General features: G+C 60.8%; 50 protein-coding genes (1 of these 50 only partly in view). 34 read left to right on the forward strand and 16 right to left on the reverse strand.

Annotated features, from left to right (window positions below; genetic code table 11):
• The 7 genes in view from fabF to AC0IW7_RS05410 are tightly spaced (at most 35 nt apart) and all read left to right on the forward strand, a layout consistent with a single transcriptional unit that may run on beyond the window.
• Nucleotides 1-360, forward strand: partial view of a beta-ketoacyl-ACP synthase II gene (gene fabF, locus AC0IW7_RS05380; protein WP_471816269.1) — the 3' portion only. The gene continues 885 nt to the left of window position 1, outside the view; 360 of the gene's 1245 nt are visible here — the last part of the coding sequence; the start codon falls outside the window, past its left edge; its stop codon occupies nucleotides 358-360.
• Nucleotides 360-1175: an aminodeoxychorismate lyase gene (gene pabC / locus AC0IW7_RS05385; protein ID WP_471816271.1), complete on the forward strand. Its 816-nt coding sequence runs from the start codon at nucleotides 360-362 to the stop codon at nucleotides 1173-1175. Before fabF ends, pabC begins: the two co-directional genes overlap by 1 nt.
• 3 nt (nucleotides 1176-1178) lie before the next feature.
• Nucleotides 1179-2234, forward strand: coding sequence for an endolytic transglycosylase MltG (gene mltG, locus AC0IW7_RS05390; RefSeq protein WP_471816273.1), 1056 nt, complete (start codon nucleotides 1179-1181; stop codon nucleotides 2232-2234).
• A gap of 18 nt (nucleotides 2235-2252) precedes the next feature.
• The gene (gene tmk, locus AC0IW7_RS05395) at nucleotides 2253-2885 is read left to right on the forward strand and encodes a dTMP kinase (RefSeq protein ID WP_471816275.1); all 633 of its coding nucleotides are present in this window, start codon (nucleotides 2253-2255) and stop codon (nucleotides 2883-2885) included.
• On the forward strand, nucleotides 2878-3864 hold the full coding sequence (locus AC0IW7_RS05400; RefSeq protein WP_471816277.1) for a DNA polymerase III subunit delta': 987 nt from the start codon (nucleotides 2878-2880) through the stop codon (nucleotides 3862-3864). Before tmk ends, AC0IW7_RS05400 begins: the two co-directional genes overlap by 8 nt.
• A gap of 35 nt (nucleotides 3865-3899) precedes the next feature.
• Nucleotides 3900-4256 carry a PilZ domain-containing protein gene (locus AC0IW7_RS05405; protein WP_108097397.1) on the forward strand — a complete coding sequence of 119 codons (357 nt, stop codon included), beginning with the start codon at nucleotides 3900-3902 and terminating at the stop codon, nucleotides 4254-4256.
• Nucleotides 4257-4268: 12 nt separating this feature from the next.
• Nucleotides 4269-5054 (forward strand): TatD family hydrolase, encoded by a 786-nt coding sequence (locus AC0IW7_RS05410; RefSeq protein ID WP_471816279.1) that lies wholly within the window; start codon nucleotides 4269-4271, stop codon nucleotides 5052-5054.
• A 537-nt stretch (nucleotides 5055-5591) separates the two neighbouring features.
• Here AC0IW7_RS05410 and AC0IW7_RS05415 read toward each other — a convergent pair.
• Nucleotides 5592-6725 carry an aminotransferase class V-fold PLP-dependent enzyme gene (locus AC0IW7_RS05415; protein ID WP_471816280.1) on the reverse strand — a complete coding sequence of 378 codons (1134 nt, stop codon included), beginning with the start codon at nucleotides 6723-6725 and terminating at the stop codon, nucleotides 5592-5594.
• 78 nt (nucleotides 6726-6803) lie between these two features.
• Here AC0IW7_RS05415 and AC0IW7_RS05420 point away from each other — a divergent pair, with 78 nt between their 5' ends.
• The 6 genes from AC0IW7_RS05420 (at nucleotide 6804) to AC0IW7_RS05445 (ending at nucleotide 11669) form a co-directional block, all read left to right on the forward strand.
• The gene (locus AC0IW7_RS05420; protein ID WP_122451389.1) at nucleotides 6804-7442 is read left to right on the forward strand and encodes a TetR/AcrR family transcriptional regulator; all 639 of its coding nucleotides are present in this window, start codon (nucleotides 6804-6806) and stop codon (nucleotides 7440-7442) included.
• A gap of 91 nt (nucleotides 7443-7533) precedes the next feature.
• Nucleotides 7534-8502, forward strand: coding sequence for a GTP 3',8-cyclase MoaA (locus AC0IW7_RS05425; RefSeq protein WP_471816282.1), 969 nt, complete (start codon nucleotides 7534-7536; stop codon nucleotides 8500-8502).
• Between the two features lie 134 nt (nucleotides 8503-8636).
• Nucleotides 8637-9086, forward strand: coding sequence for a MarR family winged helix-turn-helix transcriptional regulator (locus tag AC0IW7_RS05430; RefSeq protein ID WP_471816284.1), 450 nt, complete (start codon nucleotides 8637-8639; stop codon nucleotides 9084-9086).
• A gap of 92 nt (nucleotides 9087-9178) precedes the next feature.
• The gene (locus AC0IW7_RS05435; protein ID WP_471816286.1) at nucleotides 9179-10396 is read left to right on the forward strand and encodes a multidrug effflux MFS transporter; all 1218 of its coding nucleotides are present in this window, start codon (nucleotides 9179-9181) and stop codon (nucleotides 10394-10396) included.
• 94 nt (nucleotides 10397-10490) lie between these two features.
• The gene (locus AC0IW7_RS05440; protein ID WP_471816287.1) at nucleotides 10491-11093 is read left to right on the forward strand and encodes a DUF4823 domain-containing protein; all 603 of its coding nucleotides are present in this window, start codon (nucleotides 10491-10493) and stop codon (nucleotides 11091-11093) included.
• Between the two features lie 12 nt (nucleotides 11094-11105).
• Nucleotides 11106-11669: a DUF1285 domain-containing protein gene (locus tag AC0IW7_RS05445; protein ID WP_471816289.1), complete on the forward strand. Its 564-nt coding sequence runs from the start codon at nucleotides 11106-11108 to the stop codon at nucleotides 11667-11669.
• 331 nt (nucleotides 11670-12000) lie between these two features.
• Here the strand turns inward: AC0IW7_RS05445 and AC0IW7_RS05450 are convergent, their stop codons facing one another.
• On the reverse strand, nucleotides 12001-13665 hold the full coding sequence (locus AC0IW7_RS05450) for an electron transfer flavoprotein-ubiquinone oxidoreductase (protein ID WP_471816291.1): 1665 nt from the start codon (nucleotides 13663-13665) through the stop codon (nucleotides 12001-12003).
• 321 nt (nucleotides 13666-13986) lie between these two features.
• On the opposite strand from AC0IW7_RS05450, the gene AC0IW7_RS05455 reads away from it, so the two are divergent.
• Nucleotides 13987-14736, forward strand: coding sequence for an electron transfer flavoprotein subunit beta/FixA family protein (locus AC0IW7_RS05455; protein WP_463541656.1), 750 nt, complete (start codon nucleotides 13987-13989; stop codon nucleotides 14734-14736).
• On the forward strand, nucleotides 14737-15666 hold the full coding sequence (locus tag AC0IW7_RS05460) for an electron transfer flavoprotein subunit alpha/FixB family protein (RefSeq protein WP_463541657.1): 930 nt from the start codon (nucleotides 14737-14739) through the stop codon (nucleotides 15664-15666).
• 61 nt (nucleotides 15667-15727) lie between these two features.
• On the opposite strand, the gene AC0IW7_RS05465 is transcribed toward AC0IW7_RS05460, so the two are convergent.
• On the reverse strand, nucleotides 15728-16657 hold the full coding sequence (locus AC0IW7_RS05465) for an alpha/beta fold hydrolase (RefSeq protein WP_471816293.1): 930 nt from the start codon (nucleotides 16655-16657) through the stop codon (nucleotides 15728-15730).
• Between the two features lie 115 nt (nucleotides 16658-16772).
• On the opposite strand from AC0IW7_RS05465, the gene AC0IW7_RS05470 reads away from it, so the two are divergent.
• From AC0IW7_RS05470 to AC0IW7_RS05505, 8 genes are all read left to right on the forward strand, one after another.
• Nucleotides 16773-17591 carry a substrate-binding periplasmic protein gene (locus tag AC0IW7_RS05470; protein WP_471816295.1) on the forward strand — a complete coding sequence of 273 codons (819 nt, stop codon included), beginning with the start codon at nucleotides 16773-16775 and terminating at the stop codon, nucleotides 17589-17591.
• Nucleotides 17592-17603: 12 nt separating this feature from the next.
• Entirely contained in the window at nucleotides 17604-17957 is a 354-nt protein-coding gene (locus AC0IW7_RS05475) for a DUF4398 domain-containing protein (RefSeq protein ID WP_471816567.1), read from the forward strand.
• The gene (locus tag AC0IW7_RS05480; protein WP_471816297.1) at nucleotides 17954-18763 is read left to right on the forward strand and encodes an OmpA family protein; all 810 of its coding nucleotides are present in this window, start codon (nucleotides 17954-17956) and stop codon (nucleotides 18761-18763) included. Before AC0IW7_RS05475 ends, AC0IW7_RS05480 begins: the two co-directional genes overlap by 4 nt.
• Before the next feature lie 281 nt (nucleotides 18764-19044).
• Nucleotides 19045-20484 carry an aminotransferase-like domain-containing protein gene (locus AC0IW7_RS05485; RefSeq protein WP_471816299.1) on the forward strand — a complete coding sequence of 480 codons (1440 nt, stop codon included), beginning with the start codon at nucleotides 19045-19047 and terminating at the stop codon, nucleotides 20482-20484.
• Between the two features lie 218 nt (nucleotides 20485-20702).
• On the forward strand, nucleotides 20703-22448 hold the full coding sequence (locus tag AC0IW7_RS05490; RefSeq protein ID WP_471816301.1) for a vWA domain-containing protein: 1746 nt from the start codon (nucleotides 20703-20705) through the stop codon (nucleotides 22446-22448).
• A gap of 1 nt (nucleotide 22449) precedes the next feature.
• Nucleotides 22450-23061 (forward strand): RNA polymerase sigma factor, encoded by a 612-nt coding sequence (locus AC0IW7_RS05495; protein ID WP_471816303.1) that lies wholly within the window; start codon nucleotides 22450-22452, stop codon nucleotides 23059-23061.
• On the forward strand, nucleotides 23058-23822 hold the full coding sequence (locus AC0IW7_RS05500; protein WP_471816305.1) for a hypothetical protein: 765 nt from the start codon (nucleotides 23058-23060) through the stop codon (nucleotides 23820-23822). Before AC0IW7_RS05495 ends, AC0IW7_RS05500 begins: the two co-directional genes overlap by 4 nt.
• 94 nt (nucleotides 23823-23916) lie before the next feature.
• Nucleotides 23917-24570: a hypothetical protein gene (locus AC0IW7_RS05505; RefSeq protein ID WP_471816307.1), complete on the forward strand. Its 654-nt coding sequence runs from the start codon at nucleotides 23917-23919 to the stop codon at nucleotides 24568-24570.
• Nucleotides 24571-24630: 60 nt separating this feature from the next.
• On the opposite strand, the gene AC0IW7_RS05510 is transcribed toward AC0IW7_RS05505, so the two are convergent.
• Nucleotides 24631-25194, reverse strand: coding sequence for a DUF2062 domain-containing protein (locus AC0IW7_RS05510; RefSeq protein ID WP_471816309.1), 564 nt, complete (start codon nucleotides 25192-25194; stop codon nucleotides 24631-24633).
• A 136-nt stretch (nucleotides 25195-25330) separates the two neighbouring features.
• Here AC0IW7_RS05510 and AC0IW7_RS05515 point away from each other — a divergent pair, with 136 nt between their 5' ends.
• The 8 genes from AC0IW7_RS05515 (at nucleotide 25331) to murB (ending at nucleotide 32237) form a co-directional block, all read left to right on the forward strand.
• Nucleotides 25331-27556: a DNA internalization-related competence protein ComEC/Rec2 gene (locus AC0IW7_RS05515; protein WP_471816311.1), complete on the forward strand. Its 2226-nt coding sequence runs from the start codon at nucleotides 25331-25333 to the stop codon at nucleotides 27554-27556.
• 126 nt (nucleotides 27557-27682) lie between these two features.
• Nucleotides 27683-28318 carry a MotA/TolQ/ExbB proton channel family protein gene (locus AC0IW7_RS05520; RefSeq protein ID WP_463382241.1) on the forward strand — a complete coding sequence of 212 codons (636 nt, stop codon included), beginning with the start codon at nucleotides 27683-27685 and terminating at the stop codon, nucleotides 28316-28318.
• The gene (locus AC0IW7_RS05525; protein WP_463382242.1) at nucleotides 28315-28755 is read left to right on the forward strand and encodes an ExbD/TolR family protein; all 441 of its coding nucleotides are present in this window, start codon (nucleotides 28315-28317) and stop codon (nucleotides 28753-28755) included. The genes AC0IW7_RS05520 and AC0IW7_RS05525 overlap by 4 nt, the downstream gene beginning before the upstream one ends.
• Before the next feature lie 13 nt (nucleotides 28756-28768).
• A complete protein-coding gene (gene lpxK, locus AC0IW7_RS05530; protein WP_471816313.1) occupies nucleotides 28769-29770 on the forward strand; it encodes a tetraacyldisaccharide 4'-kinase in 1002 nt (333 codons plus the stop codon).
• A 45-nt stretch (nucleotides 29771-29815) separates the two neighbouring features.
• Nucleotides 29816-30001: a Trm112 family protein gene (locus AC0IW7_RS05535; protein WP_108097092.1), complete on the forward strand. Its 186-nt coding sequence runs from the start codon at nucleotides 29816-29818 to the stop codon at nucleotides 29999-30001.
• Nucleotides 30002-30766: a 3-deoxy-manno-octulosonate cytidylyltransferase gene (gene kdsB / locus AC0IW7_RS05540; RefSeq protein WP_471816315.1), complete on the forward strand. Its 765-nt coding sequence runs from the start codon at nucleotides 30002-30004 to the stop codon at nucleotides 30764-30766. It begins immediately after the preceding gene.
• Entirely contained in the window at nucleotides 30766-31230 is a 465-nt protein-coding gene (locus AC0IW7_RS05545) for a low molecular weight protein-tyrosine-phosphatase (RefSeq protein WP_471816317.1), read from the forward strand. Before kdsB ends, AC0IW7_RS05545 begins: the two co-directional genes overlap by 1 nt.
• Nucleotides 31227-32237: a UDP-N-acetylmuramate dehydrogenase gene (murB, locus tag AC0IW7_RS05550; protein WP_471816319.1), complete on the forward strand. Its 1011-nt coding sequence runs from the start codon at nucleotides 31227-31229 to the stop codon at nucleotides 32235-32237. Before AC0IW7_RS05545 ends, murB begins: the two co-directional genes overlap by 4 nt.
• Nucleotides 32238-32424: 187 nt before the next feature.
• On the opposite strand, the gene AC0IW7_RS05555 is transcribed toward murB, so the two are convergent.
• The 5 genes from AC0IW7_RS05555 to puuE all read right to left on the reverse strand — a co-directional run bounded on the left by AC0IW7_RS05555 (nucleotide 32425) and on the right by puuE (nucleotide 36953).
• A complete protein-coding gene (locus tag AC0IW7_RS05555; protein ID WP_471816321.1) occupies nucleotides 32425-33750 on the reverse strand; it encodes a urate hydroxylase PuuD in 1326 nt (441 codons plus the stop codon).
• 47 nt (nucleotides 33751-33797) lie between these two features.
• On the reverse strand, nucleotides 33798-34301 hold the full coding sequence (locus AC0IW7_RS05560) for an ureidoglycolate lyase (protein ID WP_122496885.1): 504 nt from the start codon (nucleotides 34299-34301) through the stop codon (nucleotides 33798-33800).
• 158 nt (nucleotides 34302-34459) lie between these two features.
• On the reverse strand, nucleotides 34460-35455 hold the full coding sequence (alc, locus tag AC0IW7_RS05565; protein WP_471816322.1) for an allantoicase: 996 nt from the start codon (nucleotides 35453-35455) through the stop codon (nucleotides 34460-34462).
• Between the two features lie 56 nt (nucleotides 35456-35511).
• Complete coding sequence (gene uraD / locus AC0IW7_RS05570) at nucleotides 35512-36027, reverse strand: 2-oxo-4-hydroxy-4-carboxy-5-ureidoimidazoline decarboxylase (RefSeq protein WP_471816324.1); 516 nt, start codon at nucleotides 36025-36027, stop codon at nucleotides 35512-35514.
• A complete protein-coding gene (gene puuE, locus AC0IW7_RS05575; protein WP_471816326.1) occupies nucleotides 36024-36953 on the reverse strand; it encodes an allantoinase PuuE in 930 nt (309 codons plus the stop codon). Before puuE ends, uraD begins: the two co-directional genes overlap by 4 nt.
• A 405-nt stretch (nucleotides 36954-37358) precedes the next feature.
• On the opposite strand from puuE, the gene uraH reads away from it, so the two are divergent.
• On the forward strand, nucleotides 37359-37712 hold the full coding sequence (uraH, locus tag AC0IW7_RS05580) for a hydroxyisourate hydrolase (protein WP_463541673.1): 354 nt from the start codon (nucleotides 37359-37361) through the stop codon (nucleotides 37710-37712).
• Between the two features lie 147 nt (nucleotides 37713-37859).
• On the opposite strand, the gene AC0IW7_RS05585 is transcribed toward uraH, so the two are convergent.
• A complete protein-coding gene (locus AC0IW7_RS05585; RefSeq protein ID WP_122496894.1) occupies nucleotides 37860-38489 on the reverse strand; it encodes a LysE family translocator in 630 nt (209 codons plus the stop codon).
• Between the two features lie 78 nt (nucleotides 38490-38567).
• Nucleotides 38568-39911, reverse strand: a complete 1344-nt coding sequence (locus AC0IW7_RS05590; RefSeq protein WP_122496896.1) for an NCS2 family permease — start codon at nucleotides 39909-39911, stop codon at nucleotides 38568-38570.
• Nucleotides 39912-40522: 611 nt separating this feature from the next.
• On the opposite strand from AC0IW7_RS05590, the gene AC0IW7_RS05595 reads away from it, so the two are divergent.
• Nucleotides 40523-41290 carry a GntR family transcriptional regulator gene (locus AC0IW7_RS05595; protein WP_122496898.1) on the forward strand — a complete coding sequence of 256 codons (768 nt, stop codon included), beginning with the start codon at nucleotides 40523-40525 and terminating at the stop codon, nucleotides 41288-41290.
• A 449-nt stretch (nucleotides 41291-41739) separates the two neighbouring features.
• Here AC0IW7_RS05595 and guaD read toward each other — a convergent pair whose 3' ends face one another.
• The 5 genes from guaD to xdhA all read right to left on the reverse strand — a co-directional run bounded on the left by guaD (nucleotide 41740) and on the right by xdhA (nucleotide 48061).
• Nucleotides 41740-43041 (reverse strand): guanine deaminase, encoded by a 1302-nt coding sequence (gene guaD / locus AC0IW7_RS05600; RefSeq protein ID WP_471816328.1) that lies wholly within the window; start codon nucleotides 43039-43041, stop codon nucleotides 41740-41742.
• A gap of 76 nt (nucleotides 43042-43117) precedes the next feature.
• On the reverse strand, nucleotides 43118-43951 hold the full coding sequence (gene xdhC / locus AC0IW7_RS05605; protein ID WP_122451429.1) for a xanthine dehydrogenase accessory protein XdhC: 834 nt from the start codon (nucleotides 43949-43951) through the stop codon (nucleotides 43118-43120).
• Nucleotides 43948-44115 carry a hypothetical protein gene (locus AC0IW7_RS05610; protein WP_471816330.1) on the reverse strand — a complete coding sequence of 56 codons (168 nt, stop codon included), beginning with the start codon at nucleotides 44113-44115 and terminating at the stop codon, nucleotides 43948-43950. Before AC0IW7_RS05610 ends, xdhC begins: the two co-directional genes overlap by 4 nt.
• A gap of 108 nt (nucleotides 44116-44223) precedes the next feature.
• On the reverse strand, nucleotides 44224-46617 hold the full coding sequence (gene xdhB / locus AC0IW7_RS05615) for a xanthine dehydrogenase molybdopterin binding subunit (protein ID WP_471816331.1): 2394 nt from the start codon (nucleotides 46615-46617) through the stop codon (nucleotides 44224-44226).
• Entirely contained in the window at nucleotides 46610-48061 is a 1452-nt protein-coding gene (gene xdhA / locus AC0IW7_RS05620; RefSeq protein ID WP_471816332.1) for a xanthine dehydrogenase small subunit, read from the reverse strand. The genes xdhB and xdhA overlap by 8 nt, the downstream gene beginning before the upstream one ends.
• Before the next feature lie 267 nt (nucleotides 48062-48328).
• Between xdhA and AC0IW7_RS05625 the strand changes: the two genes are divergently transcribed.
• A complete protein-coding gene (locus AC0IW7_RS05625) occupies nucleotides 48329-49957 on the forward strand; it encodes a phosphoethanolamine transferase (protein WP_471816334.1) in 1629 nt (542 codons plus the stop codon).
• Nucleotides 49958-50183: the final 226 nt, after the last annotated feature.

Raw genomic sequence — 50183 nt, forward strand, 5'->3', positions numbered from 1 at the left:
GATCAGGTGCAGTACATCAACGCCCACGGCACCTCGACGCCCACCGGCGACCTGGCCGAAGCCCAAGCGGTTAAAACGGTGTTCGGCGATCACGCTTACAAATTGGCGGTCAGCTCGACCAAATCGATGACCGGTCACCTGCTCGGCGCTGCGGGCGCTGTAGAGGCCATCTTCAGCGTGCTGGCCATCCGCGATCAGGTCGCGCCGCCGACCATCAATCTAGAAGAGCCGGACGAAGGCTGCGACCTCGATTTCGTCGCCAACGAAGCACGCCAGATGCCCATCGATATCGTGGTGTCTAACTCGTTCGGCTTTGGCGGCACTAACGGCTCTCTGGTGTTCCGCCGGTTCACCGAGTGATGTTGAGCTGGGTCGATGGACGCTCAGCAGAGGCCGCTTCCGTTACGGATCGCGGCCTTGCTTATGGCGACGGTCTGTTCGAAACCATCGGCGTCAAACGCGGCAGCCCGCAATTGCTTGAGCGCCATCTGGCGCGACTCGCCGAGGGCTGCAAGCGCTTATGCATTCCCGCTGACCTCACGCTAATTCGTGCCGAATTGCTGGCCTTTTCGGCCGAAGTGGGCGAGGGCGTGGCCAAGCTCATCGTCACTCGCGGTGAGGGGCTGCGAGGCTACGCGGCGCCAGCGAATGCCAAGGCGCGACGCGTTCTGCTGGCGTCTTCTTTTCCAGCGTACCCGGCCGTCAACGCCGAGCAGGGCATTCGCTTGTTCCCGTGCGTCACCCGCTTGGCCGAGCAGCCGTTATTGGCCGGCCTCAAGCACCTCAATCGGCTTGAGCAGGTGCTGGCGCGCTCCGAATGGCACGACAGCGAGCACGCTGAAGGGCTGATGCTGGACGTGTCCGGCCGCGTGATCGAAGGCGTTTACAGCAACCTGTTTATGGTTCGCGACGGCAGGTTGATCACGCCCGAGCTAAGCCGCTCCGGTGTCGCTGGCGTGATGCGTGCCGAGCTGTTGGCGCGCGCCGAAGGTCTTGGCATTCCGGTGGCGATCGAGGCGGTCAGCCAGGCGCAATTGCTGGCGGCCGACGAGGTGTTCGTCTGCAATAGTCTGTACGGCGTTTGGCCGGTGTGCGCGCTGCAAGCGCATCACTGGCCCGTTGGACCGCTCACCCGTAAACTGCAACGCCTTGCCTGCGACCTACTGGACTGCTAATTCGTGATTCGAAAATTACTGCTGCTATTGGAAGGCGGAGTGCTGCTGGCTGGCCTGCTGCTCGCGTTCTTCGTGTGGCAGCAAAACAGCGCGCTGAAACAGACGCTGAATGTTCCAACGGGTTACGTCATGGAAGTACCAGCCGGCGCGACGCCGGGCGGCGTGCTCAATCGATTGGAAAGCGAGGGGGTGCTTAACGGCGCGTTCTGGCTGCGAATTTACTGGCGCTTCAACCTCTCCGGGCAAGCGCTGCACAGCGGTGAATATCAGCTCAATCCAGGCGCTACCGCTAAAGACATGCTGACCCTCTGGCAGCGAGGCGACGTCGTGCAATACAGCCTCACACTGGTGGAAGGCTGGAATTTCCGTCAGGTGCGCGCGGCCCTGGCCAAGCAAATCAAGCTGGAACAGACCATCACCGAGCTTACGGATGCGCAAGTCATGGAGCGCATCGGTCAACGTGGCGTTTTCCCTGAAGGGCGATTCTTTCCCGATACCTACCGCTATGTCCGTGGCATGAGCGATACGGACCTGCTCAAGCAAGCCTTCGCGCGGCTGGCCGCTGTGCTGGATGAAGAGTGGAAACAGCGCGACGCCAGTGCCGACCTGCCATACAAAGACGCCTACGACGCACTGATCATGGCCTCGATGATCGAGAAAGAAACCGGCGTGCCACAGGAACGTGGCCAAATTGCTGGCGTGTTCGTTCGTCGGCTGCAAAAGGGCATGCAGTTGCAGACCGATCCCACAGTCATTTACGGCCTGGGCGAGCGTTACACCGGCAAATTAACCCGCGCCCATCTGCGCGAGGCTACGCCTTACAACACCTACATGATCGCCGGTATGCCGCCCACGCCCATTGCCATGGTTGGCCGAGAGGCTATCCATGCGGCGCTTCATCCGGTCGATGGCAAGAGCTTGTATTTTGTCGCCCGCGGCGATGGCAGCCATGTATTCTCCGACGACCTCGACAACCACAACCGAGCAGTGCGCGAGTTTCAGCTCAAGCGACGCGCCGACTACCGCTCCAGCCCCGCGCCCGCGCCGGCTGTGCAATAGCTATTGAAAGGACCACCCGTGACTGGCCTGTTTATTACCTTGGAAGGCCCGGAAGGCGCCGGCAAAAGCACCAACCGCGAGTACCTGGCCAAGCATCTGCGGGCTGCAGGGCTGGACGTGGTGCTCAGCCGCGAACCAGGCGGCACGCCGCTCGCCGAACGTGTTCGCGAATTGCTGCTGGCCCCGAGCGATGAGCCGATGGCGGCCGACACCGAGCTGCTGCTGGTTTTCGCCGCCCGTGCACAACATCTGGCGCAGGTGATTCGCCCGGCGCTCGCCCGTGGTGCCGTGGTGCTTTGTGACCGTTTCACCGACGCGACCTACGCCTATCAGGGCGGCGGTCGTGGCCTGCCGCAGGATCGTATCGCCGAGCTTGAGCGCTTTGTTCAGGGCGACTTGCGGCCTGATCTGACCCTGATATTCGACTTGCCCGTTGAGGTCGGCCTGGCCCGCGCCAGCGCGCGTGGCCGGCTGGACCGGTTCGAACAGGAGGGCAGGGCGTTCTTCGATGCGGTTCGTCACGCGTATCTGCAACGCGCCGAAGCGCACCCGCAGCGCTATCGCGTGGTGGATGCCGCGCAGTCACTCAGCGACGTGCAAGTAGCGCTGGATGGCCTTCTGCCCGAGTTGCTGGAGCGCGCCCGTGGCTGAGGTGTTTCCCTGGCAGACCAGTCTTTGGCAAACATTGGCCGGCCGCGCACAGCACGCGCACGCTTACTTGCTGCACGGCCCTGCGGGGATTGGCAAACGAGCGTTGGCCGAAAATCTGATGGCTGCGCTGCTTTGCCGCGCACCGGAGAATCTGCGCGCGTGTGGCAAGTGCAAATCCTGCATGTTGCTGGCCGCAGGCACCCATCCGGACAACTTTATTCTTGAGCCCGAAGAGGCCGACAAAGCCATCAAGGTCGACCAAGTGCGCGAGCTGGTGGGGTTTGTAGTGCAAACGGCGCAGCTGGCTGGCCGCAAGGTTGTGCTGGTTGAGCCTGCTGAATCGATGAACCTGAATGCGGCGAATGCCTTGCTGAAAAGCCTGGAAGAGCCGTCTGGCGACACCGTGCTGTTGCTGGTGTGCCATCAGCCGAGCCGTTTGCTGCCTACGGTCAAAAGCCGCTGCGTGCAGCAAGCCTGTCCGTTGCCGAGCGAAGCGCAGAGCATGGCGTGGTTGGCGGAAGCATTACCCGATTGCAGCGCCGAGGAGCGCGTTGAGCTGCTGACCTTGGCCGCCGGCTCGCCGTTGAATGCCGTCAAGTTGAATGCTCAAGGCGTTCGTGAACAGCGTGCACAGGTCGTCGACGGCGTGAAGAAACTTCTCAAGCAGCAGGTGGCAGCGAGCCAGTTGGCCGAAGGCTGGAACAGCATTCCGCTGCTGCAACTGTTCGACTGGTTTTGCGAGTGGGCGCAGCTGACGCTGCGTTACCAGCTCACCAGAGACGAAGACGGATTAGGTTTAACCGATATGCGCAAGGTGGTGCAGTACCTGGCGGAGAAGTCGGCGCAAGCCAAGGTGTTGGCGATTCAGGAGTGGCTGCTGGCGCAGCGGCAAAAAGTGTTGGGCAAAGCCAACTTGAATCGCGTTTTGCTACTCGAAGCACTGCTTGTGCAGTGGGCAAGCCTGCCCGGACAAGGCTAGAATCAGCCCTTGAATCAGTAAGCTAGGAATGCAGCATGAGCATGCCACCGAATCTTGGCCCGCGTAACGGAATCCTGTCCCTGACTATTAAGGACAAGTCCGTGCTCTATGCCGCGTATATGCCCTTTATCAAAAACGGCGGGCTGTTCATTCCCACGAACAAAAGCTACAAATTGGGTGACGAAGTGTTCATGTTGCTCAACCTGATGGACGAGCCGGAAAAAATTCCGGTCGCTGGCAAAGTCGTCTGGATCACCCCCAAAGGCGCCCAAGGCAACCGTGCAGCTGGTGTCGGCGTGCAGTTCAACGACGGCGATAACACCGCCCGCAACAAAATCGAAACCTATCTTGCGGGCGCGCTGACTTCCGACCGCCCGACCCACACGATGTAAGCCCCGCTACGCATGCTGGTAGATTCCCACTGTCACCTTGACCGCCTCGACCTCGCCATTCACGGCGGCTCCCTGGATGCTGCGCTTGATGCCGCGCGGGCCCGGGGCGTTGGACACTTCCTGTGCATCGGCGTCAGCGCCGATAACGCCGCCGCTGTAAAAGGTTTGGCCGAGCGCTATGCCGACGTTGACTGCTCAGTTGGCGTGCACCCACTCGACCTGGAGCCTGGCGCCGCCCCCGCGCTGGATTGGTTGCTAAACGAGCTGAACCACCCGCGTGTCGTAGCCATTGGTGAAACCGGCCTGGACTACCACTACGAACCCGAAGCCGCCGAACTCCAGCGCGACGCGTTTCGGCTGCACCTGGAAGCCGCAAAAATCACCGGCAAACCCGTCATCGTCCACACCCGCGAAGCCCGCGCCGACACGCTTGAACTGCTGCGCGAAGCTGCCTTACCCACCGCAGGCGTGCTGCACTGCTTCACCGAAGACTGGCCCATGGCCAAGGCCGCTCTGGACCTGGGCTTCTACATCTCCCTGTCCGGCATCGTCACCTTCCGCAACGCCGATGCCTTGCGCGAAGTCGCGCGCTTGGTGCCCGCCGACCGGCTGCTCGTCGAAACCGACTCCCCGTACCTCGCCCCGATTCCCTACCGCGGCAAACCCAACCTGCCGCAATACGTACGCGAAGTCGCCGAATTCCTCGCCACCCACCGAGGCGTCGACTACGAAACGTTCGCCCAGCAGACCACCGAAAACTTCAAACGCCTGTTCCCGCTTGCTCATGTAGCCGGTTGATCCGCTATCCGCTTGAAGTAATCGCGTCACCCGCAAAGCATCGAGGCTAAAGCCTCTCCTACAAAAAAACCGACAACCTTTGCCCTTGCCCTTGCCCTTGCCCTTGCCCTTGCCTATGTCCTTGGCCAGCGAAGCGAAGCCGCCCTTGATCTCGATCTAGATCTCGCTCTTCATGGCCAAACGCAGATTTCGCTTTTAGAGCGTCGCGAGCGAAGGTCTGGCAAGGCGGACTGAGTGGGAGAGAGCGGAGTTGGCATCAAGCCAATGAGCATCTCGCACACCCAGTCCAACGCAGCCAGACCGAGCGCAGCAGCTATAAAAGCGAAATCAAAAAAAACCCGGACTCTGGGGGATGAATCCGGGTTAAGACCATTAGGAGTAAATCAAGGTACACAGTCCACGGTACCTTGGCTGGCGCGGCACTTGGGGGAGATGCCCACGCCAGTAACCCTCAGTATTGGCGAACTTCGCTGATCCGCCAGTGCCGCCAACCGCCTGCTTAAACATATTTGGAATACCGGCGCCGTTGTTGAGTGCTCAGCCAGCAATTGCCTGCTGAAGCACCGCCAGGGTTTCCTCGATCACCCGCGCTTCGGTGTAAAAGTGCGGCGACAATCGGATGCCTTTGCCGCGTGGTATGCACACCACGTTCTGCGCTTTCAGCTTCTGATAAAGCGCCTGGGTGTCGTGCCCGTCGACGCTAAAGGTGATGATGCCTGCCCGCCGCAGCGGATTCAGCGGCGAGTGCAGCGTGAGACCGGGCAGGGCGGTGAGCCCGTCTTGCAACCATTGCACCCGTTCTTCAATCAGCTCGCCCACGCGCACCATGCTGACTTCTTCCAACAGCGACAGGCTCGCTTCAAGCGCCATGGCGCCGAGCATGTTCGGGCTGCCGCACTCGAAACGTCTGGCGCTGCGGGCGGGCTCCCAGTCGGTGCGGGTGTAGTCGCCCATGCGCTCAAGCATGTGCCAGCCGTATTCGTGCAGTTTTAGTTGTTCACGCATTTCCGCGCGGCAGTAAAAAACCCCTAGGCCTTCTGGGCCGAGCAGCCATTTGTGACCGTCGGCCATGGCGAAGTCGCATTGGTTGGCTTGTACATCGAAGGGCTGCGCGCCCAATTGCTGGATGGCATCCACACAAAACAGGACACCGCGCTGGCGGCAGGCATGACCGAGCTTGGTCAAATCCAGGCGCAGGCCGCTGGCGAACTGCACGGCGCTAATGGCCATCAAGCGCGTTTTGGGGCCGCAGGCGTTCAGCAGGTTTTGTTCGGGGTCGAGACCGCTAAGGCTGACTTGCACCACCTCGACGCCCAATGGCGCCAGGGCCTCCCACACCACGCGGTTGGAGGGGAACTCCTCGTCGCTGATGATGATTTGCTCGCCCGGCTGCAAGTCCAGACCGAACGCCACAAACGACAGCGCCTCGGAAGTGTTTTTCACCAGCGCCACATCGTCGGTGGACGGCGCATTAAGCAGGCGCATAAAGCGTTCGCGCAGGCGCTGCTCAATATTCATCCAATCGGCGTAGTCACGTGCGCCCAGCAGCACGTTCTGTTCAGCGAACTGCGCAACTGCCTGCGCGGCGCGTCGTGGCCATGGGGCAACGGCGGCGTGATTGAGATATCGCAAGCCAGGATCTTGCTTAAACTCGTCATGAAAGGCGTACATGGTCTGATGATCCGTGCAATTTGGCACTAAATAGGCATAATACGCGGCTTCGATTTTTGACCTCCGCAGTCTCTTCCTATGCAGAAAGAACCCCGAAAGATCCGTGAATTTCGCCGCCGCGAGCAAGAGATTCTCGATGTCGCGCTGAAACTCTTCCTAGAACAGGGTGAGGATAGCGTCACGGTCGAGATGATCGCCGACGCCGTAGGGATTGGCAAAGGCACTATCTATAAGCACTTCAAATCCAAGGCTGAGGTGTATCTGCGTCTGATGCTCGACTACGAGCGGGATTTGAACGAGCTGCTGCACTCGGCCGATGTGGACCGCGACAAGGAAGCGTTGTCCCGCGCCTATTTCGAATTCCGCATGCGCGACCCGCAGCGCTATCGCCTGTTCGACCGCTTGGAAGAGAAAGTGGTCAAGGGCAATCAAGTGCCGGAAATGGTCGAGCAACTGCACAAAATTCGCGCTTCCAACTTCGAACGCCTTACCTTGCTGATCAAAGGCCGTATCGCCGAAGGCAAGCTGGAAGACGTTCCTCCGTACTTCCACTATTGCGCCGCCTGGGCGCTGGTACATGGCGCCGTGGCGCTTTACCACTCGCCGTTCTGGAGCAATGTGCTGGAAGACCAGGAAGGCTTTTTCCAATTCCTGATGGACATCGGCGTGCGCATGGGCAACAAGCGCAAGCGCGATGGCGAGCCTCCAGTCATCTGAACCCATTCAGTCAGTCTATTTCGGCATGTACGGCATGCAGATAGGCTGACGGCGGGCTTATACTCCGGCCTATTCTTCGCCGGAGTCATCCATGATCGTTGACCGTCAGGGCAGGCGCTTCCGCAATTTACGGATCAGTCTGACCGCCGCCTGTAACTACGCCTGTACGTATTGCGTGCCAGACGGTAAGCGCCTGGTCGCAGCGCAAGACGAACTGTCGGCCGATGCCCTGGTTCGTGGCGTGGCTTACCTGATCGAGGCGGCCGGCATCGAGCAACTGCGCATTACCGGTGGCGAGCCGCTGGTCAGCCCTAAGCTGGAAGCACTGTTGCAAGGCGTCAGCACGCTGGGCCTGCGCGATATCAGCCTGACTACCAACGGTCAGTTGCTGGCGAAAAAACTGCCGATTCTGCGCGAAGCCGGTATCCGCCGACTCAATGTTTCCCTCGATACCCTCGACCCGAGCGCGTTCCGCCGAATCGCTCGCGGTGGCGACCTGGCCACCGTGCTCGACGGTCTGGAACAGGCGCGGGCGGCGGGCATGAAAATCAAGCTGAACATGGTGCCGCTGCGGGGCCAAAACCTCGACCAAGTGCTGCCGCTGCTCGACTACTGCCTGGAGCGGGGCTTTGAACTGCGGTTTATCGAGCTGATGCGCATGGGCCACCTGGCCCGTGATGGCAACAGCTTTCAGCAGCAGTTCATCAGCATGCCGGCGCTGCTGGAAATGATTGGCGAGCGTTACGACTACCAGCAAGCCGACGCTCCGCTGGATGCCACCGCGCTGCGTTATCAGATTCCCGGCCACGGCTATTTTGGCGTTATTGCCAACGAAAGCGTGCCGTTCTGCCGTACCTGTTCTCGCCTGCGCCTGTCGTCCACCGGCTGGTTGCATGGTTGCCTGTCTTCGAGCAATCGCCACTACGTTGGCGACCTGCTGGAAAAACCCCGCCACCAAGCGTTGCCTGCGCTGCAAGGACTATTGATGAAAGCGCTGGGGGACAAGCAGGAGGTCGCCTTTTCTGGCGGCGTTACCGTGATGAAAATCATCGGCGGCTAGCTTCGTTATTCGTGCCTCTCGCCCACGGGGGCGCGGTTCTTCGCAACACTCACTCCCTTCGATCACGCTTCGCGCCGAACTTACTCGTCGCGTGAATGATTGCATATGCAACTGTTGCATATACACTCAAGCCCATGAACAAGCCAATTACCCCTCAGGGCTGTACCAACCTCAAGCTTCGTCAGCTGACCCGTATCGTCACGCGTCACTACGACAGCTTTGTCGCGCAGTCCGGTCTTAAAAATACGCAGTACGCGCTGCTTTCTTTCATCGTCAAACTCGGGCCGATTCGCCCCGGCGACCTGGCAAAACGCATGCAAATGGATGCCTCGACCTTGAGCAGAAATATGCAGCCGTTGGTGACGCAGGGCTGGGTTGCCGTGGGCGCCGGGGGCGATGCGAGAAGCCGTTTGGTTGAGGCGACCGACGCTGGCAAGGCCAAGCGGGAGGAGGGCCGGGTGGCCTGGAAGCAAGCGCAGACGGTGCTGAACGAACAGCTCGGCGTCGAGCGCGTCGCCTTGCTGCATGAGCTGCTCGACGGCTGTATCGCCTCGCTCGGCGAAGAAGCCGATGTCACGCGCTGAACCCACGTTGATTTTTAACGCAGAGTCCGACTGCCACTCGGCTCTTTCCTCGCCTACGGGCTTGTTGCACTGCAGCCATACGGATGTCCGCGATGGAAACCACTGAACACAATCGCCTGCCCGCGCAGGAAAACGTAACGACGATGAAGACGCCAATCCGCCTGACGGGAGAGTTGTTGTTTCTATTGGCAGGTTTCGCCGCCCTCGGCGCGCTGGCGACCAATATCATTCTTCCGGCCTTCCCGGCGATGGCGGGCGATCTGGGCGCTTCGGTGACTGAACTCAGCGCCACGCTTAGCAGCTTCTTTCTGGCGTTTGCCTTGGGCCAGTTGTTTGTTGGGCCGCTGTCGGACCGCTTCGGACGCCGCCGGTTGGTGATGGCGGGCGTGGTGTTGTTCGTTGTGGGCAGTGCCGTCTGCGCGATGTCGCACACGTTATCCGTTCTAATCGCCGGGCGAATCGTTCAAGCGCTGGGGGTTTGCGCGACGTCGGTGCTGTCACGCGCTATCGCCCGCGACTTGTTTGACGGCGATGAGCTTGCCCGCACGCTGGCGATGATCATGGTGGCTATGGCCGCTGCGCCGGGATTTTCACCGCTACTCGGCGGGTTGTTCAGCAGCTTTTTCGGCTGGCGTGCGACGTTCGGTTTCGTGGCGATCCTCGCGGTGGTGCTGGCCGTTCACTACGCGGCGCGGCTGGGCGAAACCCATGGTGCCGACAACCGGGTGAAGCTCTCGATCGGCGCGATTCTTTCGAGCTACAAGCAGTTGCTGCTGGATCGCCGTTTTATTGCGCCGGCGTTGTCGGTGAGTTTGGTGATCGGCACGCTCTATGCGTTTTTCTCCATGGCTCCGGCGATCTTGATGGGCGGCTTCGGCTTGTCGTCGCTGCAACTGGGCGTGTTTTTCGCCGCCACCGTTTTTGTGGTCTTTGGCGCGGGATTTACGGCGCCGCGTCTGGCGCGCTTCAAAGGCCCTGCATTCGTGGGTCGCTGTGGCATCGTGGCGGCGTTGGCGGGAAGCGCGGGGTTGTTTATTGCGCCCGATAATTTCGTGGCGTTCTGTGTGTCTCAGACGGTTTTTCTGTTGGGCATGGGGCTTGTTAATCCGCTGGGTACGGCCATTGCGCTGCATCCATTTGGCAAGCAAGCCGGCACTGCCTCGGCACTGCTGGGGTTTTTGCAAATGAGCTGCGCGGCCGCCGCGATCACGGTGGGCGCGAGTCTCGGACTTCCCGCGTATACCTCGTTTGCGCTGGTGGCCACGGGCGCGCTGGCTGCCTCGTTCCTGGTTTTCCTGGCCGTGAAGTGAGCGTTCTCTGGGCGTTGAGTTGAAGCCTGGCGCGGAAGCTGCAAGCCTGCGCGTTATGCGCCGGCTTTCTGTCACCGGCGTGCGGAGACTCACTATGCGTAGCCTGATTATGCTGCTGACGCTGCTGGCCCTCGGGGGCTGCATGAAAGTCAGCGACTTGAGCGATGGCGCTCTCAATCAACTCAGCGATGCCGGATTGCTCGACCACAGCGATATCCGCCGGTCCAGCCCGTGGCGTTTGCAGGCCGATTCCTTCATTTATATAGCCCAGGGGCATTTCGTTCCGCCGGGCGGCCATGCACCGCGCCCAAACATAGTGGCGGAACAGGCGTTCAATGGCTTTGTCGAATATTTTCCAATGGTCCGTCGCGCCAAGCAGCCGGCGGGGTTGGACGAAGCGTTGAGCCAGGCACGGGCTGCGGGCGCGAATTATCTGTTGTACACACGGTTCGCCGGCGCTGATGATCGCATCGGCACTGAGGATGAATGGAACGATCAGGAAGCCCTGGATCGCCTGGGTGTCGACCACAGCGTGATTCAGGTCATGCTGATCGAGACCAACACACGCTATCTGGTGGACACCGCGCGCATCCGTAGCCGTGGTGGTTTTCTGACGCTATACGACAACAAGCCCGACGACCTAGTTGGGCCGCCCATGCAGGAATACGCGCGTCGTCTGCTGGGTTTGAATGAATAGATAGGAGAGGGCATGAGTGATCCAGGCAAGGCGGGCGACCTGCTCGGGCAAATTCCCAAAACCAAAGGCCTGCCACCGGTGCACCTGTGGAATCCGGATTTCTGCGGCGACATTGACATGCGCATCGCCCGCGACGGCACTTGGTATTACCTGGGCACGCCGATTGGCCGTAAACCCATGGTGCGCCTGTTCTCCACCATCATCCGCCGTGACGGCGATGACTATTTTCTGATTACACCGGTCGAGAAGGTCGGCATCACCGTCGATGACGCGCCGTTCGTAGCCGTGAGCGTTGATGTGGAAGGCGAGGGCGAGGCACAGGTGCTGCGCTTCACCACCAACGTGGAAGACGTGACCGAGGCGGGGCCGGAGCACCCGATGCGCTTTGTGATCGACCCGACGACCGAGGAGCCTGCGCCGTATGTGCATGTGCGCACCAACCTTGAAGCGCTGATTCACCGCAACGTGTTTTATCAGTTGGTCGAGTTGGCGGTGCCCCGCGACATTGATGGCCAAAGCTGGCTGGGTGTGTGGAGCGGCGGTGAATTTTTTCCCATCGCGCCCCAGCCGGATTGATGCCGCGAATAGGTGACGATTGCGCCATGCGGCCAATCGAGATTTGCAGGAATCGAGGCTAAAGCCTCTCCTACAAAAACACGATTCCCGTAGGAGAGGCTTCAGCCTCGATGCTTTGGCGTAATGGCCTCTTTGGCTTTGGGTTGGAATTCACGAGAAGCAGATCGAGCGAGCTAGAGCCGCGCAAGGCAAAAACGGTTTTTGAAGCGCAGTTGGCTGTAGCCAATGAGCATTCAGAAAGCGTTTTTAACGCAGCCCGGCCGACGCGCAGCCGATCGGGGCAGGAAAAAATAAGGGCTCCCGAGGGAGCCCTTATTTTTACCCAACGCTATTACATGTTGGGGTAGTTCGGACCGCCAGCCCCTTCCGGCGCGACCCAGTTGATGTTCTGGGCTGGGTCTTTGATGTCGCAGGTTTTGCAGTGCACGCAGTTCTGGGCGTTGATCTGGAATTTCTTCTCGCCGCTTTCCTGCGTCACGATTTCATACACGCCCGCCGGGCAGTAACGCTGCGCAGGCTCGTCGTAGAGCGGCAGGTTTTTCAGCAGCGGAATGCTTGGGTCGATCAGCTTCAGGTGGCAGGGTTGTTCCTCTTCATGGTTGGTGTTGGAGAGGAATACCGAGCTCAGCTTGTCGAAGCTGAGTTTGCCGTCCGGTTTCGGGTAGGCGATTTTCTTCGATTCTGCAGCGGTCTTCAGGCAGGCGTAATCCGGCTTGTTGTCGTGCAGGGTGAAAGGAATTTTGCCGCCGAACAGGTTCTGGTCAACAAAGTTGAACGCGCCGCCCAGCAGCGGGCCGTACTTGTGCAGCGCCGCGCCGAAGTTGCGGCTGCGGAACAATTCGTCGTACAGCCAGCTGGCTTTGAACGACTCGACGTAGCCGTTGAGCAGGTCGCCGCCTTCGCTACCGGCGAACAGGGCATCGGCCACGGCGTCAGCGGCGAGCATGCCGGACTTCATGGCGGTGTGGCTGCCTTTGATCTTGGCGAAGTTCAGGGTGCCGAGGTCGCAACCGATCAGCGCGCCGCCGTTGAACACCATCTTCGGCAGCGAGTTCAGGCCGCCTTTGCAGATGGCGCGAGCACCGTAGGAAACGCGCTTGCCGCCTTCCAGGTACTGCTTGACCACCGGGTGGTGCTTGTAGCGCTGGAACTCGTCGAACGGCGAGAGGTGCGGGTTGGCGTAGGACAGGTCAACGATCAGGCCAACAACCACTTGGTTGTTTTCCAGGTGGTACAGGAACGAGCCGCCAGTGTTCTCGGTGCCAACAACGTCCAGCGGCCAGCCGGCGGTGTGCAGCACCAGGCCTTGCTCGTGCTTGGACGGGTCGATGTCCCAGATTTCCTTGATGCCGATGCCGTAGTGCTGGGCGTCGGCATCGCTGTCGAGGTTGTACTTCTTGATCAGCTGCTTGCCGATGTGGCCACGGCAGCCTTCGGCGAACAGGGTGTACTTACCGCGCAACTCCATGCCGGGGGTATACACGCCTTCTTTAGGGTGGCCTTCGCGGTCAACGCCCAGGTCACCAGTCAGAATGCCTTTGACCACGCCGTTTTCGTCGATCAGCGCTTCTTGCGCGGCAAAGCCTGGATAGACTTCCACGCCCAGGTTTTCAGCCTGTTGCGCCAGCCAGCGGCAGAGGTTGCCGAGGGAGATGATGTAGTTGCCTTCGTTGTGCATGGTTTTAGGCACAAACAGGTTCGGCACTTTGATGGCGGCTTCGGCGTCTTTCAACATATAGATGTCGTCGCGCTTGACCGGCGTGTTCAGTGGCGCGCCGAGCTCTTTCCAGTCGGGGAAAAGCTCGTTCAGTGCGCGGGGCTCGAACACGGCGCCGGAGAGGATGTGGGCGCCGACTTCGGAGCCTTTCTCGACCACGCAAACGCTGATCTCTTTGCCCGCTTCAGCGGCTTTCTGCTTCAGTCGGCAGGCGGCGGACAGGCCCGCTGGGCCGGCGCCAACGATGACGACGTCGAACTCCATAAATTCGCGTTCCACAGGCAATCTCCTACTCAGGCTCTATCTATGTTTTATTTGAGGATCGGGCTCGTTCCGTGAGCTGTGTCGGCGCATTATATCCACGGACCCCGACGGGTCCAATACAAACGTTTGTTTGAATTTCTCAATAGCCTGCTAGAATCAGGTTTACACGGCTTAAAGTGGCCATTTTGTCGTATTGACCCGTTTGGGCGATACGGTCAAGATACGGGCGGTTTTGCGCTAGCCGTGCTGTAGGCTGACCGTCGGTTCCGGCCGACGAGCATCACCCGCCATTGTCTTTTGGCGACTTCTTATTCACCGGAGAGTAACGAGGAATCCATGAAGGTTCTTGTAGCTGTCAAACGAGTGGTTGACTACAACGTCAAGGTTCGCGTCAAAGCGGACAACTCCGGCGTTGATCTCGCCAACGTCAAAATGTCGATGAATCCCTTCTGCGAAATCGCTGTGGAAGAAGCCGTCCGCCTGAAAGAGAAAGGCGTGGCTACCGAGATCGTCGTGGTTTCCATCGGCCCGAACACCGCTCAAGAGCAACTGCGCACCGCGCTGGCTCTGGGTGCTGACCGCGCCATTCTGGTTGATACCGCGGAAGAGCTGAACTCGCTCGCCGTGGCCAAGCTGCTCAAGGCTGTTGTGGATAAAGAGCAGCCTCAGCTGGTCATCCTCGGCAAACAAGCCATCGACAGCGACAACAACCAGACCGGGCAGATGCTCGCTGCCCTCAGCGGCTATGCGCAAGGCACCTTCGCCTCCAAGGTTGAAGTGGCTGGCGACAAGGTCAACGTGACCCGCGAAATCGACGGCGGTCTGCAGACCGTTGCGTTGAACCTGCCGGCCATCGTGACCACCGACCTGCGCCTGAACGAACCGCGCTACGCGTCGCTGCCGAACATCATGAAAGCCAAGAAAAAGCCGCTGGAGACTCTGACTCCAGACGCTTTGGGCGTCTCCACCTCGTCTACCGTCAAAACCTTGAAAGTTGAAGCGCCGGCTGCTCGCAGCGCGGGTATCAAGGTCAAGTCGGTTGCTGAACTGGTCGAGAAACTGAAGAACGAGGCGAAGGTAATCTAAATGACTATCCTGGTTATCGCTGAACACACCAATTCCGCCCTGGCGCCAGCCACCCTGAACACTGTGGCTGCTGCTGCAAAAATCGGTGGTGACATTCACGTGCTGGTTGCAGGCAGCAATGCCGGCGCCGCTGCTGAAGCTGCTGCCAAGATCGCTGGCGTTTCCAAAGTGCTGGTAGCCGACAACGCTGCCTACGCTAACCAACTGCCAGAAAACGTTGCGCCGCTGATCGCTGACCTTGGCAAGAGCTACAGCCACATCCTGGCTAGCGCTACTTCCAACGGCAAAAACATCCTGCCGCGCGTTGCCGCTGCACTGGACGTTGATCAGATCTCCGAGATCATCTCGGTAGAAAGCGCTGACACCTTCAAGCGTCCGATCTACGCCGGTAACGCCATCGCTACCGTCCAGTCTTCGGCTGCCGTGAAAGTGATCACTGTGCGTTCCACCGGTTTCGATCCGGTTGCGGCTGAAGGCGGTTCTGCTGCTGTTGAAGCAGTGAGCGGCCCGGCTGATGCTGGCAAGTCGTCCTTTGTTGGCGAAGAGCTAGCCAAGTCCGACCGTCCTGAGCTGACCGCTGCCAAAATCGTCGTTTCCGGCGGTCGCGGCATGCAGAACGGTGACAACTTCAAACACCTGTACGCACTGGCCGACAAACTCGGCGCAGCTGTGGGTGCATCCCGTGCTGCTGTCGACGCCGGTTTCGTACCGAACGACATGCAGGTTGGTCAAACCGGTAAAATCGTCGCACCGCAGTTGTACATCGCGGTCGGCATTTCCGGCGCCATCCAACACTTGGCCGGTATGAAAGACTCCAAAGTCATCGTTGCCATCAACAAAGACGAAGAAGCGCCGATCTTCCAGGTTGCCGATTACGGTCTGGTTGCGGACTTGTTCGAAGCTGTACCGGAGCTGGAAAAGCTGGTTTAACCCGCGCTTTCTGCTTAATAAAAAACCCGCTCACTGAGCGGGTTTTTTTATGCCTGACACCTTAGCTTTTCGCGCTGTCCAGAAACGCCTGGTAGTGGCTGGCGGTTTCTTCCGGCCGCTCGATCATCGGCACATGGCCGCAGTCTTTCATGATCACCACGGTTGGCTTTTTCAGCAGCGGCTTCATCACCTCGATGCTCGACACATCCAGCACGCGATCCTTGTCGCCCCACAGCAGCAACGTCGGCGCCTGAATTTTTGGCAGCTCCGGTTCCAGCGGAATGTAGCGCTCGCGCAGGTGGCTGAACACTTTGTCATTCTGCTCACTTCTGGCGCTCGCCTGCTCAGCCATGTAGCGCTGCAGGTTCTTCGGCATCGCCGGTGGCTCAACGAACACGAAGGCCACCAGCTTGGCGAAGCTTTCGGCGTCACGCGCGACCAGTGGGTTCGGCTCGCCGCGTTCGAGCATTTCGTACAGCTCGCTTTTCTTCGGTGAGGTAATGCCGGCATTGTCCAGCAGGCCCACAGAGAGCACTTCTTCCGGGTGGCGCGCGGCATACAGCGCGGCGATTTGGCCGCCCATGGAGTTGCCAATCACGTGCAGTTTTTTCAGGCCCAGGGTGTTTACGAACGCGGCGACGCGTTCGGCTTGGGTGCCCACGTCGTAGCTGGCATTCGGTTTGCTGCTATCGCCGAAGCCGGGCAGGTCGATGGCGATCACCTGATAGCGCTTGGTAAAGAATTTGGCGAAGCGCAGCCAGTTGTCTTTGTTGGCGCCGAAACCGTGAATCATCAGGATGGTTTCGCCGTCGGCCGGGCCGCCCTGGTAATAGTGGATGCTCAGGTCGCCGACCATGGTCTGCTCGCTGCTCAGCCCGGCCATTTGCCGTTCGGCGAATTGAGCCGTGGCCATCAGGGTGGCGGGGGAGAAGTACAGCAGCGTGGCAATTGCTGCCACGCAGATCGCAAACCCAACGAGTAGTTTTTTCATGGACCGTCCTTATCGCCAATAATTATTTCAATTCGTCTAAGCTAGCATGACGCTGTGTGTGGTCGGCACACCAGGCCGTCACCCCCAACCAACGTTCAGTTCGGGAAACCCGCTGATGCAGATACGCCACCTTATCGCGCTGTTGTTGCTGCTCGCCGGTTTGCCAGGCTTGAGCGCTGCTGCTGGAAAGTGTGAACGCCTGGTGGCGACTGGTAACCCTGAATACCCTCCTTATTTATGGCGCGATCCGGCCAACCCTAAGCAGCTGATAGGCGCCAACGCCGACTTGCTCAAGCAACTGGGCAAAGAACTCAACCTCACCATTGACGTGATCTACACCGGCCCTTGGTCGCGCGCGCAAGAAGAAGTGCGCACCGGGCGCGTCGACATGATCGCCGGCGCATTCCTTACGTTGTCCCGTCTGGAGACCATGGATTACGTGCATCCCGCGTTTCTGGAAACCAGCAGCGTGGTCTGGGTAAAACGCGGCAAAGGCTTCCCGTATGCCCAGTGGGACGACCTGCGCCTGCACACCGGCGGCACCTTGGTGAACAACAGTTTCGGCCAGGCCTTCGACCACTACGCCAAAGACAACCTCAGCCTGGAAACCGTACCGAGCCTTACCCAGGCGTATCAAAAGCTGCTGCTGGAACGCACCGACTACGTGTTGTATGAACGTTATCCGGGCCTGGCGCTGGCCGAAACCCTGGGCATGACCGCCGACCTTGAAGCCCTTGAGCCGCCGATTTCCAGCGAAGGCCTGTACCTGACGTTGTCGTTCAACTCGGCTTGCAACGAGCCGTGGCTACGCGGACAACTGGCGAAAAAAATGACAGAATTGGCCGCCTCTGGTGCCCCGCAAGCCCTGCTGGAACGCAATCTTGAGCGTTGGAAAGAACAGCAAGTGCAGGCGGCGACTCCCTCGAAACAGTAGGAATTTTTTGTGATTCATAGACGCACACTGGCAATCGCCGTGGCCCTCGTGGCGCTGGCCGGTTGTACCAAAGACCCCGCGCCGATCGAACAAATGCGCCTGACTGAACAGGCCGTCGCCCAAGCCAAGGCGGTTGGCGCCGACGCGCAGATTCCCGAGATGGTTCTGGCTGAGCAAAAGCTGGCCCGGGCGCAGAAAAACATGAACGAGCAAGACTACAAACGCGCGCGCATGTTTGCCGAACAAGCCGAACTGGACGCGCGTCTGGCCGAAGGCCGCGTGCTCACCAGCAAGAGTGAAAAACAGTTGGCTGATCTGAACGCCCGCATCAAACGCCTTCACAAACAACTGGGGGCGATGCAGTGAACCCGATTGCCTACCGCCTTTTTGCCGCCGCCTTGGCCGCAGCGCTGCTCACCGGCTGCGCCACTGAACCGGATGCCGAGCAAAGCCTGGAAGCCGCCCGCGACGGTTTTCAGAAAGTTAAAGAAGACACCGACGCCCTGCGCTACGCCCCGCGCGATGTGATTCGCGCCGGCGACTCGCTGTCGCGCGCTGATCGTTTGTCCACCTACTGGGGCAGCGATGCTGACGTCCAGCACTACGCCTACCTAAGCCAGCGCTACAGCGCGATCGCCGCCGAGCACACCAAGCTCAGCGTCAATCAAGAACGCCAGGCCAAGCTGCAGATGGACGTCGAACGGCTGCAACTCAACCTGCGCGAAGCCAAGCTGTTGAGTGTTCAGCAGCAAGGCAAATGGCTGGAAGAGCAGATCAATCTGGCCGCCACCGAAACCAACCGGGGCCTGGTGCTGACGTTGGGAGACGTGCTGTTTGACGCCAGCGATGCCGAGTTGAAACCGGCCGCCAATCGCACCTTGCTCAAGCTGGTGCAGTTCCTCCAGCTCAACCCCCGCCGCGTGGTGCGCGTTGAGGGTTACACCGACAACCGGGGCAGCCGTGAGGAAAACCTCGAACTGTCCAAGGCGCGCGCGCAAGCGGTGGCCGACACCCTGATCGACCTTGGCATCGACCAAAGCCGTATCCAGGCCGTCGGTTACGGCGCCGATTTCCCGGTCACCGAAAACGCCTCGTCCCGTGGCCGTGCGCAAAACCGTCGGGTGGAAATCGTGTTCTCCGACGACCAGGGCAAGTTGGGCTCGGATCGGTAGTCCGAACGCCTAATCCCCAGCCCCGGTCGTTCACAGCGCCCGGGGCTTTTTTATACCCTCAGTGTTATCCGGTCTCCCAAACCCACCACCGTCATCCTCGCGCACGCGGGGATCCAGGCTTGTTCAGTAAACCGCAGCCCACGTCCAGCCTGCGATAAGCGCCGCCCCACGACCCGGTTTTCCCTGTTCTGTATGCAAAACAAAATCTGCAACTGTGCCGGTTCAGTTCTAGACTGTTTCGCTACTGTATCGGTGTTCACGCTCAATCAGGGAAAGCCGCCATGACCAGTCTGTTGCTCTATCAACGTATCGCCCAGCAATTGGCCGAAGATATCCGCCGAGGCGTGTATCAACCGGGCGAGCGCGTGCCGTCGGTACGCAAGATGAGTTCACAGCTGAACGTCAGCCACGCCACCGTGTTGCAGGCGTACGCCAACCTTGAGGACCAGGGCCTGATTCGCGCCCGCCCGCAGTCAGGCTTTTACGTTCACCAAACCCCGGCGCTAACCGCCGCCACCCCGGACATCGCCCGGGTCGAGCGCCCTGGTTTGGTCACTCGCAGCAGCATCATCAACCAAGTGTTGACCGAAGCCCGGCGCGAAGGGGTTTTTCCCTTCGGCGCCGCGGTGCCCCATGTGGATTATTTGCCGGTTCGCGCGCTGCATCAGCAGTTGGCCAAGGTGACCCGGTTCCACAGCCCACGCGCCTTCAGCTACATGTTCAGCCCAGGCTTCGAGCCGCTGCGCCGCCAGGTGGCGATCCGTATGCGCGATGCCGGCGTGGTCGTTGACCCGGCGGAAGTCGTCATCACCCACGGCTGTGTCGATGCCCTGCAAATGTCGTTGCGCGTGCTGACCAAGCCCGGCGACCTGATCGCCACCGAGTCGCCTACGTATTACGGCCTCCTGCAATTGGCCGATTTGCTGGGCCTGAAAGTGATCGAGATTCCCAGCGACCCCACCACCGGCATCAGCCTGGAAGCCTTGCAGTTGGCGGCCAGCCAATGGCCGATCAAAGCCTTGGTGCTCACCGCGCGACTGAGCAACCCGCTGGGCGGCACCATTCCGGAAGACCGGCAAAAACAACTGCTGCGCCAAGCCCGCGAGTTCGATTTCCATATTGTTGAAGACGACATTTACGGCGAACTGCTGTTCGAGCAAGGCCCGACCAAAGCCTTGAAATCTCACGATCGCGAAGGCCGCGTGCTGTATTGCTCAAGCTTTTCCAAAACCCTGTCGCCGGGCGTGCGCGTGGGCTGGATTGTCGCCAGCAAATACCAGGACGACATCCAGCGCCTGCAAACCTTCACCACCCATTCGGCGTGCAGCGTCACGCAAATGGGCGTGGCGGCGTACCTCGAAAATGGCGGTTACGACCGCCACTTGCGCTACATCCGCCACGAATACCGGAAGAACCTCAGCGCGTTCCAACTGGCCGTGCAGCAGTATTTTCCCGAAGGCACGCAAATCACGCGACCTAAAGGTGGCTTCATTTTGTGGGTCAGCCTGCCGCGCCGCGTCAATACCAAAGATCTGCACGTTCGGGCGTTGCAGCAGGGCATCAGCATTGCGCCGGGGCTGATCTTCAGCAACACCGAACAGTTCAACCACTGCGTGCGGTTGAACTGTGGCATTCCGTGGAACCGTGAGTCGGAGCGGGCGATCATGACGCTTGGGATGTTAGCCAATCAGCTCTGCCAAGAGACGCCTAACCTCATGTGAAACGATCTTCTGGGCGTCGGCCATGCTGCGTTGCGTCCTCGCTTTTAATGCTCACGTACTGCAGTACGCTGCGCTTAAAAGCTCCGGGGCGCCTTGCCTGGCTCTAGCCGAGAAGATCTAGCGGGTGCTTCGAAATGCGCTTTTTTTTTAAAAGCGTTAACCCCGCCCGCCAAACCCCTCCGTCTACCTGAGCGAATGGACCCCCTGGAGACGCCAGCATGGCTCACTATCTCGCTCTATCTCGTTTGCCCCTGATTTGCGGTTTTGCCGGTGGCCTGGCCATCACGCTCAGTGCGTGCTCGGTCAAGGAAGCCGACTCGGTTGCCGCCCAGGCGCCCGTTGCCCCCGCGCCGATTACCTATTCCCGTGATGCGCTGGCCGAGCAGGTCGCGCCGGCCGAGGCCAAGAAAGCCGAGCCCAATGCCAGTTACGCGGCGGTCGCCGGCATGGTCAAACCGAGCCAGCGCATGGCCGCGCCGGCCCCTGCCGATGCGCCATCGCCGTATTATCAAGACGCCAACCGCGAGCAATACCAGAAGCTCGCTGACAACCCGATCCATGCCGTCGCCCAAGACCCGGTTTCCACGTTCAGTATCGACGTCGATACCGGCAGCTACGCCAACGTGCGACGTTTCCTCAATCGCGGCCAACTGCCGCCGGAAGAGGCGGTGCGTCTGGAAGAGCTGGTGAATTACTTTCCCTACAGCTATCCACCGGCCAGCGGCGACACGCCCTTTGGTGTGAGCACCGAGCTGGCGGTTACGCCGTGGAATGCCAACAGTCGGCTGTTGAAAGTGGCAATCAAAGCCTCGGACTTGCAAAGCCAAGCCATGCCGCCAGCGAACCTGGTGTTTTTGGTCGATGTGTCCGGCTCTATGGACCGCCCCGATGGCCTGCCGCTGGTGCAAAGCACGCTGAAACTGTTGGTCGACCAGCTGCGCGCCGAAGACAAAGTGTCGTTGGTGGTTTATGCCGGCGATTCAAGCGTGGTTCTGGCGCCGACGTCCGGCAGCGAAAAGGCCAAGATCCGCGCCGCCATCGACCAATTGCAAGCGGGCGGTTCGACGGCAGGGGAGTCGGGCATTCAGTTGGCGTATCAACAAGCCCAGCAAGGCTTCGTGGCGAACGGCATCAACCGCATCCTGCTGGCTACCGATGGCGACTTCAACGTCGGCATCAGCGACTTCGACAGCCTGAAAAAGCTCGCCGAAGACAAGCGCAAAACCGGCGTGTCGCTGACCACCCTCGGCTTTGGCACCGACAACTACAACGAGCAGCTGATGGAGCAGTTGGCCGATGCCGGCAACGGCAATTATGCGTACATCGACAACCTGCGCGAGGCGCGCAAGGTGCTGGTGCAGCAGCTCAGTTCAACCCTGATGACCGTGGCCAAAGACGTGAAAATCCAGGTGGAATTCAATCCTGCGCAGGTCAGTGAGTACCGCCTGCTGGGCTACGAGAATCGCGCCCTCAAGCGTGAAGACTTCAGCAACGACAAAGTCGATGCTGGCGAAATCGGCGCGGGCCACACCGTAACGGCCTTGTACGAAGTCGTGCCCGCTGGCAACAAAGGCTGGCTGGAACCGCTGCGTTATGAGCAGCCGGCAAGCAAACGCGCCGCCTCCAGCGAAATGGCCCTGGTCCGCATCCGCTACAAAGCGCCCGAGCAAAACACGAGCCGCTTGCTGGAAGTGCCGATTGCCGCTGACGCCAGCGCACCGGCCATCGCCCAGGCCAGTGCTGACCTGCGCTTCGCTGCGGCCGTCGCCGCCTTCGCCCAGCAGTTAAAAGGCGGCCAATACACCCAAGGCTTCGACCTGGCTGCCAGCGCCGAGCTGGCCCGTGGCGCCAAGGGCGACGACCGCTTTGGCCTGCGCGCTGAATTCGTGCAACTGGTGGAACTGGCGCAGAGCCTGCAAACTGCGGCCACTCCTTCCCCTAAAACCCTGGCCAAGGTCGACTAGCGTGACAGCCGCTCCTTCACCTGACTCTTCTGTTTCTGCTTCTGCCATTGGCGACGCTGAGTTGTTGCGTCGCTATCGGCAGGGCGATAGCCAGGCGTTCGCTGAGCTGTATGCCCGGCATCGCCTGGGGCTGTTCCGTTTTCTGTGCGGCCTATGCGGCGATTCTGCTATTGCCGAGGAAGTGTTCCAGGAAACCTGGATGAGCCTGATCCGTAGCGAGTCGCAGCAGCGCGAGGCGGTGCAGTTCAGCACATGGCTGTACCAGATCGCCCGCAACCGGTTGATCGACTATTGGCGCAAGCATGGCAAACGCCAGTATCTGCACGACGAATACGACGAACAGGTGCACGCCGAGGCCGATCACCAGCCTAACCCGGAGCAGCAGCTCAGCCTGACCCGTGACCAGCAGCGTCTGCAGGCGGCGCTGGATGATCTACCGGCTGAGCAGCGTGAGGTGTTCCTGCTCCGTGCCCATGGCGACATGGACGTCAGCGAAATTGCGACCCTGACCCAAACGCCGGCGGAGACCGTGAAAAGTCGCCTGCGCTATGCCCTGAGCAAGTTACGACGGTTGCTGACGGACCCGGCCACCGCCGACGAGGTATCCCTATGACACACGAACCGCGTGACAGCGCCGAGCTGGAGCAGACGATGCTCGAGCATTTCCGCCGCCACAGCGAGCAAGCGCCGCCGCCGGACATGGATGCGCGCATTCTCGCCGCCGCCCAGGCTCAAGCCGCCCACTACCAGCGTGTGCCTGCCAAGCAGCCTGTACTGAGTCGCTTACAAGGCTGGTTATTCGGCGGCAGCCAGCGTGCCCGATGGTCGATGGCCTTTGCCAGCATCGCCACCTTGGGCATCGGCGTGGGCTTGGCGACGCGCACCATGGAGCGGGCGCCGGAGCAGCAATACGACGCCGCACCGATCACCTTGTCGGTGCCGGCACCTGCGCCAGCCATGGCGCCTAAGGCCGAAGCCGTCGACCCGGATGCCTTCTATGCCGCCGAGCCGCAAGCCGAGAAAAAAGCCAGCGTGAAGGAGCGTGCCGCTGCCCGCCCGGAAATGCGCAAGCAAGCGCCGGCGGTGATCAGCGGCCAATTGAACGAACAGCTCAGCGATAAACAGCAGGCGCCAGCGTCGCCCGCCGCGCCGTTTACCGACGCGGCGCCAAAGCCATCAGCCCCGGTATTGGCGCGCAAAACCGCAGGCGATGACGCGCAGGTGCAACGTAGCCTGGAGCAGATTCTGCAATTGCAACGCGACGGCCAGAACGCGCAGGCCGAGCAGCAATTACAGGCGCTGCAACAGCGTTACCCGCAGCGCAATGTGCGCACGCAGTTGCAACAATTGCAGCACTCGCGTGGTCAGCAGTAGGAGGGCAGTGGTTACATCCTGCCCAGAGTGCACGCTTGCCAGGGAGGGCTGAGCGCGCGAGCATGTTGGCTTCTGCCGAGTTCGACCCGTAACCATGATGGCTATCCGATTTCTTGGGTTGTCGTTTGCCGTGCTGCTGTTAGCCGCTTGCGACAAAGACCCGACCCCGCCAAAAACGCCACCTGCGCCGCAAGTGCCGGCCGTGGAACAGCGTGAGCCCGCCGCCGACGCGTCCAAGCCCGCGCCCAAGGTGGCCGATACACCGCGCATCAAACCGCTGGAACCGCTGATCGAAAGCAAACTGGAACCGCTGCCGGAGAAAACGGCCAGTGCGCCGGTGACCGACAAGCAGCTCGCTGAGCCGAGCACGCCGAAAACCGTGACGGTGCGGGCACCGCAACCGCCGGACAAAATTCAGCGCCTGCACGTTTCCAAGCCGCAAACCGCTGCCCAGCAAAAGGCCAGCGCCGCCGTGAAAAAAGCCCCGGTGCCCAAAGCCAAGCTCGACCTGCGTTTGCCCAAAGAGCTGGTTAAAGACCTTGAACCGAAAGTTGCCGTGACGCCGGGCGCCAGTGCCGCGCCGAGCAAGCCGGCTGACCCGGCGCTGCTGCCGCAGATGTTTGCCGACAAGCCGAGCGATGTGAGCCCGTTTGAGGTGGGCGGCAGGGTGATCACCAACGAGCGCAGCCGCGATCAGGACGAGGGGTATTTCGACGGCGCCGAGCTGCAATTCAAGTTCCGCCATTGATAGATCCAGCAACGAAAAAAGGCGCCCAAGTGGCGCCTTTTTTTGCAGAGCTAATTGCGACTAGGTCGCCGCTTTTTCCCGCCGTTTGAGCTGACGTTTCTTCCAGCTACTGCGCACCCACCAGCGCCAGTAGAGCATCGTCAACGAATACCCCAACACACCGGCAATCAGCCCGGTGAGCACCGAGCCCAGCAGAAAGGGCGCCAGTACCGGATGCCAGAGCATCTGGATCAACTCCCACGACGGATCGTCGAAAAAGTGACTGATGCGCGGCCAGACGGTGCCGGTAATTTCCCCCGCCGGTATCTGCATCACCCACGCCCCCAGCTTGTAGGTGCAATAAAACAACGGCGGCATGGTGATCGGGTTAGTGAGCCAAACCAGGCCCACCGAGATCGGCAGGTTGCCGCGCAGGGGAATGGCCAGGGAAGCTGCCAACAGCATTTGCAGAGGAAGGGGGATGAACGCCGCGAACAAGCCGACGGCCATGGCGCGTGCCACTGAGTGACGATTGAGGTGCCAAAGGTTGGGGTCATGCATCAGCGAGCCGAGAAAGCGCAGCGACTTGTGCTCCCGAATCATTTCGGGATTAGGCATGTAGCGCTTAAACAGGCGGCGCGGCATAGGGCATCTCGGCAGGCGGAAAAAGGCGGATTATGCCCAGATTGTGCGGGCTATATGCGTTGACTTTGTGACAACAAATAAGCGCGCTGCGTTTGCTTTAAACGACGCAAGGACAGCGCGCAGGGAGCAGTAAAAAATGCGTACAGGGATGTTCGCGCTGGCGCTGGGTTTGTTGGCCCTGCGCTGGCTGCCGGCGCTGCCGCCGGCTTGGTTGATCACAGTATTGCCGGTAATCGGCAGTCTGCTTTTATTAACGCGCGCCCGACCGATTGGCTTGGCGCTGCTGGGCTTGGGCTGGGCGTGCCTGTCGGCGCAATGGGCCATCGACGATCGATTGGCGCCCGAGCTCAATGGCCAGACCCGCTGGCTGCAAGGCCGCGTGGTCGGCCTGCCGGCGCAGGGCAACGGCGCGGTGCGCTTTCAGCTCGAATCGGTCAGCGCCCGGCGCGCCCAGTTGCCCTCGCGTCTGCGCCTGACCTGGAACGGCGGCCCTGCGGTGAGGGCCGGTGAAACCTGGCGGCTGGCGGTTACGCTCAAACGTCCGCGCGGGTTGATCAATCCGCAAGGTTTCGACTACGAGGCCTGGCTGCTGGCGCAACGCATCGGGGCGCAAGGCTCGGTTAAACACGGCGAACGCCTGGCGGCGGCTAGCGGCCCTTTGGGTTGGCGCGATGCGGTGCGCCAGCGGCTGATGAAGGTCGATGCCTTTGGCCGCCAAGGCGGGCTGGCCGCGCTGGTGCTGGGCGACGATTCGGGCCTGTCGAGCGCCGACTGGCGCGCTTTGCAAGACACCGGCACCGTGCACCTTCTGGTTATCTCCGGCCAACACATCGGGCTCTTCGCCGCGCTGCTCTACGGGCTGGTCGCGGGCTTGGCGCGTTTGGGCCTGTGGCCGCAGCGCCTGCCTTGGTTACCCTGCGCGTGCGCTGCTGCGGGGTTTGGCGCGTTGGGCTACGGGTTGATGGCGGGGTTTCAGGTGCCGGTGCAGCGCGCGTGCGTGATGGTGGCGCTGGTGCTGATCTGGCGCCTGCGCTTTCGTCACCTCGGGGCGTGGCTGCCGCTGCTGATGGCGTTGAATCTGGTGTTGCTGGCCGAGCCGCTGGTCAGTTTGCAGGCTGGATTCTGGTTGTCTTTCGTGGCGGTGGCGGTGCTCATCTGGGTTTTCGGCGGGCGACTCGGCGCCTGGCCGTGGTGGCGCACGTGGACACGCGCGCAATGGTCGATGAGCATCGGCTTGCTGCCGCCAATGCTGGCGCTGGGGCTGCCCATTAGCGTCACTGGGCCGTTGGCCAATTTGCTCGCGGTGCCGTGGGTGAGCCTGGCGGTCGTTCCGCTGGCCTTGGTCGGCACGCTGTTGTTGCCGGTGCCATGGCTGGGCGAGGCGGTGCTGCAACTGGCCGGCGGCTTGCTGGAGCTATTGTTTCGGTTTCTGAGCGCGGTGGCCGCCTGGCATCCGGCCTGGCTGGCGCCGCAGGTTACGCCCGGCGTGTGGTTGCTGGGCGCGCTTGGCGCGTTGCTGGCCTTGGCGCCCGCCGGCGTGCCGGTGCGGGCGCTGGGGCTGGTGATGCTGGCGCCGCTTTTCTGGCCGCCGACGACCTCCATTCCCAGCGGCCAGGCCGAGGTGCTGCAACTGGATATCGGTCAGGGCCTGGCGGTGCTGGTGCGCACGCGCAACCACGCCATGCTCTATGACGCCGGCCCCCGCCACGGCGATTTTGATAGCGGCGAACGGCTGGTGGTGCCCTCGTTGCGCAGCCTCGCAGTCGGGCGGTTGGACACGCTGCTGATCAGCCATGCCGACAACGATCACGCCGGTGGCGCGCTGGCGGTGCAACGCGGTGTGTCCGTTGCCCATGTGCTCAGCGGCGAACCGGACAAATTGCCCGCTTCGCTCTCCGCCCAGCCCTGCATCAACGGCGCGCACTGGGAATGGGACGGCGTGTACTTCCAGACCTGGCGTTGGGCGCGAGCAAAAACTGGCAACCAGGCCTCATGCGTGGTGTGGGTAATGGCCAATGGCGAGCGCTTGCTGCTCACCGGCGATATTGATGCCGCTGCCGAAGCCGCGTGGCTGGCGGCTCATCCCGGCCTGGGCGCCGATTGGTTGCAGTCGCCCCATCACGGCAGTCGCAGCTCTTCGTCGTTGGCTTTCTTGCGCGCCGTGGCGCCGCATTCGGTGCTGGTGTCGCGCGGCGCCCACAACGCATTCGGTCATCCGCACCCGCAGGTAATGGGCCGTTATCAAGCGTTGGGTTTGCAGGTGTTCGACAGCGTGGAGCAGGGCGCCCTGCGCATTCAGTTGGGCGCTTTCGAGTCGGCCAGCGGCCTGCGCAAAGAAGCGCGATTCTGGCGGGAAAAATGAGAACCGCGACGGTCGGCGCGCCCCCGGCCCTATGCTAGAGTGGCGCCACTTTTGTAGGGGCCATCCGATAAGGCCCGTAAAACCAGGCTATTCCAAGGCCGTTTTAAACCCAGGAGAGTTGACACCGTGTGGGAGCTAGTCAAAGCAGGTGGCTGGATGATGCTACCGATCATTCTGTGTTCCATCGCTACCGTGGCCATCGTTGCCGAACGCCTGTGGACCCTGCGCGTTAACCGCGTGGCGCCGCCTCATCTGCTGGGGCAGGTGTGGCGCATGATCAAAGACAAACAGCTGAACAAAGACAAGCTCAAGGAACTGCGCAACAGCTCGCCGCTGGGACAAATCCTCGCCGCCGGCCTGACCAATTCCAAACATGGTCGCGAGATCATGAAAGAGTGCATCGAAGAGTCCGCCAGCCGTGTCATCCATGAGATGGAACGCTACCTCAATGCTCTCGGCACCATTGCTGCCATGGCGCCGCTGCTCGGCTTGCTCGGCACGGTGTTCGGCATGATCGAAATTTTCAGCGGTTTTATGGACAACGGCCAAGCCAACGCCGGGCAACTGGCCGGTGGTATCGGCAAAGCGTTGGTGACCACGGCGGCGGGCCTGATCGTGGCCATTCCGGCGGTGTTCTTCCACCGTTACCTGCTGCGCCGCGTGGACGAAATCGTCGTTACCATGGAACAGGAAGCCATCAAGTTGGTGGAAGTGACCCAGGGCGATCGCGAAGTCGATTTCGTTGAGGACAGCAAGCCGTGAAATTCCGCCGCAGAGCCAACAGTGTCGCCCGTGACGAGGTGTTCCTGAACCTGACGTCGCTGATCGATGTGATCTTCGTGCTGCTGCTGTTCTTTGTCGTCACCACCACCTTCAGCCGTCCGACCCAGCTGAAAATCGAGCTGCCGGAAGCGGCCAGCGGTACGCCGCCGGAAGCCACCGAATTGAAGCAACTGGAGGTGGCGATTGCCGCCGACGGCACCTACTCGTTGAACGATCAGGTGCTGAGCAAAAGCGATCTGCCCACGCTGATGGCCGCGCTGCAGCGTGAGTCGGCCGGCGACAACAGCCTGCCACTGACCATCAATGCCGACGGCAAAGCCACCCACCAAGCGGTGGTGACGGCGATGGACGCAGCCGGCAAGCTGGGCTTCAGTCAATTGCGCATTACCACCATCGAGGCGCCAAAGGCGCCTTGATGGTACGACGCTGATGGTTGCCTCAGACAAACTCCTAAACGCCTGGTACCAGGGCCATCCCGCGCTGCGTCTGTTGTGGCCGCTGGAGTGGTTGTACCGGGCGGTGGTCACGCGTAAACGCCAGCGTTTCCTGGCCGGCGAGGGTGATAGTTACCGCGCGCCCGTGCCGGTGGTGGTGGTCGGCAATATCACCGTTGGCGGCACCGGCAAAACGCCGATGATCCTCAGCCTTATCGCTCACTGCCAGCAGCGTGGCCTCAAGGTCGGCGTAGTCAGTCGTGGCTACGGTGCCAAACCCCCGCAGTTCCCCTGGCGCGTTCGCGCCGAGCAGTCGGCCGACCAGGCCGGCGACGAGCCGCTGTTGATTGTGCAACGCACCGGCGTGCCGCTGATGATCGACCCCAACCGCGCCAACGCCGTGCGCGCCTTGCTCACCGACGAACCGCTGGACCTGATTCTCAGCGATGACGGCATGCAGCATTACCGCCTGGCGCGCGATATCGAATTGGTCTTGATCGACGCGGCGCGCGGCCTCGGCAACCGACGCTGCCTGCCCGCCGGGCCGCTGCGCGAGCCGGTGGAGCGCTTGCAGAGCGTCGACGCGGTGCTGTTCAACGGCGCCACCGCCGACAGCGCCGAGGGCTTTGGTTTCACCTTGCAACCCAGCGCCTTGGTTAACCTGCGCAGCGGCGAGCGGGTGGGGCTTGAGCATTTCCCCCCCGGCCAGGCGCTGCACGCAGTGGCCGGCATCGGCAACCCGCAGCGTTTCTTCAACACGTTGCAGGCGTTACACTGGCGCCCGATTTCCCATGCCTTCGCCGACCACGCCGAGTACACCGCCGAGCAGCTGAGTTTCAGCCCCGCGCTGCCCTTGGTGATGACCGAGAAGGACGCCGTGAAATGCCGCGCCTTCGCCGCTGACAGTTGGTGGTACCTGGCGGTCGACGCCGTGCCGTCGCCGGCATTTCTGGCCTGGTTCGACCACCGTCTTGCGGGTCTGCTGCCGGCGCGCTAAGCCTGCGCAGACCGCCCCTCCATTCACCCGTTAAAGGAATTCGCAATGGACCCCAAACTACTCGACATCCTCGCGTGCCCCCTGTGCAAAGGCCCACTGAAGCTGGCTGACGATAAATCCGAGCTGGTGTGCAAGGCCGACGCATTGGCCTTCCCGGTGCGCGAAGGCATTCCGGTGATGCTGGAAACCGAAGCCCGCAGCCTGAACGTCGACGAGCGCCTGGATAAGTAAATGAGCACAGCCTTCACCGTTGTCATTCCCGCCCGCTACGCCTCCACCCGCTTGCCCGGCAAACCGCTGCAAGACATCTGCGGCAAGCCGATGATTCAGCACGTCTGGGAACAAGCCTGCAAAAGCAGCGCCCAGCGCGTGGTAGTGGCCACCGACGATGCGCGCATTGTCGAGGCCTGCAAGGGCTTTGGCGCTGAAGTGGTGATGACCCGCGTGGACCACAACTCCGGCACCGACCGCCTCGCCGAAGTGGCCAGCGCCTTGGGGCTGGCCGGTGATGCGATTGTGGTCAACGTGCAAGGCGACGAGCCGCTGATTCCGCCCGCCGTCATCGATCAGGTGGCCGCCAACCTCGCGGCCCATCCGGAAGCGGCCATGTCCACGCTGGCCGAGCCGATTGAAGAAGTTGCCGCGTTGTTCAACCCCAACGTGGTCAAGGTCGTCACTGACCAGAACGGCCTGGCCCTGACCTTCAGCCGCGCGCCGTTGCCGTGGGCGCGTGACGCTTTCGCCGCCAACCGCGAGCAACTGCCGGCCGGCGTGCCGTACCGCCGCCACATCGGCATCTACGCCTACCGCGCGCAGTTCCTGCACAACTTCGTAAGCTGGGGCCCGTGCTGGCTTGAAGACACCGAATGCCTGGAGCAACTGCGCGCGCTGTTTCACGGTGAGCGCATTCATGTGGCCGATGCCTTGGAAGCGCCGCAAGCCGGTGTTGATACCCAGGAAGACCTGGAGCGCGTTCGGCGCCTGCTGGGGGCCTGATGCGCGTGTTGTTCGTGTGCCTGGGCAACATTTGCCGTTCGCCCTCGGCCGAGGGCGTATTCCGCCAGCAACTGCTTAACGCCGGGCTTGATGGCCAGGTGCATGTCGACTCTGCCGGCACCGGCCCGTGGCACGTCGGCAAACCCGCCGACAGCCGCGCCAGCGCCGCCGCCTTGCAGCGCGGCTACGACCTTTCCGCCCTGCGTGGGCGGCAGGTGAGCCGGGCGGACTTCGAGCAGTTCGACTTGATCCTGGCCATGGATCACAGCAACTTCGCCGACCTCAAAGCCCTGCAGCCGGCCAACAGCCGCGCTGAACTCGACCTTTATCTGCGTCGCTATCAACTGGATGCCGACGAAGTGCCCGACCCGTATTACGGCGGCGCCGACGGCTTCGAACACGTACTCGACCTGCTCGAACACGCCGGCGCGCAATTGCTCAACGAAGTGCGAGGGCGGCTATGAACGTGGTCGAGCAGGTATCGCTCAAACCCTTCAACACCTTTGGCGTCGATGTACGCGCGGCGCAGTTTGCCGAGGCCCATAACGATGACGACGTTCGCACTGCGCTGAAACTGGCTGAGGAGCGTCAACTACCGCTGCTGGTGATTGGCGGCGGCAGCAATCTGCTGCTCACCGGCGACGTGCAGGCCTTGGTGCTGCGCATGGCCAGTCGCGGCATTCGCATTGTAGAAAACGCCGAGCAGGTGGTGATTGAAGCCGAGGCGGGCGAGCCGTGGCACCCGTTTGTGCAGACCACCTTGAGCCAAGGCCTGAGCGGCCTGGAAAACCTCAGCCTGATTCCTGGCACCGTTGGCGCCGCGCCGATGCAGAACATTGGCGCCTATGGCGTTGAGATTAAAGACGTGTTCCACAGCCTGACCGCGCTCGACCGCCAGACCGGCGCGCTGCGGGAGTTCAACCTGGCCGACTGCAACTTCGCCTACCGCGACAGCGTGTTCAAACAGCAGCCCGGTCGTTGGCTGATCTTGCGCGTGCGCTTTGCCTTGAACCGTCAGCAGCACCTGCATCTGGAATACGGACCGGTGCGTCAGCGCCTGGTCGAGCAAGGCATCGACACGCCCACCGCCACCGACGTGAGCCGCGCCATTTGCGCCATCCGCGCCGAAAAACTGCCCGACCCGGCAGTGCTCGGTAACGCTGGCAGCTTCTTCAAAAACCCACTGGTGAGCGCTGAACTGGCCGCCAGGGTTCGTGAAGAACATGCCGATGTGGTGGCTTATCCGCAGGCCGATGGCCAAGTGAAATTGGCGGCCGGCTGGCTGATCGAACGGGCCGGCTGGAAAGGCTTTCGCGACGGTGATGCGGGCGTGCACAAGCTTCAGGCGCTGGTGCTGGTGAACTACGGCACCGCCACGGGCAGCGAGTTGCTGGCGTTAGCCAAGCGTATTCAGGCGGATGTGCTGGAGCGGTTTGGGGTGGAGTTGGAGATCGAGCCGAACGTGTTGTAGCGTCCGCGACCCTCTCCCCAACCCTCTCCCAGAGGGAGAGGGGGCCGAACGGTGATATAGAAAAAACGCCGATTGGCTCCCCTCGCCCGCTTGCGGGAGAGGGGCTGGGGGAGAGGGCAAGCCGTTACAAAAAAACCATGAATAAAAAAACCGCGCACAAGGCGCGGTTTTTTTATTAGGGCACCACTCAGTTCACCTGCGCGCCCTTGGCAATCCAGGCCCCAATCAACTCCCGCTCTTGCGGCGTCATTTGGGTCAGGTTGCCCAGCGGCATGGCCTGGGTGGCCACGGCTTGCGCCTGAATACGCGGAGCCATTTGCTGAATTTGCTGAGGCGTGTCGAACATCACCCCCGCTGGCGCCGCGCTGAACATGCTGTTGGTGGGCTTTTGCGAGTGGCACACCGTGCAGCGCACTTGAATCACTTCATGCACCTTGTCGAACCCCGGGGCACCGGCTGGCGCGGTTGCCTGAGCCACCGGTTGCTCTGCCGGCGCCGGCTGCTTGGCCGCTTCTTCGGCGGCTTCCTTGGCCGTTTTGCCGCCAATGGCGGTGGCGGGCAGCGGTTGGTATTCGACGGCTTTAGCGGCTTGTTCGTTGCCCGCGCCATTCATGGTCGACAGGCTCGGACCGGTAACGAAGGCCAGGCAGATCATGCCCAACGCGCCAGCCGGCAAGGCCCAGCTGAAGCTGTTGCTGTGGTGACGGGTATTGAAGTAGTGACGCACGATCACTGCCAATACCGCGATGCCCGCCAGGATCAGCCAGTTGTATTGGCTGCCGTAGGTGCTCGGGAAGTGGTTGCTGATCATGATGAACAGCACCGGCAGGGTGAAGTAGTTGTTGTGGCGCGAACGCAGCAGGCCTTTGGCCGGCAGGGCCGGGTCGGGCGTGCGGTTTTCTTCGATGGCTTTCACCAGCGCGCGCTGGGCCGGCATGATCGTGTTGAACACGTTACCGACCATGATGGTGCCGATGATGGCGCCGACATGGATGTACGCACCGCGCCCGCTGAACACCTGGCTCAGGCCAAACGCTGCGGCAACCAACAGAACAAACAACACCAGGCCGAGCAGGGCCGGTTGTTTACCCAGCGCCGAGTCGCACAGGAAGTTGTAGATAAACCAGCCGCTGACCAGCGAACCCACGCCGATGGCAATGGCCGCTGCCGGGCTGAGGTCGCTGCCGGGCATGATCAGGTACAGCGAAGGGTTGAGGTAGTAGACGATCAACAGCAGGGTAACGCCCGACATCCAGGTCCAATAGGCTTCCCATTTGAACCAATGCAGGTTGTCCGGCATTTTCGGCGGGGCGAGTTTGTATTTTTCCAGGTGGTAGATACCGCCACCGTGGATCGCCCACAAATCACCGGCCAGGCCATCACGCGGATTGGCGCGGTTGAGGTTGTTTTCCAGCCAAACGAAATAGAACGACGCACCGATCCAGGCGATGCCGACAATCATGTGAACCCAGCGCACCGCCAGGTTCGCCCATTCAATCAAATGTGCTTCCACAGTGTTTACCTCTTCCCGGAACCGGCTGGCCGGCTGCCGAGCTTCTCTTATTGGTGGGGGTTGAGGAGAACCTGTTCATCCTCGGTAAAAAAATGCTCATCGCAGTTGTTGCCAGAACCGCTGCGATCAACCACCAGGAAGTCATCCCGCTTTTCGATCGTCAGCACCGGGTGGTGCCAAACGCCGCGATGGTAATTAATGCCCTGCTTGCCATTGCTGACAAAAGCACGGACCAAACCTGATACAGGTGCATCGCCAAGTGGCGCGACCACGATCAGAAAAGGATTGCCGAGCAGCGGAATAAACGCCTGACTGCCCTGCGGATGGCGCTCCAACATGCGGATGGTGAGCGGGTATTCCAGCTTTTCAGCGCTGAAAATACTGATGATCGCCTTGTCATCCGGCTGCGCCGTCTCAACCGTCGCCAGCTTGTGATAGCGGCGGGTAGAGCCGTTGTTGATCATGAAATGGTCGCTGCCCTCGGTTTCGATGACGTCCCCGAACGGGGCGAAGGCTTCTTTGGTTAGCGGTTCGATGATCAGTTTGCGCATGTTGGTTTCTACATTATTCGTTATTAAGACTCCCCTCTCCCGCGCGCGGGAGAGGGGCTGGGGGAGAGGGCCAGGCTTAACGCTGATCTGCGCCGAAGAACCCCTCTCCCTAACCCTCTCCCGTAAACGGGAGAGGGGACTGGGCGGCGTGAGCCTATTTATTTCGCAACCTTGCCAAACAACCGCAGACGGCTAACACCACCATCCGGGAACACGTTCAAACGTACGTGGGTGATTGGGCCCAGTGCGTTGATCTGCTCGGCGAATTCGTGCTCGGCGTGCATTTGCAGTTTCTGGCTTGGCAGCAGTTCGCGCCAGAACAGACTTTGGGTTTCGATCTGGCTGTCGGTGCCGCCTTTAACGAAGGCGCCTTGAATCGAGCAGCTGTCCGGGTAGTTGCCTTTGAAGTGCAGGGTGTCGACCACGATGCGTTCGATTTCGCCCGGGTGGCCCAGCGCGACGATGACCCAGTCGTTGCCCGGCGTGCGGCGGCGTGCGGTTTCCCAGCCATCGCCCATGTTGATGCCACGGCCCGGGTTGAGGATGTTGCTCATGCGCCCGAAGTGCTCGTCGGAGCAGGCCAGGGCACGGCCGCCGTTCAAGGCGCTGGCCAGGTCGACTTGTTCGTTGTCGCCCACGTTCGACCAGTCACGGAACGGCACGCCGTACACGCGCAGACGCGCCACGCCGCCGTCCGGGTAAATGTTGAAGCGCAGGTGGGTGAACGCCTGGCTGTTGGTGATCTCGTGGTAGTGGTGGCTGTCGCCTTTCAACTCCACGGCGCCCAGTACTTCGGTCCACTCGGTGCTGTCGCTCGGGTCGCCTTCGGCTACAAAGCAGCCTTCCAGGGACGCCGACGGCGGGAAGTTACCGGTGAAGAAACTGGTGTCGATGTCCACACCCTTGATCGAACCCGGCACGCCGAGTTTGATCACCGCGCTGTCGTAGCCTTCGAAGCGCTTGCGGCGCGATTCCCAGCCGTCCATCCACTTGCCGTTGTCATCGAACACGCCTTCTTTCCACACCGCCGGAGTCGGCTGGAACAAGCGGTTGACGTCGGCGAACCAGTCATCGGTAACCGAGATGGCCTTGGTGCCCAGGCGGGCGTCGGCGAGGTTGACGTATTTCTCGAAGGGTACGGCGTAAGCTTTCATTGTTTGTCTGCCTTAGATGGGGCGGGGAGAGGTGGCGGCGTCAGGAACTGCAGGCCTTATAGGGTCTGCAAACGGAACAGCGCGATCTTGTTGATTTCGGCCAGCGCTCGCTCGAACTCTGCTTCCTTGGAGTTGTGAATGCGCTCCTCGAACGCTGCGAGAATCTGGTGCCGATTGCTGCCCTTGACCGCCATGATGAAGGGAAACGCGAACTTCGCTTTGTAGGCGTCGTTCAGCTCGGTGAAGCGTTGAAACTCTTCAGCCGTGCATTCGTGGATGCCCGCACCGGATTGCTCCGAGGTGCTGGCTTCTGTCAGTTCGCCGCGCACAGCGGCTTTGCCGGCGAGGTCCGGGTGAGCGTTGATCAGTGCCAACTGGGCGGCGTGATCGGCGCTGAGCAGGATGTCGGCCATGCGGCTGTGCAGGCCTTCGATGTCGTCCAGGCTGCTGTCGGCGCCCAGGTCGTAGGCTTTTTCGGCCACCCAGGGCGAGTGCTCGTAGATGTCGGCAAAGGCTGCCACGAATGCTTCGCGGCTCAGCGTGGAAGGGGTCAGGGTCTGGAAGCGGCTCATTTCGCGCTCTCTTGGCTGAAGGGATGGGTGGCGTGCCAGTGGCGGGCGATGTCGACGCGGCGGGCGAACCACACCTGCTCGAAGCCCTGCACGTATTCGATAAAACGCTGCAACGACGCCAGGCGGGCAGGGCGGCCAATCAGGCGGCAATGCAGGCCGATAGACAGCATTTTCGGCGCCTCGGCACCTTCGGCGTAAAGCACGTCGAAGGCATCTTTCAGATAATTGAAGAAGTCATCGCCGCTGTTGAAACCCTGCACCTGGGTGAAGCGCATGTCGTTGGTGTCGAGGGTGTACGGAATCACCAGGTGTGCTTTGCCAGTCGGGTTGTTTTGTTCCCAGTAGGGCAGGTCGTCGTCGTAGGTGTCGGAGTCATAGAGGAAGCCGCCTTCCTCCATCACCAGGCGCCGGGTGTTCGGGCCGGTGCGGCCGGTGTACCAGCCCAGCGGGCGCTCACCGGTAATTTCAGTAAGGATGCGAATGGCCTCCAGCATGTGTTCGCGTTCTTGCGCTTCGTCCATGTACTGGTAGTCGATCCAGCGGTAGCCGTGGCTGCAAATCTCGTGGCCCGCAGCGGCCATGGCGCGGATCAAATCCGGGTGACGTTGTGCGGCCATGGCCACGGCGAACACGGTGAGCGGAATGCCGGTTTTCTCGAACAGCTTGAGAATGCGCCACACCCCGGCGCGGCTGCCGTATTCGTACAACGACTCCATGCTCATATTGCGCACGCCTTGCAGCGGCTGAGCGGCGACCATTTCTGACAGAAATGCCTCGGACTCTTTATCGCCGTGCAACACGTTGCGCTCGCCGCCTTCCTCGTAATTGAGCACAAAGGAAATGGCGATGCGGGCATTGCCGGGCCAGTGCGGATGGGGGATGTCGTTGCCGTAACCGATCAGGTCGCGAGGGTAGTCAGCGCTCACTGCAGGTGTTCCTTCTTATGAATGGTGCGGTCGCAGCGAAGGCCGGGTAAGCGTAGGCGACCGTGATGGGTTGATTGTATACAAAGTGATGGATGTTTTGTAAATGGAAAATTTCACCAATTTATCCACTTTCTGATTGCCATGAAGCTTAGCTCAAGGCCCGTGCTTGGCCCTGCGGTGTGCCAATGCGGTGCACGGACGCCATTGGCGCGCTGCGAACGGGCAGGTCTTGCGCGGAAAAATTGTTGTGGTTGATTGTGTACAATTTTCGTATGGAATGTCTCGAAATCTTAAATGCGCATGGTATGCTCCCGCTGCGCCCTGGCTTGATGCCGGTGTGGCGCTTCGAATTCACCTGCATAGAGGAGGCGCGGCGGCTGCGTTTGGCGCAGTTGCCCGGAACCGATGGGACGTTTAACCACGCATGTTTTGGACGCCGCTCACGGCTGCCCAGGTAGCAACATCAAAGTCGAGCTGTACCGCGTAGAAGGCTCGTCCGTGGTGCTGATTAACACCCTGCACACCAATGACGACGGTCGTTGCGACTCGCCGGTGCTGCAAGGCGAAGACTACGCTTCGGGCGTTTATCAGCTGCACTTCCACGCCGGCGATTACTACCGCGCGCGCGGCGTGCAGTTGCCGGAACCGGCATTTCTGGATGTGGTGGTACTGCGTTTCGGCATCGATGCCGGCCAGGACCACTACCATGTGCCGCTGCTGATTTCGCCGTATAGCTATTCGACGTATCGCGGCAGCTAAATCGTTAGATCAAGAGCATCGCGACTGAAGTCGCTTTTACAGGGGAGTGGCGGGTCCGGCGCTGCTGCGGATGGCAACATTCGTGTAGGAGCGATTTCAGTCGCGATGCGCTTGATCCACCAGCATCGCGACTTCCCAGCCGCTTCCTCAGCGACTCAACAACGAAGCCGTTCCCGCCCCCGCAAACAACCCCGCACTGACCCGGTTAAACCACACCTGCCCCTTGCCCGAACGCAAAAACGTCGCAGCGCCACGCGCGCTCAAGCCGTAGAACAATTTGCAGCCCAAATCCAGCGCCGCCCAGGTGGCGATCATCACCAGTAGCTGATTGCCCATGGGCTGATCGGCGCTGATGAACTGCGGCAGAAAAGCGGCGAAAAACAGGATGTCTTTCGGGTTGCTCGCGCCCAAACCAAACGCTTTCAGAAACATGCTGCGCCGGCTCGGTGCGGTCAGCGGTTGGTCGTCAGCCTTGGCCGGTTTCGCCGCTTCGCGCGACTCCTGCCAGCTCTGGTAGGCGAGGTAAAACAAGTACAACGCGCCCAACACTTTCAGCATGCTGAACAGTTTTTCCGACGCCAGCAGCAGGGCGCCCAGGCCCAGTGCAGAGGCGCTAAGCAGGCAGATGGAGGCGCTGACGCCACCGAGAAATGCCGGCGCCGAGCGGCGCAGGCCGTAGTTCAGGCTGTTGCTGACCATGAGCAGCGACAACGGGCCGGGAATCAGAATGACGATCAGCGCGGCGCTGCTAAATAACAGCCAGGTGTCCAGGTTCATTGCGGGCCTCTTCAGATGTAGAAAAGCCCCGACGCTTTAACGTCGGGGCTCGTGGAGCAGTTTGAGCGTCGGCGAAGATTACAAGAAGGCGAATTTCAACGCGCAGATAATCGCCAGCACATACAGGCTAGGGGTGATTTCCTTGTGTTTGCCGGTGGCCAGCTTGAGCACCACGAAGGTGATAAAGCCCATGGCCAGGCCGTCGGTAACCGAGAAGGTCAGCGGCATCATCACCACGGTGATAATCGCCGGGATGGTGTTGGTGTGGTCTTCCCAGTCGATGTGCGCCATGCCGCTCATCATCAACATGGCCACGTAAATCAGCGCACCGGCCGTGGCGTAGGCGGGAATCATGCCGGCCAGCGGAGCGAAGAACATCGCGGCAATAAACAGCACGCCAACGGTGACCGCCGTCAGCCCGGTGCGACCGCCCGAGGCCACGCCCGCGGCGCTTTCTACGTAACTGGTCACCGGCGGGCAGCCCACCAGGGCACCGAAGGCGCTGGAAGTACTGTCTGCTTTCATCGCACGGCTGAGGTTTTCGATGTGGCCGTTTTCGTCCACCAGGTTCGCCCGTTGCGCCACGCCCATCAGGGTGCCGGCGGTGTCGAACATGTGCACGAACAGGAAGGCCAACACCACGCTGATCATGCCGACGTTTAGTGCGCCGGAAATGTCCATCGCCAGCCAGGTCGGGGCCAGGCTTGGTGGCATGGAGAAGATGCCGCCGAACTCGACGATACCCAAACCCCAGCCCGCCAGCGTGACGGTAAGAATGCTGATCAGAATGCCGCCGAACACGCGGTGGTATTCCAGCACCGCAATCATCAAAAAGCAGATGGCTGCCAGCAGTGGGCCAGCGGCGGTGAGGTCGCCCATCTTCAGCAAGGTTTCAGGGCTGGCCACCACAATGCCTGCGGTCTTCAACCCGATGAGGCCGAGAAACAGACCGACTCCGGCACCCATCGCAAACCGCAGGCTCGCGGGGATGCTATTGAGCAGCCATTCGCGGATACGCGAGAAGGTCAGAATCATAAACAGAATGCCCGAGAGGAATACCGCTCCCAGCGCGATCTGCCAGCTGTAGCCCATGGTGCCAACCACGGTGTAGGTGAAGAACGCGTTCAGCCCCATGCCTGGCGCCAGGCCAACCGGCCAGTTGGCGTAAAGGCCCATCAGGAAGCAACCGAACGCGGCGGCGATACAGGTGGCCACGAAAGCCGCGCCGTGATCGATGCCGGCGTCGGCCATGATGTTGGGGTTGACGAAAATGATGTACGCCATGGTGATAAAGGTGGTCAGGCCGGCGGCGAGCTCGGTTTTGACGGTGGTGCCGTGAAAGGACAGCTTGAACAGCCGTTCCAACAGGCCAGTGCGCGCGGGCTTCGCAGCATAGAGTTGTTCTTGTTTGGTGCTTTCCACAGCGGGGTACTCCTCATTTCTCTTATTTTGGTCACCGAGTACTGCGCGCCTGTAAGAAGGGTGGCGGTGCTCTGAGGTAGGTGGCTTACGTGGTGCGCTTGCAGGTGCTTTGTTGACTCTTTGGTCAGGAAGTCACTCGAGCGCGATTATGCGTTTGTATACAAAAAAAGCAATTAATGTTTTTATTGTTGCGCAAAACGAACGGATTGATTGTTCTTAAATGGATAAGCGAATTGTATGCGACAGTTTGCGCAATGTATTTGGCTTAATTCGTTAATAATCAATGGTTTATAGATTTATGGACTGTGCAATGGTCGAGGGAGGAGGGGCCATCCGAGCCTCGGTTTTAGCTGAATAGCGACGCTTTAAGCGTAAAAACGCCGGAGTTTTTGTCCGGTTACGCCCGAAAAAACTAAGAAGGCTGTAGGCGGGGTCTGTATTTGCCTAGTGATCTGTCTGACGTCTAGCTCGTGCAGTTAGGAGCTGCTGGCTAGATTGTGTACAATGCGCCGGTATTTTTACCCTCTCTATTTACCCGCCGAGGCTTGCCAGCCCTGGGGGGAGAAGCAGTAGAGTCGCGCATGACCGCAGAACTTCTGACGCGAGCCCGAATGAACGAACAATTGCAGCCCCTCAAGAAGCAACCGCGTACTGGCAAAGCCAGCCACAGCGGCACTCAGGATGACGTCGTTTACGCGCATATTTTTGATGCGATTCTGGAACAGCGCCTGGCGCCCGGCACCAAGCTGAGCGAAGAAGCGTTGGGCGAAATCTTTGGCGTCAGCCGCACCATTATTCGTCGCGCGCTGTCGCGCCTGGCTCACGAAAGTGTGGTGCTGTTGCGCCCCAACCGTGGCGCCGTGGTGGCCAGCCCAAGCGTTGAAGATGCGCGACAGATTTTCTACTCGCGCCGTCTGGTTGAACGCGCCATTACCGAACTGGCCGTTGAACACGCCAGCGCCGAGCAACTGGCCGAATTGCGCCAGATGGTCGCCGATGAGCAGGCGAGTTTTTCCCGTGGCGACCGTGGCGCCGGCATTCGTCTGTCCGGCGAATTCCACCTGAAACTCGCGGAAGCTGCGAAGAACGCGCCGCTGATCAGCTTCCAGCGCAGCCTGGTGTCGCAGACCTCGTTGATCATCGCCCAGTACGAAAGCGGCAGCCGCTCGCACTGTTCTTACGATGAGCACAATCAGCTCATCGATGCCATTGAAGCGCGTGACGTGGCGAAGGCTGTGAGTTTGATGATGCATCACATGGATCACATCGACAGCAAGCTCAACCTCGACGAAGACAGCGCCTCGGATGATTTGCATGCGGTGTTCTCGCACTTGCTGCAAACCAAGAAGAAGGCACCGCGCTCGGCGGCGCCTCGGTAGGTTGTTTTCGGTATAAAAAAACCGCCTGATTGGGCGGTTTTTTTTTGGCTTTTTGGAGGGCCGGCGCGGCGGTTAGGGTGATCGGTCCGAGATGCTGAATCCAGAATCTCGGATGAGTCGAACATCGCTGCCCTCTCCCTAGCCCTCTCCCGCAGGCGGGAGAGGGGACTTATCACGTGTTTGGGCCTAGCATCGGGAGTCGCAAAAAACACCGTCATTCCCGCGCAGGCGGGAATCCAGAATTTCGGATTAGACGCAAATCGCTGCCCTCACCCTAACCCTCTCCCGCAAGCGGGAGAGGGGACTTACCACGCGTTTGCGGCATAACAACGAAAGCCGCAAAAAACATCCGTCATCCTCGCGCACGCGGGGATCCAGAATTTCGGACTAGACGCAAATCGCGCCCCTCACCCTAACCCTCCCACCAGGTAATGTGCCCGCAATCGCCCTCAGCGCTTATGCACACTCTGCCCAGCCGCAAATGTTTCCTTCACGGCGCGATCATCACCGATGGTCATCAGCACAAACAGCTTCTCTTCCAAGTCCTTGGCCTGCTGCAAGCGGTACGACAGCAGCGGCGTGGCGTGGTAGTCGAGCACGATAAAGTCGGCGTCGTTACCGCTGGCGAAGCTGCCGATTTTGTCGTCCAGGCGCAGGGCTTGAGCGCCGCCCAACGTCGCCAGGTACAGCGATTTGAATGGGCTCAGTTTGTTGCGCTGCAACTGCTGCACTTTGTAGGCCTCGTTCAAGGTTTGCAGCATGGAGAAACTGGTGCCGGCGCCCACATCCGTACCCAGGCCCACGTTCACGCCGAACTGCTCAGCCTGCTTGAGGTTGAACAAGCCGCTGCCGAGAAACAGGTTTGAGGTCGGGCAATGGGAAACAGCCGAACCGGTCTCTGCCAGGCGCTGGCATTCCTCGTCGCACAGGTGCACGCCATGGGCGAACATCGAGCGTTCGCTCAGCAGTTGGAAGTGGTCGTAGACATCCAAATAACCTTTTTGCTGCGGGAACAGCGACTTAACCCAGGCGATTTCGTCGACGTTCTCGGACAAGTGCGTGTGCATGTACAGCCCGTCGTATTCCTGCAGCAATTTGCCGGCAGCGGTGAGCTGTTCGGGCGTGCTGGTCGGGGCGAAGCGCGGGGTCACGGCGTAGTGCAAACGCGCCTTGCCGTGCCAGCGCTCGATCAGCGCTTTGCTGTCGTCGTAGCTCGATTGCGCGGTGTCGGTCAGGTAGTCCGGGGCGTTGCGGTCCATCATCACTTTGCCGGCGATCATGCGCAGGTTCAGCGCCTCGCTGGCGGTGAAGAAGGCGTCCACTGATTGCTTGTGCACGCTGGCAAATACCAGGGCGGTGGTGGTGCCGTTGCGCAGCAGTTCCTTGAGGAAAATATTCGCCACATCGGCGGCGTGAGCCGGGTCGGCGAATTGTTTTTCGGTGGGGAAGGTGTAGGTGTTCAGCCAGTCCAGCAACTGCTCGCCATAGGCGGCGATCATGCCGGTTTGCGGGTAGTGGATATGGGTGTCGATAAAGCCCGGGGTGATCAGCGCGTCGCGGTATTCGATCACGTCCACGCCCTTGAGCGTCGGCAGCAGGTCCTTGGCGTGGCCGACCTTGGCGACGTGGCCATTGTCGACCACCAGCACGCCATCTTCGAAATACTCATAGGACTGCGCGTCCCCCACCAAGGCGGGGTCGGCAATGCTGTGCAGGATGGCGGCGCGGTAGGCTTTCACTTGGCTGGTCATGGGCAGTCTCGTAGTACGTATTTATTGGTATGCGGTGTCGTTGGGCGTTGCGTGCAGCTCAGCCCAATAAAGCGATCTACGCCTTGGCGCGGCGCGAGGCGGGCATCAATTTGGCGACGCTTTCGCCGCTCTTTTCACCCTGGCCAAAGTTGGCGTTGTAGGTGGCGATCACCTCGCCGGCGATGGACACGGCAATCTCGATGGGCAGCTTGCCTTTCACTTCGGCAATGCCCATGGGGCAGCGCATTTTCTGCATCACCTCGGCGCTGAAGCCGCGATCACGCAGACGGTGTTCGAACTTCACCCGCTTGGTTTGCGAGCCGATCAGGCCGTAGTAGGCGAAGTCGTTGCGCTTGAGGATGGCGGCGGTCAGTTCCAGGTCGAGCTGGTGGTTGTGGGTCATGACGATGAAGTAACTGCCGGGCGGCATGTTTTCCACTTCATCGACCACCTCGTCGTTCACCACTTTCGTGGCGCCTTGAGGAATGTGTTCGGGAAACTCGTTTTCCCGCGAATCGATCCAACGCACCTTGCAGGGCAGGCTCGCCAGCAACGGCACCAACGCGCGGCCCACATGGCCGGCGCCGAACACGGCGATTTGCGCTTGCGGCTGGCCCATGGGCTCGAACAGCAGCACGGTGGCGCCGCCGCAGCATTGGCCCAGGCTGGCGCCGAGGCTGAAGCGTTCCAGGCGGGTGTCCTGGGTGCGGTTGGCGAGCATCTCGCGGGCCAGCTCCATCGCCTTGAATTCCAGGTGCCCGCCGCCCACGGTTTCGTAGATGCGGTCGGCAGTGACGACCATCTTCGAGCCAGCATTGCGCGGCGTTGAACCCAGCTCTTCGATGATGGTCACCAGCACGCAGGGTTGCCCCTGTTGCTGCAAGTCGGCGAGGGCGCTGATCCAGCTCATTTGCTCAGCCTCCAGGTGCGAAGCGGTTTTGCGGAACGGGACAGGCGCCAGTCGTCATCGGCTTTCGCGGGCGCGGCGTGCTGTTCCAGTAACACCAGACGCGGCAGGGCTTCGGGGCTCTGCGGCGCGGCTGGGGCGGTTGTCTGTGCGGTGTGTGTTGTCATTGTTGTTCACCGTTATTCGTTGCGTTGTCGCGGTACGCTTTGTAGGAGCGAGCTTGCTCGCGAAGCTTTAGCTCTTTCGCGAGCAAGCTCGCTCCTACAGGTTTTGCGTTAGGCCGGCTCTGTTGCGGTGGTTTCGGCTTTCGGCGCCTTCATCACCTTCCGCATCTGCTCCACACCCCACAACACACGCTCCGGTGTAGCAGGGGCGTCGATCAGGGGTTGTACGCGGTAGTCAGCCAGGCTGGCGACGGCGTCTTTGATGGCGCACCAGGCGGCGATGCCGAGCATGAACGGCGGCTCGCCCACGGCTTTGGAGTGGAACACGGTGTCTTCCGGGTTCTTGCGGTTTTCCACCAGTTTCACGCGCAGGTCCAGCGGCATGTCGGCGATGGCGGGAATCTTGTAGCTCGCCGGGCCGTTGGTCATCAGCTTGCCTTTGGCGTTCCACACCAGCTCTTCCATGGTCAGCCAACCCAGGCCTTGCACGAACGCGCCTTCCACCTGGCCGATGTCGATGGCCGGGTTCAGCGAATCGCCCACGTCGTGGAGGATGTCGCCGCGCAGGAATTTGTATTCGCCGGTCAGGGTGTCGACGATCACTTCAATGCACGCCGCGCCATAGGCGAAGTAGTAGAACGGCCGACCCGCTGCCTTGCTGCGGTCGTAGAAGATTTTCGGCGTACGGTAGAAACCGGTGGCCGACAGGGAAATCTGGCCGAAGTAGGCCTTCTGAATCATCTCTTCAAACGACAGGTACTGGTCGCGCACACGCACCTGGCCGTTACGGAATTCGATGTCTTCCGGCGTGACGCGGTACTCGCGGGTGAGGAAGTCCACCAGGCGCGCCTTGATGGTTTCCGCCGCATTCTTGGCCGCCATGCCGTTGAGGTCGGCGCCGCTGGAGGCAGCGGTCGGCGAGGTATTGGGCACCTTGTCGGTGTTGGTGGCGGTGATCTGAATGCGGGCGATGTCCACCTGCAACACCTCGGCGACGATCTGCGCCACTTTGGTGTTCAGACCCTGGCCCATCTCGGTGCCGCCGTGGTTCAGGTGGATGCTGCCGTCGGTGTAGATGTGGATCAGCGCGCCGGCCTGGTTGAGGAAGCTGGCGGTAAAGCTGATGCCGAATTTAACCGGCGTCAGGGCCAGGCCTTTTTTCAGAATCGGGCTGGTTTTGTTGAATTCGGCAATTTCGATGCGGCGTTTGGCGTAGTCGCTGCTGGCTTCCAGTTCGGCCGTCATCTCGTGGATAACGTTGTGCTCGACGGTCTGGTGGTAGTGGGTGACGTTGCGCTCGGTTTTGCCGTAGTAGTTGAGCTTGCGCACTTCCAACGGGTCTTTGCCGAGGTCGCGGGCGATGTGGTCCATGATCTGCTCGATGGCGACCATGCCTTGCGGGCCGCCGAAGCCGCGATACGCGGTGTTCGAGGCGGTGTTGGTCTTGCAGCGATGACCGTTCACCGTGGCGTTGCCGAGGAAATAGGCGTTGTCGGAGTGGAACATGGCGCGGTCGACGATGGAGTTCGACAGGTCCGGCGAGTAGCCGCAGTTGCCGGCCAGTTCGATTTCGATGCCATGCAGCAGACCGTTCTCGTCGAAGCCGACGTCGTACTCAACGTAGAACGGATGGCGCTTGCCGGTCATCTGCATGTCTTCAACGCGCGGCAGGCGCATTTTGGTCGGGCGCTTGGTCAGGTGTGCGATCACGGCGCACAAACACGCCGGGCTCGCCGCCTGGGTTTCCTTCCCGCCAAAACCGCCGCCCATGCGGCGCATGTCGATGACCACTTTGTGCATCGGCACGTCCAGCACTTCGGCCACCAGCTTCTGCACTTCGGTGGCGTTTTGCGTGGAGGTGTAGACGATCATGCCGCCGTCTTCGGTGGGCATGACCGAAGAAATCTGGGTTTCCAGGTAGAAGTGTTCCTGGCCGCCAATGTGCAGCGAACCCTGCAAACGACGCGGGGCGGTGGCCAGTTTGCTGGCCGAGTCGCCGATGCGGTGCTGGTGGCTGTCGAGCACAAAATGCTTTTTGCGCAGCGCTTCGACCACGTCGAGCACCGGTTCCAGGTCTTCGTATTCGATGATCGCGGCCATGGCGCCTTTGCGGGCGTTTTCATGGGTGTCGGCGGCCACGGCAATCACCACTTGGCCAACGTATTGCACCAGACCGTCGGCCAGCAGCGGATCGCCGGGGGCGACGGCGCCGATGTCGAGCAGGCCGGGCACATCTTTATGGGTGATGGCGATGGCGACGCCAGGAATCTGGTAGCAGGGCGACACATCGATTTTCGTCACGCGGGCATGGGCGCGGTCGCTCAGGCGGGCATAAACGTGCAGCTGATTCGGGAATTCCAGGCGGTCGTCAACGTAAACGGCTTCGCCCGACACATGCTTGTCGGCGCTCTCGTGTTTAACGCTGCGGCCTACGCCGGTGGTGATGCCGGCACGGAACAGTTCGGCCAGTTCTTCCTGGCTTTTCGGGGCGTGGTGGTTAGACATAAGCGGTCACCCGTGTTTCGACGTCTGGAGTTTGCAGCTCGAGGAAAAATTTACGCAGCAGGTTTTGTGCGGTGAGCAGGCGGTATTCCTTGCTGGCGCGGAAGTCGCTCAGCGGGCTGAAATCATTGGCCAGCGCGTCGCACGCCAGTTCGATTACATCCGCGTTCCACTTGGCGCCTTGCAGCGCGGCTTCGCAGGCAGCGGCACGTTTCGGGATGGCAGCCATGCCACCGAAGGCCACGCGGGCGCTTTGCACCACGCCATCGGCAACCACCACGTTGAACGCGGCGCACACGGCGGAAATGTCGTCGTCCAGACGTTTCGACACTTTGTAAGCGCGGAACGCCTGATTGCTCTGGTGACGCGGCACCACGACTTTCTCGATGAACTCGGCTTCCTGGCGCGCCGTGACTTTGTAATCGAGGAAGTAATCTTCGATCGGCAGGCTGCGGGTCTGGTTGCCTTTGCGCAGCACCACACGAGCGCCCAGGGCGATCAGCAGCGGCGGGGCGTCGCCGATGGGCGAGGCGTTGCCAATGTTGCCGCCCAGGGTGCCCTGGTTACGGATTTGCAGCGAGGCGAAGCGGTGCAGCAGTTCGCCGAAGTCGGGGTATTCCTTGGCCAGCGCGCCGTAGCAGTCGGACAGCGGCGTAGCGGCGCCGATCTCGATGGTATCGTCGGTGAACTCAACGCGTTTCATCGCTTCCACGTGGCCGACATAAATCATCACCGGCAGCTCGCGGTGGAACTGGGTGACTTCCAGCGCCAAGTCGGTGCCACCGGCGAGCAGGCGTGCTTGCGGGTTGGCGGCGTAAAGGTCGGCGAGATCGGAAATGGTCAGCGGCAGCAGGCAGCGCTTGTCGCCGCTGTTCAGCTCGGCGGTTTCTTGCGGGGCGATGGCTTGCAGTTTGGCGATGGTTTCAGCTTCAGCAGCGTCGAATTGGTCCGGCTGTTTCTGGCAGCAGGCTTGCTCGGCGGCGTCGATGATCGGGCGGTAGCCCGTGCAGCGGCACAGGTTGCCGGCCAGCGCTTCCATGGTTTGCGCCTTGTCGAAGCCGTCGCTGTTCTTTTGCAGCGCGAACAACGACATCACAAACCCCGGGGTGCAGAAGCCGCATTGCGAGCCATGGCAGTCGACCATGGCTTGCTGAACGCTGTGCAGTTGGCCTTGATGCTTGAGGTCTTCAACGCTGATCAGTTGTTTGCCGTGCAGCGACGAAACGAACGTGAGGCAGGAGTTGAGGGTGCGGTAGCGAATGCGCGGGGTGCCGGACGACTCGTCCAACTCGCCCACCACCACGGTGCACGCGCCGCAGTCGCCGGAAGCGCAGCCTTCCTTGGTGCCGGGTTTGGCCAGGTGCTCACGCAGGTAATTCAGCACGGTGACATTCGGGTCGAGACGCTGCTCGGTGCGCAGCTCACGGTTGAGTAAAAACTGGATCAAGGACGACCTCCAGGCACTTTTATTGTTGTACAGCGTGTTTTCTGACACGCGATTGGAGCTGAATCTAGAGAATTCTGACTTTTGGGTCAATAAAATATTTGACTCTTTGGTCAAGCAATCCGCGTGCCCGACGAGCAGTCCTTTAAGGTCCGATCTTTCTTGGCTGTAAGTATTTTCTGGCCAACCAAACGTTGAGGTTTTTTTAACGAATTTTTGATCGTTGCGTTTCTAGCATCTGCCCCACTTCAACCTGGGCGGAATCGCACCGTGAACTCACTACTTAAAGTAAAGGCCATACGCCCTGAATTGCTGACCCTGGTCGGCAGCGCCTTTCTGTTATTAGCCTGCAATCCCGTGCTGTGGGCGCACGTGTTCAGCATTACGCCGAGCACGGGCGCGGGGTTGATCACGCGTGTGGCCTTTGGTCTGATCGTGTTGGCGCTGTTCAACCTGGTGCTCACGCTGCTGGCGTTTCGCTGGGTGCTTAAACCGGTGCTTACCCTGTTGTTACTGGTGAGCGCGGGCGCTGCCTATTTCATGAACGAATACGGCGTGGTGGTCGATCTTGAAATGCTGCGCAACGCCGCGCAGACCAACGCCACCGAGGTGCGTGACCTGTTGTCGTTCAAGCTGGCGGCCTATGTGCTGTTTTTGGGCATTTTGCCGGTGGCGGTGCTCTGGCTTATTCCCGTGAATTACCGCACTTGGCCTCGCGAGCTGCTGAGCAAACTGCTGGTGACGGTGGGCTGCGTAGCCGTGTTGGGCGTGGTGGCGATGGCCAACTATCAAGGCTTGGCCTCGTTTTTCCGCAACCACCATGAACTGCGCTTGATGGTGGTACCGAGTAACTACGTGGGCGCTTCCTTCAACTTGCTGCGCGAGGAAATCGCCACCGGTAAGCAGCCGTTTCGCACCCTTGGCGAAGACGCCGTAAAAGCGCCGGCCTGGCAGAGCCATCGGCACAAATCGTTAACCGTGCTGGTGGTCGGGGAGAGCGCCCGCGCCGACAACTTCGGCATTTTGGGCTACGACCGTGACACCACGCCAAAACTCAAAGCCCAGCCCGGCGTTATCGCTTACCCCAACGCCCATTCCTGCGGCACGGAAACCGCCGTGTCGGTGCCATGCATGTTCTCCAACCTGGGCCGCAGCAACTACAGCGCCGGCAAAGCCTATTCCCAAGAAGGACTGCTGGACGTGTTGAAACGCGCCGGGCTCGACGTGCAATGGCGTGACAACCAGTCGGGTTGCAAGGGCACCTGCGATCGGGTGAATTTCGTCGACGTCAGCGACCTTAAAGACCCGGCCTTGTGCGCTAACAGCGAATGCCACGATGAAATTTTGCTGCAGGGCCTGCAGAACACCCTCGACAACCTGAAAGACGACACCGTGCTGGTGCTGCATCAGATGGGCAGCCATGGCCCGGAATACTTCAAGCGCTACCCGAAAGCGTTCGAACAATTCACCCCGGTGTGCACCAGCAATGCGCTGAACGAGTGCTCGCGTGAAAGCATCGTCAACGGTTACGACAACACCATTCTTTACACCGACCACGTGCTCTCCAGCCTGATCGACGTGCTGCGCGCCAACCAGGGCAACGTCGACAGCGCCATGCTGTATATGTCCGACCACGGCGAGTCGCTGGGCGAATACAACCTGTACCTGCACGGCACGCCCTACATGATGGCGCCCGACCAGCAGAAACACATCGGCATGCTGGCCTGGTTTTCCGACAGCTATCAGCAGGAATTTCAGCTCAACGCCGATTGCTTACGAGGCCAGCGTGAACAGCCCGTCAGCCAGGACAACCTGTTCAGCTCGATGCTTGGGTTGTTGCAGGTGAATACCAAGGTGTACGACAAGGGGCTGGATATGTTTGCGGGGTGCCGGACGTAACGACCGTTGTTCCCGTCAGTCCCGCAGGCGGGCGAGGGGAGCTGAATCGCGTACGGCCAAGTCCCCTCTCCCGTTTACGGGAGAGGGTTAGGGAGAGGGGCTTTTGATTCCAGATTTGCGTTGGGCCCAGCCCTCACCCCCAGCCCCTCTCCCGCAGGCGGGCGAGGGGAGCTGAATCGCGTACGGCCAAGTCCCCTCTCCCGTTTACGGGAGAGGGTTAGGGAGA

This window comes from Pseudomonas sp. AC229, assembly GCF_979254655.1.

Bases quoted from the DNA above. Each gene is read 5' to 3' on its own strand.
- pabC (WP_471816271.1), top strand. From the start codon at position 360: ATGTTGAGCTGGGTCGATGGACGCTCAGCAGAGGCCGCTTCCGTTACG.
- AC0IW7_RS05405 (WP_108097397.1), top strand. From the start codon at position 3,900: ATGAGCATGCCACCGAATCTTGGCCCGCGTAACGGAATCCTGTCCCTG.
- AC0IW7_RS05410 (WP_471816279.1), top strand. From the start codon at position 4,269: ATGCTGGTAGATTCCCACTGTCACCTTGACCGCCTCGACCTCGCCATT.
- AC0IW7_RS05415 (WP_471816280.1), bottom strand. From the start codon at position 6,725: ATGTACGCCTTTCATGACGAGTTTAAGCAAGATCCTGGCTTGCGATAT.
- AC0IW7_RS05420 (WP_122451389.1), top strand. From the start codon at position 6,804: ATGCAGAAAGAACCCCGAAAGATCCGTGAATTTCGCCGCCGCGAGCAA.
- AC0IW7_RS05425 (WP_471816282.1), top strand. From the start codon at position 7,534: ATGATCGTTGACCGTCAGGGCAGGCGCTTCCGCAATTTACGGATCAGT.
- AC0IW7_RS05430 (WP_471816284.1), top strand. From the start codon at position 8,637: ATGAACAAGCCAATTACCCCTCAGGGCTGTACCAACCTCAAGCTTCGT.
- AC0IW7_RS05435 (WP_471816286.1), top strand. From the start codon at position 9,179: ATGGAAACCACTGAACACAATCGCCTGCCCGCGCAGGAAAACGTAACG.
- AC0IW7_RS05440 (WP_471816287.1), top strand. From the start codon at position 10,491: ATGCGTAGCCTGATTATGCTGCTGACGCTGCTGGCCCTCGGGGGCTGC.
- AC0IW7_RS05445 (WP_471816289.1), top strand. From the start codon at position 11,106: ATGAGTGATCCAGGCAAGGCGGGCGACCTGCTCGGGCAAATTCCCAAA.
- AC0IW7_RS05455 (WP_463541656.1), top strand. From the start codon at position 13,987: ATGAAGGTTCTTGTAGCTGTCAAACGAGTGGTTGACTACAACGTCAAG.
- AC0IW7_RS05460 (WP_463541657.1), top strand. From the start codon at position 14,737: ATGACTATCCTGGTTATCGCTGAACACACCAATTCCGCCCTGGCGCCA.
- AC0IW7_RS05465 (WP_471816293.1), bottom strand. From the start codon at position 16,657: ATGAAAAAACTACTCGTTGGGTTTGCGATCTGCGTGGCAGCAATTGCC.
- AC0IW7_RS05470 (WP_471816295.1), top strand. From the start codon at position 16,773: ATGCAGATACGCCACCTTATCGCGCTGTTGTTGCTGCTCGCCGGTTTG.
- AC0IW7_RS05485 (WP_471816299.1), top strand. From the start codon at position 19,045: ATGACCAGTCTGTTGCTCTATCAACGTATCGCCCAGCAATTGGCCGAA.
- AC0IW7_RS05490 (WP_471816301.1), top strand. From the start codon at position 20,703: ATGGCTCACTATCTCGCTCTATCTCGTTTGCCCCTGATTTGCGGTTTT.
- AC0IW7_RS05500 (WP_471816305.1), top strand. From the start codon at position 23,058: ATGACACACGAACCGCGTGACAGCGCCGAGCTGGAGCAGACGATGCTC.
- AC0IW7_RS05505 (WP_471816307.1), top strand. From the start codon at position 23,917: ATGATGGCTATCCGATTTCTTGGGTTGTCGTTTGCCGTGCTGCTGTTA.
- AC0IW7_RS05510 (WP_471816309.1), bottom strand. From the start codon at position 25,194: ATGCCGCGCCGCCTGTTTAAGCGCTACATGCCTAATCCCGAAATGATT.
- AC0IW7_RS05515 (WP_471816311.1), top strand. From the start codon at position 25,331: ATGCGTACAGGGATGTTCGCGCTGGCGCTGGGTTTGTTGGCCCTGCGC.
- lpxK (WP_471816313.1), top strand. From the start codon at position 28,769: ATGGTTGCCTCAGACAAACTCCTAAACGCCTGGTACCAGGGCCATCCC.
- AC0IW7_RS05535 (WP_108097092.1), top strand. From the start codon at position 29,816: ATGGACCCCAAACTACTCGACATCCTCGCGTGCCCCCTGTGCAAAGGC.
- kdsB (WP_471816315.1), top strand. From the start codon at position 30,002: ATGAGCACAGCCTTCACCGTTGTCATTCCCGCCCGCTACGCCTCCACC.
- AC0IW7_RS05545 (WP_471816317.1), top strand. From the start codon at position 30,766: ATGCGCGTGTTGTTCGTGTGCCTGGGCAACATTTGCCGTTCGCCCTCG.
- murB (WP_471816319.1), top strand. From the start codon at position 31,227: ATGAACGTGGTCGAGCAGGTATCGCTCAAACCCTTCAACACCTTTGGC.
- AC0IW7_RS05560 (WP_122496885.1), bottom strand. From the start codon at position 34,301: ATGCGCAAACTGATCATCGAACCGCTAACCAAAGAAGCCTTCGCCCCG.
- alc (WP_471816322.1), bottom strand. From the start codon at position 35,455: ATGAAAGCTTACGCCGTACCCTTCGAGAAATACGTCAACCTCGCCGAC.
- uraD (WP_471816324.1), bottom strand. From the start codon at position 36,027: ATGAGCCGCTTCCAGACCCTGACCCCTTCCACGCTGAGCCGCGAAGCA.
- uraH (WP_463541673.1), top strand. From the start codon at position 37,359: ATGGGACGTTTAACCACGCATGTTTTGGACGCCGCTCACGGCTGCCCA.
- AC0IW7_RS05585 (WP_122496894.1), bottom strand. From the start codon at position 38,489: ATGAACCTGGACACCTGGCTGTTATTTAGCAGCGCCGCGCTGATCGTC.
- AC0IW7_RS05595 (WP_122496898.1), top strand. From the start codon at position 40,523: ATGAACGAACAATTGCAGCCCCTCAAGAAGCAACCGCGTACTGGCAAA.
- guaD (WP_471816328.1), bottom strand. From the start codon at position 43,041: ATGACCAGCCAAGTGAAAGCCTACCGCGCCGCCATCCTGCACAGCATT.
- xdhC (WP_122451429.1), bottom strand. From the start codon at position 43,951: ATGAGCTGGATCAGCGCCCTCGCCGACTTGCAGCAACAGGGGCAACCC.
- AC0IW7_RS05610 (WP_471816330.1), bottom strand. From the start codon at position 44,115: ATGACAACACACACCGCACAGACAACCGCCCCAGCCGCGCCGCAGAGC.
- xdhB (WP_471816331.1), bottom strand. From the start codon at position 46,617: ATGTCTAACCACCACGCCCCGAAAAGCCAGGAAGAACTGGCCGAACTG.